Genomic DNA, 57,671 nt, shown 5'->3' with positions numbered 1-57,671 from the left:
ACGCCCCCGCGCCTTGCGCGGGGGTCTTCAACGCAAGGAGACGACCTATGCCTCGCTTCGCCGCCAACCTGTCCATGCTGTTCACCGAGCAGGATTTCCTGGCCCGCTTCAAGGCCGCCGCCGACGCTGGTTTCAGCGGCGTCGAATACCTCTTCCCGTACGATTTCAGCGCCGCCGAGATCAAGCAGCAGCTCGACGCCCATGGCCTGACCCAGGTGCTGTTCAACCTGCCTGCCGGCGATTGGGCCAAGGGTGAGCGCGGCATCACCTGCCACCCTGACCGCGTCGAAGAATTCCGCGCTGGTGTCGACAAGGCCATCGAGTACGCCAAGGTGCTGGGCAACACCCAGGTCAACGCCCTGGCCGGCATTCGCCCCGAGGGCCTGGACTGCGCCACCGTGCGCAAGACCTTCGTCGACAACCTGCGCTACGCCGCCGACAAGCTCAAGGGCGCCGGGATCCGCCTGGTCATGGAAATGATCAACACCCGCGACATCCCCGGCTTCTACCTGAACACCACGAAACAGGCCCTGGAAATCCAGGCCGAGGTGGGCAGCGACAACCTGTTCCTGCAGTACGACATCTACCACATGCAGATCATGGAAGGTGACCTGGCGCGCACCCTGGAAACCAACCTGAAGCTGATCAACCACGTGCAGCTGGCCGACAACCCGGGCCGCCACGAGCCGGGCACCGGCGAGATCAACTACCGCTTCCTGTTCGAGCACCTGGACCGCATTGGCTACCAGGGCTGGGTGGGCGCGGAATACAAGCCCAAGACCACCACTGAAGCCGGTCTGGGCTGGCTGAAGACCCATAACGCAATTTAAGACGGCGCGCTGTGGGAGCGGCCTTGTGTCGCGAAAGGGCCGCGCAGCGGCCCCGGCAATCTTCCTGCGTGGCTGAAATCGTGGGGCCGCTTCGCGCCCCTTTCGCGACACAAGGCCGCTCCCACAGGGGTCGAGTCGCCTGTTCAAACAAATACAAAGAGGCACAATTTCATGGCTAAAATCGGTTTCCTCGGCACCGGCATCATGGGCAAGCCCATGGCCCAGAACCTGCAAAAAGCAGGTCACAGCATCTTCGTTTCCACCCACCACGACGCCGCACCGGCCGACCTGATCGCCGCTGGCGCCGTGGCCCTGGCCAACCCGAAGGAAGTGGCCCAGGAAGCTGAGTTCATCATCGTCATGGTCCCGGACACCCCGCAGGTCGAGAGCGTCCTGTTCGGTGAGAACGGCGTCGTCGAAGGCGTCGGCCCGAACAAGGTGGTGATCGACATGAGCTCGATCTCCCCCACCGCCACCAAGGCCTTCGCCGAGAAGATCAAGGCCACCGGCGCCGCCTACCTGGACGCCCCGGTGTCCGGCGGTGAAGTCGGCGCCAAGGCCGCGACCCTGAGCATCATGGTCGGCGGCTGCCCGAAAGCCTTCGAACGCGCCCTGCCGCTGTTCGAAGCCATGGGCAAGAACATCACCCGCGTCGGCGGCAACGGCGACGGCCAGACCGCCAAGGTGGCCAACCAGATCATCGTCGCCCTGAACATCCAGGCCGTCGGCGAAGCGCTGCTGTTCGCCGCCAAGAACGGCGCGGACCCGGCCAAGGTACGTGAAGCGCTGATGGGCGGCTTCGCCTCGTCGAAGATCCTCGAAGTGCACGCCGAGCGCATGATCAAGGGCACCTTCGACCCGGGCTTCCGCATCAACCTGCACCAGAAGGACCTGAACCTGGCCCTGCAAGGCGCCAAGGAGCTGGGCATCAACCTGCCCAACACCTCCAACGCCCAGCAAGTGTTCAGCACCTGCGTGGCGCTGGGCGGCGGCAACTGGGACCACTCGGCGCTGATCAAGGGCCTGGAGCACATGGCCAACTTCTCGATCCGCGACGACAAGTAAGGCCCAATCGCGGGGCCTAACGCTCTGATACGTGGGAGCGGGCTTGCCCCGCGATGAATTTCACACCGCCTGGGTGCCAGGCGGTGACCCCGAGCAACACCCGCCCCTGGTTCGGCCTGCACGGAGGCAGTTCCAGGGGCGTTTTCGATTTTGCAGAACAACAAGAATCTGGGAGCCTGCCATGTCGGTCGATCCACAAAAACTCCTGCGCGAGCTGTTCGACACAGCCATCGCCGCCGCCCACCCCCGCCAGGTCCTCGAACCCCACCTGCCCGCCGACCGCAGCGGTCGGGTCATCGTCATCGGCGCCGGCAAGGCCGCCGCGGCCATGGCCGAAGTGGTCGAGAAAAGCTGGCAGGGCGAAGTCTGCGGCCTGGTGGTCACCCGCTACGGCCATGGCGCCAGCTGCCAGAAGATCGAGGTGGTCGAAGCCGCCCACCCGGTCCCCGATGCCGCCGGCCTCGCCGTGGCCAAGCGCGTGCTCGACCTGGTCAGCAACCTGAGCGAAGACGACCGCGTCATCTTCCTGCTCTCCGGCGGCGGCTCGGCCCTGCTGGCCCTGCCCGCCGAAGGCCTGACCCTGGCCGACAAGCAGCAGATCAACAAGGCCCTGCTGAAATCCGGCGCCACCATCGGCGAGATGAACTGCGTGCGCAAGCACCTCTCGGCGATCAAGGGCGGCCGCCTGGCCAAGGCCTGCTGGCCGGCCACCGTCTACACCTACGCGATTTCCGACGTGCCGGGCGATCTCGCCACGGTCATCGCCTCCGGCCCCACCGTGGCCGACCCGAGCACCTCGGCCGACGCCCTGGCGATCATCAAGCGCTACAACATCGCCGCGCCCAAGGCCGTCATCGACTGGCTCAACAATCCGGCCTCCGAGACCGTCAAGGCCGATGACCCGGCCCTGGCCCGCAGCCACTTCCAGCTGATCGCCAGGCCCCAGCAGTCGCTGGAGGCCGCCGCGGTGAAAGCCCGCCAGGCCGGCTTCAGCCCGCTGATCCTCGGCGACCTGGAGGGCGAGTCGCGTGAGGTGGCCAAGGTGCATGCCGGCATCGCCCGGCAGATCGTCCTGCACGGTCAACCGCTCAAGGCCCCCTGCGTGATCCTCTCCGGCGGCGAGACCACCGTCACCGTGCGTGGCAATGGCCGTGGCGGGCGCAACGCCGAGTTCCTGCTCAGCCTCACCGAAAGCCTCAAGGGCCTGCCGGGCGTGTACGCCCTGGCCGGCGACACCGACGGCATCGACGGCTCGGAGGATAACGCCGGCGCCTTCATGACCCCGGACAGCCATGCCCGCGCCGAGGCCCTGGGCCTGTCGGCCAGCGATGAGCTGGACAACAACAACGGCTATGGCTACTTCGCCGCCCTCGACGCGCTGATCGTCACCGAGCCGACCCGCACCAACGTCAACGACTTCCGTGCCATCCTGATCCTCGAGACTCCGCAATCATGACGCCTGATAAAAAAGTCAAAATCCTCGCCACCCTAGGGCCTGCGATCAAAGGCATCGATGACATCCGCCAACTGGTCGAGGCCGGGGTGAACATCTTCCGCCTCAACTTCAGCCACGGCGAGCACGCCGACCACGCCCTGCGCTACCAGTGGATCCGCGAAGTCGAGCAGCAGCTCAACTACCCGCTGGGCATCCTCATGGACCTGCAGGGTCCGAAGCTGCGCGTCGGCCGCTTCGCCGACGGCAAGGTCCAGCTGCAACGTGGCCAGGCCCTGCGCCTGGACCTGGACAAGACCCCGGGCGACAGCCGCCGGGTCAACCTGCCGCACCCGGAGATCATCGCCGCGCTGGAGCCGGGCATGGACCTGCTGCTGGACGACGGCAAGCTACGCCTGCGCGTCACCGCCAAGCACGGCGACGCCATCGACACCGAAGTGCTGGCCGGTGGCGAGCTGTCCGACCGCAAGGGCGTCAACGTACCCCAGGCGGTGCTGGACCTCTCCCCGCTGACAGAGAAGGATCGCCGCGACCTGGCCTTCGGCCTGGAGCTGGGGGTCGACTGGGTGGCGCTGTCGTTCGTCCAGCGTCCTGAAGACATCGTCGAGGCGCGTCAGCTGATTGGCGAGCGCGCCTACCTGATGGCCAAGATCGAGAAGCCCTCGGCGGTCGAGCAGCTGCAGGCCATCGCCGAGCTGTCCGACGCGATCATGGTCGCCCGGGGCGACCTGGGCGTGGAAGTGCCGGCCGAAAGCGTGCCGCAGATCCAGAAAGGCATCATCAATACCTGCCGCCAGCTGGGCAAGCCGGTGGTGGTGGCCACCCAGATGCTCGAATCGATGCGCTTCTCCCCGGCCCCGACCCGCGCCGAAGTCACCGACGTGGCCAACGCCGTGGCCGAAGGCGCGGATGCGGTGATGCTGTCGGCCGAGACCGCCTCGGGCGACTACCCGCTGGAAGCGGTACAGATGATGAGCAAGATCATCCGCCAGGTGGAGAACGGCCCGGACTATCAGGCCCAGCTCGACGTCGGCCGGCCCAAGGCCGAAGCCACGGTGTCCGATGCCATCAGCTGCGCGATCCGTCGCATCAGCGGCATCCTGCCGGTGGCGGTGCTGGTCAACTACAGCGAGTCGGGCGCCTCGACCCTGCGCGCCGCCCGCGAGCGGCCACGGGCGCCGATCCTCAACCTGACGCCGAACCTCAACACCGCACGCCGCCTGAGCGTGACCTGGGGCGTGCATTCGGTGGTCAACGACCGTCTGCGCCAGGTCGACGAGGTGGTTTCCACCGCGCTGGAGATCGCCCAGGCACAAGGCATGGCCAGCCGTGGCGACACGCTGCTGATCACCGCCGGTGTGCCTTTCGGCAAGCCGGGTTCGACTAACACCTTGCGGATCGAGACCTTGGTCTAAGATCGCCGGGGGCGCTCTGCGCCCCTTTCGCGGCACAAGGCCGCTCCTACAGGAGACCGCGATCCCTTGTAGGAGCGGCCTTGTGCCGCGAAAGGAGGGCAAAGCCCTCCCGATGCACCGAACCTGCGGAAAACCGAGGCCCAAAGAGGCCCACCGCTCCCCCACCCACCTTGCCGACTGCCCATGTACACCAAGAATTTCGTCAACCCGTGCCCCGACTGGGCCACGGCCTTGCTCAACGGCTTCAGCCAGGTGCTGCTGCTGCGCAATCCCCTGTGCGGCCTGTGCTGCCTGCTGGCCATCCTGCTGACCGCGCCGAACCTGGTCGGCGGCGCCCTGCTTGGCGCCCTCGCCGGCCTGCTCACCGCCCAGCGCCGCGGCTACGACCGCGCCGATCGCCAGGCCGGGCTGTACTGCTACAACGGCGTGCTGATCGGCATCCTGATCAGCGCCGTGCTGCCCTGGTCGGCCATCCTGCCGCCGCTGATCATCGCCGCCGGCGGTCTGTCGAGCATGCTCACCCACCAGTGGCGCAAGCGCGGCGGCAAGCTGCTGGTGGCCTATACGGCACCCTTCGTGCTGCTGGGCTGGGCCACCCTGTTGCTGGCCGAGCCGTCGGCCAACGGCTATGTCGAGGCCGATCCGGTGTATGCCCTGCTGCGCGGCGTGGGGCAGATCTTCCTGCTCGACAAGCCCATGGCCGGCCTGCTGATCGTCATCGGCATGTACTTCGCCAACCCCTATGCCGCTACCTGGGCGCTGATCGGTTCGGCCCTCGGTGGCGGTGTCGCGCTGTTGGCGGGCGAGGCACAAGGGGCCTGGCTGGGACTGTACGGCTTCAATGCGGCACTAGCCGCGCTGGCCTTCAGCCGCCAGGGCGAGAAGCCTTGGATTACGATGCTCGCCATCGGCTGTGCGATGGCGTTGCAATCCATCGTTGCGTGGTTACCGATTTCCGGACTGACAGCACCTTTTGTAGTGGCCTGTTGGTTGGTTGCCGCCTTGCTCAAAGTAGTACCTGGTGAAGGCAAAGCTGTGGGCAAGGCTACTTGCTAGGTACGCAACCGATTTCTGGTATCGCTCGGCGATGAAGCAGGTCGCTTATTGGGAGTAATCATTACGTATTCCGGATTGTTGGAGTGACGGTCTTTCATGAAGGTATCAACTATGACGATGCCAACACCGCTCCCTCTTCTGGTGATCCCATAGGTCTGCCCATTCACGACAAAATCCTTGGCGGCAAGGAAATTAGAGTCATAACCCGCCGAAGGAGTAACTGCGTCGTAGTGTTCCTGCGCATCCTCGATGGTCAAGCCAACCTTCTCGACTGCAGCCTGCAATCCGGGCCTACTGGTTAACTCTGTCTGTTGAGTTGCGCCCGAAGCAGCAGGTTTATTGAGCGACCCTGGCTGCTTAGTTGCCACTTGTGGAGCGGTGTTGCTGCGGTTGAATAATTTCTTTATGAAGCCAGGCACACGCCCTGATGGATCGAGTTTATTTATCGGATCACCGTCACAGTATAAATAAGCATTCACTCCTCCTTCACCAAATGGGCTCAGAGCGTCTGGACTGGCAAAGCGCATAATCGGTAAATGGTATAGCCGATGCCCATTCCCCAGCAGATAGCCTTGCACGTCACCTTCCAGCAACTGCCCATTGAACCCAATCGCACCTTTGCGCACTGGGTCAGCCAGGTATCCATAGGCCGTGTAGGTCAGCATTCGCTGCGCCGTACCGTGTGCGCTCAACACAGAACCTGCCAGATCACACTGAAGCAGCGCAGAGGCGGGCACCTTCAAATCATTGATCCGCTCAGACATGCCAAGAACTCCATCTCCAGGTAAGTAGCTTTCCAGGCCATGGTGCGCCAACTCGGCAAGGCGCAAAACTGGCATTTCTACCAGGCCGTCCTGGCGGCACAAGACGTTGCAACCAACGGCAGCAACCTTCTACGCTTGCTGTTCACGCTTTCGGAACCCGCCCCATGTCCACCCCGCCCTCCCTGCGCGAACGCCTCTATATCATCGTCTTCCAGACCGACACCGTCGCCGGGCGTCGCTTCGACAAGATCCTCCTGCTGATCATCCTAGCCAGCCTGGTCACGGTGATCCTCGACAGCATCGACGATGTGCACCAGAACTACGCCGGGCTGCTGGCCGGCATCGAGTGGGGCTTCACGGCGATCTTCCTCGCCGAGTACATCACCCGCCTGTACTGCTCGCCCAAGCCGCTGCGCTATGCCTTCAGTTTCTACGGGCTGGTCGACCTGCTGGCGATCGTGCCCGGGATCATCGCCCTGTACTACAGCGACGCCCAGTACCTGCTGATGATCCGGGTGATCCGCATGCTGCGGATCTTCCGCGTGCTCAAGCTCAGCCCCTACCTCAAGCAGGCCCACTACCTGCTGGCGGCGCTGCAGGGCAGCAAGCAGAAGATCATCGTGTTCCTGGTCAGCGTGTCGACCCTGGTCACTGTGTTCGGCACGCTGATGTACGTGATCGAAGGACCGGAGCACGGCTTTACCAGCATTCCCAAGGGCATCTACTGGGCCATCGTCACCCTGACCACGGTAGGCTTCGGCGATATCGTGCCGAAGACACCGCTGGGGCAGGTGCTGTCGTCGCTGGTGATGATCACCGGTTACTCGATCATTGCCGTGCCCACCGGCATCTTCACCGCCGAGCTGGCCAATGCCCTGCGCGGCGAGCAGTTGCAGCATGACTGCCCGACCTGCGCCAAGCATCACCACGAGCATGGCGCGGCGTTTTGTTCGCGGTGTGGCAATGCGTTGTTTCCCAAGCAGTAAGGCGTTTTCCCATCGCGGGGCAAGCCCGCTCCCACGGTAGTTGTGGGAGCGGGCTTGCCCCGCGATGAGGCCGGCATAAGCAAAGAGCCATTTGATCTTTAGCGACCAAAGCGCCAAACGCTATAGTCGCTGGCATATCGCCAACCCTTTGAATCAGAACAAGGAATGCCCCCAGTGAAAAAACTCTTCAGCGCCTCGCTGCTCGCCGCGGGCCTGGCCCTGGGCAACCTCGCCCAGGCCGCCCCGACCCTGCTCAACGTCTCCTACGACGTGATGCGTGACTTCTACAAGGACTACAACCCGGCGTTCCAGAAGCACTGGGAGAAAGAGCACAACGAGAAGGTCAACCTGCAGATGTCCTTCGGCGGCTCGAGCAAGCAGGCGCGCGCGGTGATCGATGGCCTGCCGGCCGACGTGATCACCATGAACATGGCCACCGACATCAACGCCCTGGCCGACAACGGCAAGCTGGTGCCGGACAACTGGGTGAGCCGCCTGCCGAACAACAGCGCACCGTTCACCTCGGCCACCGTGTTCATCGTGCGCAAGGGCAACCCCAAGGCGCTGAAGGACTGGCCGGACCTGCTCAAGGACGGCGTGCAGGTGATCGTGCCCAACCCCAAGACCTCGGGTAACGGCCGCTACACCTACCTCTCGGCCTGGGGCTACGTGCTCAAGCAGGGCGGCGACGAAACCAAGGCCCGCGACTTCGTCGGCAAGCTGTTCAAGCAGGCGCCGGTCCTGGACACCGGTGGCCGCGCCGCCACCACCACCTTCATGACCAACCAGATCGGCGACGTGCTGGTGACCTTCGAGAACGAGGCCGAGATGATCGCCCGCGAGTTCGGTCGCGACCAGTTCGAGGTGATCTACCCGAGCGTGTCGGCCGAGGCCGAGCCGCCGGTGAGCGTGGTGGACAAGGTAGTGGCCAAGAAAGGTACCCAGGCCGTGGCCGAGGAATACCTGAAGTACCTGTGGTCGCCGGAGGCCCAGGAGATCGCCGCGAACAACTACCTGCGCCCGCGTGACGCCACCGTACTGGCCAAGTACACCGACCGCTTCCCGAAAGTCGACTTCCTGTCGGTGGAGAAGACCTTCGGCGACTGGCGCACCGTGCAGAAGACCCACTTCAATGACGGTGGCGTGTTCGACCAGATCTATACCAACAAATAACCAACGTCCGCTGTAGGAGCGGGCTTGTCCCGCGATGGCGTCAGACCAAGCAATGATGTTGCCTGTTCTGACGCCATCGCGGGACAAGCCCGCTCCTACAAGAGTCCTGTCTCAGGCCTGCTGGCGAAACACCAGCGCCTTCAGGCCACCCTCCGGATCCGCATCCGGAAACTCCGGCGGATTCTCCAGCCGCTCGACAAACGCCAGACCGGGCGCCTGCTCGGCCATCCCCTCGATGAGAAACTGCGGTCCGATCCCCGGATCGTTGACGCAGGCCAGCACCGTGCCGCCTTCGTTCAGCAACTCCGGCAAACGCCGGAGGATCTTGGCGTAGTCCTGGGTCAGCACGAAGCTGCCGCGCTGGAAGGTCGGCGGATCGATGATGATCAGGTCGTACGGCCCGTACTTGCGCACCTTGCCCCACGACTTGAACAGCTCATGCCCCAGGTACGCGACCCGCGAGGCGTCATGGCCGTTGAGCCGGTGGTTGTCGCGGCCCCGGGACAGCGCCGACTTGGCCATGTCCAGGTTGACCACCTGCTCGGCGCCGCCGGCGATGGCCGCCACCGAAAAGCCGCAGGTGTAGGCGAACAGGTTGAGCACGCGCTTGCCGGCCGCCTGCTCGCGTACCCAGCGTCGGCCGTAACGCATGTCGAGGAACAGGCCGTTGTTCTGGCGCACGCCCAGGTCGAGCAGGTACTTCAGGCCATCCTCGACCACTTCGCGCTGCTGGCACGGCTCGCCCCACAACCACTGGCCGGGGCTGTCCGGCAGGTAGCGGTGCTGCATCAGGATGGCCTGGCCGGTCCACTGCGGACGTTCGGCCAGCGCCATCAGCATCGCTTCCAGCTCCGCCAGCTGGCCCTCGGGCGGCTCGCGGAACAGCGCCACCAGCAGCACGCCATCGAGCCAATCGACGGTGATCTGCTCAAGCCCCGGCCAGCAACGGCCACGGCCATGGAACAGGCGGCGGGTCTCCTGTGGGGCGGGATCGAGGGCGGCGAGCAGGTGCTGCTCGAGGGTGGCGATGGCTGGGCTCATGTCGGCTACGGTCAGGCAAAAGCGCCATTCTACCCGCTCGCGGCCGGGCCGGGCGGCCATCGATGAAGGGGATGAGAGGGTTTGCGGCACTTTTGTCGCTTTTTTCTTGCCGGGGCGCTGTGGATAGTGCGGCCATCCCTCCCTGAAACCGGATCACTGCCATGTCACCCCTGAAAGTCGAATTCTTCCACGATGTCGTCTGTGGCTGGTGCTTCGTCCTCGCCCCGCGCCTCAAGCAACTGCAGGACGAACTCAACCTGGACATCCAGCACCGCAGCTTCATCCTGCAGACCAGCCGCGAGGCGATGGTCGAGCGCTTCGGCTCGATGCCCAAGGCCAAGGAAACCATCCTCAGCCATTGGCTGTCGTGCTCGCGCGCCGAGGACGTCAAGCGCATCAACATCGAAGCCATGCGCCAACAGGACTTCGAATACCCCACCGGCCTGCTCGCAGGCCTCGCCTGCCAGACCGCCAAGGCGCTGGGCGGCAACGAAGGCCACGAGCGCATGTTCGACCGCCTGCAGGAAGCCCACCTGGTGCAGGCCCGCAACATCGGCGATCGCGCCACCGTGCTGGCGGTGGCCGCCGAGGCCGGCTTCGACCCGCAGGCCTTCGCCACGGCATTCGACCAGCAGGCGCCGCAGATGCTCGATGAAGAACTGGCCCTGGGCCGCCGCCTGGGCATCAGCTCGGTGCCCAGCCTGGTGATCGATGGCCGCTACCTGGTCCCCGGCGCCCTGAGCCTCGAGCAACTGCGCCAGACCTTCATCCAGGTCCGTGCCAACCAGAACCAGGCACAAGGAGCCGCACAATGAACAATCGCTACTGGATCGCCGCCGGCGCCTCGCTGTCGCTGCTGACCATGGCCCTGCTGCCCGCCCCGGCGGTGATGGCCAACGACGCCCCCGCCGCCCAGGCCAACGCCACCCCGGTGGCGGTCGCCCGGGTGCAGTCCGGCCCGATGCCGCAGGTGCTCAGCGCCGTCGGCACCCTGGAGGCGGTGCACCAGGTCAATGTCTCGCCGGAAGTCGGCGGGCGCATCACCGCGCTGGAGTTCACCGCCGGCAAGGCCGTGGCCGCAGGCCAAGTGCTGGTCAAGCTCAACGACGCGCCCGAGCGCGGCGAGCTGGCCAAGCTGCAGGCCCAGGCCAAGAACGCCAAGCTGGCCCTGGAGCGCACGCGCAAGGTCCTGCCGCTGGCCTCCACCCAGGCCCAGCTGGACCAGGCCCAGGCCAACTACGACCAGTTGCTTGGCGAGATCGCCCAGGTCCAGGCGCAGATCGCGCAGAAGACCATCCGCGCCCCGTTCGCCGGCGTGCTGGGCATCCGCAAGGTCAACCTCGGCCAGTACGTCAGCCCCGGCGACAGCCTGGTGACCCTCACCGAACTGTCGCGCCTGCACGTCAACTTCCCGCTGCCCGAGCAGTCCGCCGCCGCCCTGCAGGCGGGCCAGTCCATCACCCTCAAGGTCGATGCCTGGCCGCAGCAGCGCTTCGTCGCCGCGGTGACCACCCTGGAGCCGCAGATTGACCCGGGCGCCCGCTCCATGCAGGTGCAGGCGACCCTCGACAACCCCGGCCAGCAACTCAAGCCGGGCATGTTCGCCAACGTCAGCATCGAGCTGCCGAGCCACGCCGACGTGCTCAGCGTGCCGGAAACGGCGATCAGCTACAGCGCCTACGGCAACTCGCTGTACGTGCTGCGCGAGAAGGACGGCGCGCTGCGCGTGGAGCAGGTGTTCGTCAAGCTGGGTGCGCGCCGCGACGACCGCGTGGTGGTGCTCGATGCGCTGACCCCGGGCGACCGCGTGGTGGTGTCCGGGCAGATTCGCCTGAGCAACGGCATGCCGGTGCGGGTCACCGACGACACCCTGGCCGCCAGCACCACGCGCAAGCCGGACCTGGCCCAGCAGTAATGGGTTTGCGTGCCACTGAAAAGGACCTGTAGCACCATGAAATTCACCGACCTGTTCATCCGCCGCCCGGTACTGACCCTGGTGGTCTGCGCGATGATCGTCATGCTTGGCCTGCTGGCGCTGCTGAACCTGCCGATCCGCCAGTACCCACAGCTGGAAAGCGCGACCATCACCATCACCACCGAATACCCCGGCGCCCGCTCGCAGCTGATGCAGGGCTTCGTCACCCAGCCCATCTCGCAAGCCGTGGCCTCGGTCGACGGCGTCGACTACCTGAGCTCGACCTCGACCCAGGGCAAGAGCGTCATCAGCGTGCGCCTGAAGCTCAACGCCGACTCCAACAAGGCCCTCACCGAGATCATGGCCGCCGTCAACCAGGTCAAGTACCGCCTGCCTGAAGGCGCCTACGACTCGGTGGTAGCCAAGTCCTCCGGTGAAGGCACGGCAGTGATCTACATCGGCTTCTCGAGCAAGGACATCGGCCTGCCGGCGATCACCGACTACATCTCACGGGTGGTGCAGCCACGCGTGGCGGCCATCGACGGCGTGGCCGAGGCGCAGATCCTCGGCGGCCAGAAGCTGGCCATGCGCCTGTGGCTGGACCCGGCGCGCATGGCCGCGCGCAACCTGTCGGCCAGCGACGTGGCCGAGGCCATCCGCCAGAACAACTTCCAGGCCGCCCCCGGGCAGACCAAGGGCCAGTACGTCTCGGCCAACATCAACATCAACACCGACCTGACCAGCGTCGACCAGTTCCGCCAGATGGTGGTGCGCCGCGACGGCGACACGCTGATCCGCCTGAGCGACATCGGCACCGCCGAGCTCGGCGCCACCTCCTACGACACCAGCGGCATCATGGACGGCGAGCCGGCGGTGTTCATCGGCCTGCACGCCACCCCCGCCGGCAACCCGCTGACCATCGTCGGCGCGGTGCAGGAGATGATGCCGCAGATCCGCGAGACCATGCCGCCGGGCATGACCGCCAACATCGTGTTCGAGGTGGCGCGCTTCATCCAGGCGTCCATCGACGAGGTGGTCAAGACCCTGATCGAGGCGGTGGTGATCGTCGCCGTGGTGATCTTCCTGTTCCTCGGCTCGCTGCGCAGCGTGCTGATCCCGCTGGTGACCATCCCGCTGTCGCTGATCGGCGCGGCGGCGATCATGAGTCTGTTCGGTTTCAGCATCAACCTGCTGACCCTGCTGTCGATGGTCCTGGCCATCGGCCTGGTGGTGGACGACGCCATCGTCGTGGTGGAGAACGTCCACCGCCATATCGAGGAAGGCAAGTCGCCCTTGCAGGCGGCGCTGGTCGGTGCCCGCGAGATCGCAGGCCCGGTGATCGCCATGACCCTGACCCTGGCCGCGGTGTACGCCCCGATCGGCCTGATGGGCGGGCTGACCGGCGCGCTGTTCAAGGAGTTCGCCTTCACCCTCGCCGGCGCCGTGGTGGTGTCCGGCGTAGTGGCGCTGACCCTGTCGCCGGTGATGAGCGCCTTCCTGCTCAACCGCCAGGCCAGCGAAGGGCCGATGGCCCGTGGCGCCGAGCGCTTCTTCCAGTGGCTGGGCAAGGGCTACGGGCGTGTGCTGGACGTGTCCCTGCACCACCGCTGGCTGACCCTGGCGATTGCCGCAGGCGTCTTCGTCAGCCTGCCGATCCTCTACCTCGGCGCCCAGCGCGAGCTGGCGCCGGTCGAGGACCAGGCCCAGGTGCTGGCGGTGGCCAAGGCCCCGCAGTACGCCAACATCGACTACACCGAGATGTACGCGCACCGCATGGACCGCCTGTTCGCCACCTTCCCGGAAACCGACATCACCTGGGTGGTCAACGGCAACGACGGCCCGCGCACCGCGTTCGGCGGCGCCAACCTGAGCACCTGGGAAAAGCGCCAGCGCAGCGCCGACCAGTTGCAGGCCGAGATCCAGAAAGCCGTGGGCGAGATCGAGGGCGTGGCCATCTTCGCCTTCCAGCTGCCGCCGCTGCCCGGCTCCACCGGCGGCCTGCCGGTGCAGATGGTGATCCAGAGCTCCCAGGACCACCGCGTGGTGTTCGACGCCATGGACAAGATCAAGCAGGCGGCCATGGCCAGCGGCCTGTTCGCCGTGGTCGACAGCGACCTGGACTTCAACAGCCCGCTGGTCAACATCAACATCGACCGCAGCAAGGCCAACGACCTGGGCATCAGCATGCAGGCCATCGGCGACGCCCTGGCGGTGCTGGTGGGCGAGAACTACGTCAACCGCTTCGCCCTCGACGGCCGCTCCTACGACGTGATCCCGCAGGTGGCACGGGCCCAGCGCCTGTCGGCGGAGATGCTGGTCGGCCAGTACGTCAAGGCCGCCAACGGCGCCCAGGTGCCGCTGTCGACCCTGGTCAGCTTCGACATGTCGATCGAGCCCAACAAGCTGACCCAGTTCAACCAGCTCAACTCGGCCACCCTGCAGGCGGTGCCGGCGCCGGGCGTGAGCATTGGCGACGCGGTGCAGTTCCTCGCCGCCCAGGCCAATGCCCTGCCCACCGGTTTCAGCCATGACTGGCTGTCCGATGCCCGCCAGTTCGTCCAGGAGGGCAGCGCCCTGGTGGTGACGTTCATCTTCGCCATCCTGGTCATCTACCTGGTGCTGGCGGCGCAGTTCGAAAGCCTGCGCGACCCGCTGGTGATCCTGGTCAGCGTGCCGATGTCGGTGTGCGGCGCGCTGATCCCGCTGTACCTGGGCTACGCCACGGTGAACATCTACACGCAGATCGGCCTGGTGACCCTGGTCGGCCTGATCAGCAAGCACGGCATCCTCATGGTCGAGTTCGCCAATGAGCTGCAGCAGGCCGACCAGCTCGACCGCCGCACGGCCATCGAGCGCGCCGCGCAGATCCGCCTGCGGCCGATCCTGATGACCACCGCGGCCATGGTGGTGGGCCTGGTCCCGCTGCTGCTGGCCAGCGGCGCCGGTGCCCACAGCCGCTTCAGCCTGGGCCTGGTGATCGTCATCGGCATGCTGGTCGGCACGCTGTTCACCCTGTTCATCCTGCCCACCGTGTACTCGCTGCTGGCCAAGGACCACCGCGCCAGCGAAGACCCACGCCTGCAGGAACTGGCCGCCTACACCCAGCCGGCCTGACCCTTTAGCCCGCCCTCCCCTGTGGCAGCCGTGACCGGCTGCCCCTGGGAGCGGCCGGCCCGAATAAAGAGAAACGACATGCTACGTAAGACCCTTCTGCCCCTGCTGCTCCTGGCGCCCCTGGCCCAGGCCGTTGCCGCCGAGCGTGCGACACTGATGTCGGTGTACGCCCAGGTGGTCGAGCACAATAGCGACATGGCCGCCGCCCGCGAGAACTACCTGGCCCGCCGCGAGGCCGTGCCCCTGGCCCGCGCCCGCCTGCTGCCGCAGGTGGCCCTGGATGCCGAGGCCGGCGACGTGCGCAGCGACCGCCGCCAGGTCGAACAGCGCAGCGGCAGCCTGTACCGCCTGAGCCTCGACCAGCCGTTGTTCGACCTCAGCCGCTGGTTCGACTTCAAGGCCGCGCAGTCCGAGAACGAACAGGCCGAACTGGACTTCTCGGCGTTCCAGCAGCAGCTGATCCTCGACACCGCCAGCAGCTACTTCGACACCCTGTTGGCCGAGGACAACCTGGCCACCGCCAAGGCCGAACTGCGCGCCTTCGACCGCCAGTTGCAGCAGACCCGGCTGAGCTACGACGCCGGTCTGTCGGATCAGAACGACATGCTCTCGGCCCAGGCCAGCTTCGACCGCGCCAGCGCCAACCTGATCGACAGCCAGCGCCGCAGCGAAGACGCCTACCAGGCGCTGATGCGCCTGACTGGCCAGGCGCAACCGGCATTGGCCGGGATCCGCCACAGCCTGCCGGTGCAGGCGCCGGTGCCCGAGCGCGCCGAGGCCTGGGTCGAACAGGCCATGGCGCAGAACCTGCGCCTGCGCGCCAGCCAGGCCGCCGTCAGCCAGGCCGGCCAGACCCTGCGCAGCAGCAAGGCCGATCACCTGCCGACCTTCAACCTGGCCATGGGCTACGCCGAGGGCGACAGCGACCTGATGGACTCCAGCGCGCACTTCGGCCAGCGCTCCGGCAACCAGCGCGACAGTTCGGTGATGGTGCAGATGAAGCTGCCGCTGTTCAGCGGCGGCGGCACCAGCGCGCGGGTGCGCCAGGCCACCCATGAGCTGGCGCGCACCGAGTACGGCCGCACCAGCCTCGAGCGCGAGGTGCTGGAAGGTTCGCGCAACGCTTTCCGCGCGGTGGTCAGCGATGTCGAGCAGGTGCGTGCGCGACGCCAGAGCATTGTCTCCAGCCAGGGCTCGTTGCGGGCGACCGAGGCAGGGTATGAGGTGGGCAGTCGCAACATCGTCGATATCCTCGATGCGCAGCGCGACCTGTACAACGCGGTGCGCGACTACAACGTCTCGCGCTATGCCTACATCGTCGACAGCCTGCGGCTCAAGCAGCAGGCCGGCAGCCTGAGCCCGGATGACCTGCGCGAGCTGGCGGGGTATCTGAAGCTGGATTACGAGCCGGAGCGGGATTTCCTGCCGAGTGATCTGCGCGGGTAAGGTATTGGCAATCGCGGGGGCCGCGCCCACGACAGCGTGTTCAGCGTCATCCCTTTCAAGGTGTTGAGAATTGGCGTCCGGCTTGGGCCTGCCGGGGCTGCTTTGCAGCCCTTTCGCGACACAAGGCCGCTCCTACAGGGGCGCGCGGTCACCTGTAGGAGCGGCCTTGTGCCGCGAAAGGGCCATTGGATCAACCGCAGCGGTTCAACCCCAACTCCATATCATCAATCAACGCCTTGGCCATGGCGCTCAACATGCGCGCTGCGCTGCCCGCCATCAGGTCGCCTTCCATCTCGGCCTCGCAGGTGAGGTGGCGAATGCAGCCAAGCAGCACCGACAACTCGCTGAAGGCATCCGCGAAGGGAATGCCCGGCTCGACCTTGAACAGGTCCATGCAGCGGGTCCGGCCTGCGGTACGTGCGTTGGTCATTTCTGTACCCCTGGCTTGTGTTCGAGCAAGGCACAGGCCAGCTGGCCGAGGTAGTCACTAGCGGTGAACAGACGGTCCTGGGCTTCGCCGGGGTCGGTCTTGAAGTAGATATCGAGGACATCGGAAATGGCGGTGGCCACTTCGACGGCGGCGGTCATGGCTTCTTCGCGGGTGAGGGTCGGGCGGATAGCGATGACGGGGGCTAGACGGGGTGGGTCTGGGACAATCTTTTTCATGATGAAACTCCAGTGCGTGACAGGAGCGGCCATCTCGATCTTTCTCACGGACAAAGGTGGCAGCCGTACGCGGGGTGAGAAACCGGTGCACTGAAGCCGGCCAGACCGAAGTCTGCCCGCGCATGGCTGCCATGAAGCAATAGCCTTGGCAGTGCAGGTCGGGTTCTCACACCCGGTCACCTGATATGGCGACCCAGTGAAGTTATCCGTGGGGTATTTCCCCGACAACACGGCGGCTTCCGGCAAGCGCGTAGGATAGTTCCCAAGCTTTGCTGGCTGAAGCATTTGGTTTCAGGTTCGGAAATGTCTTACCTGGAAAATGAGCAAGCATGGCCGGGCAAGACCCGGATTGCGAGCAACCCCGCGATGGCGATCAAGAGTTCACCAAACAGCAACTAGCGATAGCTGCACCAGCCCAGGCGCCGCCCGTAACTTCGCGACTTCAGGAGGCCGAACGCAGGCCTTGCGAAGGGAGGTGACGGGCATGGATGCCCGTCAAGCGCTGCGCCCCAGGATGGGGCGTTCAGCGCGGTCCTCCCGGGAGCAAGGCCGGAGTGAGGGGACCCGGAGCGAAGCGGAGGGCCGGATGAATGGAGCGAGCATTTTTTGGTTCCTTTTTGATGCTTCAAAAAGGAACCCGCCGTAAGGGCGGAAAGGTGACTAAGCGTCGACATCACAAATGAATGCGCCTACATCCCTCGAAACCACCACCCACGATCCTTCAAGCAACTACAGGCCGATACTCCCGACACCGCTCCCGCAGTATCTGCGCCAGCAACCGCACCTCGGGACTGTGCCGGTACTCCTCGGGATACCCCATGTACATCGGCACCTCCCGCTCCCGCTGATGCTGCAGGTTGACCCGCACCAGCCGCCCTTGCGCCAACCCCTGCTGCACCCGATGCTCCGGCAACCAGGCAAAGCCCATCCCCCGCTCGACGAAGCTCTCGGCCGCCGCCAGGCTGCTCACAGTCCAGCGCTGCGAGGTCCCCAGCCAGCCGCTGTTCTGCGAATTGCGCGTGCCGGAATCGCGGATCACCACCTGCCGGTGGTTCTTCATGTCGTCCAGGCTCAACTCCCCCTGCGCCTCGCTCAGCGGGTGGCTGGCCCCCACCACGCAGACCAGCGAGACATTGAGCAGGAACTCCTGCAGGTAGCCGGAAGGCAGGCTGCTGGCGATACCCAGCTCGACCTTGCCATCCTCCAGCAGCTCCCGGGCCCCGGACAACGCCGTCTCGTACAGGCGGATACGGTGATCCTTGTACTCCAGGGCAAACTCCTGCAATGCCTGCTGCAGCAACTCGATGGGGAACAGTACATCCACCGCCAGCGCCTGCTCGGTGAACAGCCCGGGCTGGTACTGGTTGGCCAGGTGCTCGAGCTTCTGCGCCGCGCCCAGCAGGTGCTTGGCCTGGGGCAGCAGGGCCTTGCCCAGGGAGGTGAGCACGGCCTTGCGGCCCTCGATGATAAACAGCTCCTGGCCCAGGAGCATTTCCATGCGGTTGACCGAGTGGCTGATGGCCGACTGCGACTTGTACATGTGCTCGCCGGCCTGCTGGAAACCGCCGCACTCGACCGTGCAGACGAACGCGCGCCACTGATCGAGACTGATCTTGGAAAACACCACTACCTCCTTGTGTACCCGAAAGCCGGGCGACGAATCCTGTGTCCTGCGGCGTTGTACCACAGCTGCGCACGACACATGAAGACCATGCCGCGATGCGCGCACTTTTTGTCACTATTCGCCCGGCGCGGTTCATGCGACAACAACCTCCCTCACGGTGCCCGGCACTAATGGATGAATAACGGACAAGGAAGTCCCGACCATGCAGATATGCACAAGCGATACGGCATAAATATATAGCCAAAACAACAGGTCAATCCGGCGACAACACCGCCATAAAATTTTCATATTAAAACAATTGAAAATTCTAATTGCCCTATTGTTCGACAATCTGCCCTTCACCCCTTTGCGCAAGCCGCGTGGAATCACGGGGCATGCGCCTGCGCGCGATAAATAAACCTTTAACTTTCCCGCCTGAAAAACCATGAACAGGCGTCATCAATCCCATCGGAATTATTCGCTTTTTTTGGCAAAAGCTTCAGCCGCAATAATTAAATGGCCAGCAGGGTCTGGCACCGGAACAACAAGACCGGTTGTGTATTTTGGGATTTTTTCAACAGTGAAAAATAATTGGGCATACACATGAAAATCGGCATTGATGATATTGGGCTGTCTGTACCGCAACACTTTTTCGCACTGGAAGAACTTGCCGAACGGCATGGTATCGATCCGCAGAAATACCTGGTCGGCATCGGCCAGGAGTTCATGGCCGTGCCGGCCCCGGACGAAGACATCGTGACCCTGGCGGCCAACGCCGCCCTGCCACTGCTCGATGACGCCACCCGCGCCTCGATCGCCACGGTGATCCTCGCCACCGAGAGCGGCATCGACCAGTCCAAGGCCGCCGGCCTGTTCGTCCACAGCCTGCTCGGCCTGCGCGCCGACTGCCGCGTGGTGGAGTTCAAGCAGGCCTGCTACGGCGCCACCGCCGGCTTGCAGATGGCCCGTGCGCTGGTCGCCCAGCGTCCTCACGAGAAGGTACTGGTGATCGCCACCGACATCGCCCGCTACGAGCAGAACTCCGAGGGCGAATGCACCCAGGGCGCCGGCGCCGTGGCCATGATCGTGGCCGAGAACCCGCGCCTGCTGGAACTGCATCCGCACCAGGGCCGCTACAGCCTGGACGTCTCGGACTTCTGGCGGCCGAACCTGCGCAGCACCGCGCTGGTCGACGGCAAGCTGTCGATCGAGGTCTACCTGGAGTCGCTGCGCAACGCCTGGCAGAGCTACCGCGCCGACGGCGGCCTGGGCCTGGAAGACATGAGTTTCCTGTGCTTCCACCAGCCGTTCACCAAGATGGCGAAGAAAGCCTTCTCGGTGTTCGAGGCGATCGAGCCTGAAGCAGCCAAGGCCCTGGGCGAGAAGGCCTACTCCACCAGCCAGCTGTACGGCAAGGCCATCGGCAACTGCTACACCGCCTCGCTGTACATCGCCCTGCTGTCGCTGCTGGACAACAGCGACGAGGACCTGACCGGGCGCAACATCGGCCTGTTCAGCTACGGTTCGGGCAGCGTCGGCGAGTTCTTCAGCGCCACCGTGGTGCCGGGCTACCAGGCCCATTCGCGGCGCAAGGCGCATGCGCGCATGCTGGCCAGCCGCACCCGCCTGGGCCATGAGCAGTACAGCAGCTGGTTCTACGGCGACAACCACCCGGCCGTGGCCGACTACAGCACGCCGTACGTCACCGGCGGCGCGTTCCGCTACGGCGGTTGCGAGGGCTATCGCCGTCAGTACGAGAGCACCGCCCTGTCCCTGAAGATGGCGAGCTGACGACCATGAGCGACGTGCTGCTGAGCTGGCCGCAACCCGCGGTCGCCTGCCTGACCCTGAACCGTCCGCATGCCGGCAACGCCCTCGACGAGGCCCTGCTCGGGGCCTTGCACGAGCAGCTGCAGGCCCTCGCCGAGCACCCGGGGCTGCGCGCCCTGGTGCTCGACGGCGCCGGCGAGCACCTGTGCACCGGGGCGGACCTGGAGTGGATGCGCCGCAGCCGCGACTTCGACCATGCGCGCAACCTGGAGGACGCCAGCCTGCTGGCCAACGTCCTGCAGCGCCTGGACGACTTCCCGGTGCCGGTGCTGATGCTGGCCCGCGGCGCGGTGTTCGGCGGGGCCCTGGGCCTGCTGTGCTGCGCCGACCACGTGCTGGCCGCCGAGGATGCGCGGTTCTGCTTCAGCGAGGCGCGCCTGGGCCTGGCCCCGGCCTTGATCAGCCCCTACGTGGTGCGCGCCATGGGCGTGCGCCAGGCACGGCGCTACATGCTCTCGGCCGAGGTGTTCGGCGGCGAGGACGCGCTGCGCCTGCAGCTGGTCCACCGCCTGGTGCCCGCCGCCGAGCTGGAGCAAGCCCGCGACCGCTGGCTGGCCACCCTGCTGCAGACCGGCCCCCAGGCCAGTCGCGAGATCAAGCAGATGCTGGCGCGCCTGGCAGGCCGCGACCACCTGCTCGACGAGCAGGGTTGCAACCTGCAGCTGATCGCCCGCCTGCGCACCTCCAGCGAGGGCCAGCACGGTCTTGCCGCTTTCTTCGAACGCAGCCGCCCCGACTGGGCGCAATGAACCCTGGGTGCGCGGACCACGAAGCCCGCGCCGTTCCGGCGTCGCCGACGACGCCCGACCTATGAGAAAAGGATTTTGCCATGTGTGGTTTCATCGGTGTCTACCAGTCCAAACGCAACAGCATCAGCGACCAGTCGATCCTCGACGCCCTGGCCGCCATCAACCACCGCGGCCCGGACGAGCACAGCCTGTGGCGTGACCCGGGCGAGCGCGCCGTGCTCGGCCACACCCGCCTGAGCATCATCGGCCTGGACAACGGCATGCAGCCGATCGTCGCCGACGAAGGCGACCTGGCGGTGATCGTCAACGGCGAGTTCTACGACCACGAGCGCATCCGTACCGAGCTGCAGGCCGAAGGCGCGATCTTCAAGACCGCCTCGGACAGCGAGATCGCCCTGCACCTGTACCGCCGCTCCGGCATGGCCGGGCTCAAGGAGTTGCGCGGCGAGTTCGCCATGGTCCTGTTCGACCGCCGTCGCCGCCTGATGCTGGCGGTGCGCGACCGCCTGGGCATCAAGCCGCTGTTCTACACCCAGCATGAAGGCAACTGGTACTTCGCCTCCGAGATCAAGGCCCTGCTGGCCGCCGGCGTCAACCCGACCTGGGACGAGAACGCCTACGCCAGCCGCGCCTTCTACCTGCGCGACCACACCCTGTTCGAAGGCGTGCGCAGCGTGCAGCCGGGCTGCTGGGTAATGGTCGACCACGGCGGCCTGCACAGCGGCCGCTACTGGGACATGGAATTCGCCCGCCGCGACACCCCGGCGCCGAGCGACGAGGCCGGCATGATCGAAGCCGTGCGCGCCGCCATCGAGGAAGCCGTGCGCCTGCGCCTGCGCGCCGACGTGCCGATGGGCGTGTACCTGAGCGGCGGCATCGACTCCTCGGCGATGCTGGGCATGGCCACCGCCCTCAAGGGCGAGCCGCTGGACGCCTTCAACCTGTCGTTCACCGACATGGACGACTACGACGAGAACCGTTTCGCGCGCATGGCCGCCGAGCACAACGGCGCGCGCTTCCACACCATCGAGATCACCCAGGACGACCTGGCGGACAACTTCGAGCAGGCGGTGTGGCACAACGAGACGCCGTTCTTCAACGCCCACGGCGTGGCCAAGTACATCCTCAGCAAGGAAGTGCGCAAGGCCGGCCTGAAGGTGGTGCTGACCGGCGAAGGCGCCGACGAAGTGTTCGCCGGCTACCCGCACTTCCGCCGCGACATGCTGCTGTACAACAACGAACAACAAGACCCGAAAGTCATCGACCTGCTGCGCCAGCGCATTCAGGCCAACGAGCAGGGCTACACCAACGCGCACATGCCCCACGACATCCACTGGATGGTCGATCAACTCAAGCACGGCGTGTCGTGGCTGGACAACCAGGCCGGCTGGTTCAAGGCCCTGGAGAGCCTGTACCGCGGCGACTTCCGCGACCACTTCAGCGGTGTCGACCCGTACCGCCAGTTCTTCGACCGCCTCGACCACGGCAAGCTCGCCGACCGCGACCCGGTGCACAACTCCATGTACCTGTGGGCCAAGTCGTACCTGCCGAACTTCGTCCTCACCACCCTGGGCGACCGCATGGAGATGGCCAACAGCATCGAAGGCCGCGTGCCGTTGCTCGACCACCACGTGGTCGAACTGGCCTGCCAGCTGCCGGTGTGGATGAAGGTGCGCGGCGCCACCGAGAAGTACGTGTTCCGCGAAGCCATGCGCCCTTACCTGCCCAAGGCCCTGTACGAGCGCAAGAAGCACTACTTCCGCGCCCCGCCGGCCACCCTGCAGCAGCAAGGCCGCCTGTGGCAGCTGGTGCAGGACACCCTGCACAGCCGTGACCTGGACGCGCTGCCGTTCTTCGACGCGGCCAAGGTCCGCACCCTGCTCAAGCAGCTGCCGACCCTCAGCGCCCAGGAACAGGGCCTGCTCGACCCGATGCTGATGGAGCTGACCAGCCTGTGCCTGCTGCAGCGCCGCTACCGCATGAGCGGCCAGAGCTGGAACACCTTGAGCGAGGTGGCCGCATGAAGATCGCGATCATCGGCGCCGGCCTCAATGGCTTGGCCTGCGCCCTGATTCTCAAGCGCTTCGGCCTCGAGGCCACGGTGTACGAGCGGGCCCATGGCCCGCGCGACTCGGGCACCGGCATCTACGTCTGGCCCCAGGGCGTGCAGGTGCTGCGCTTCCTGTTCAACGACACCGGGTTCATCGGCCGCGGCAAGGCCATCGAGTTCCTCGACACCCATGGCCGCGACGGTCGCCTGATCCACAGCCAGCCGGTGCGCCCGGACGGCCTGGGGATCCCGGCGCCGGCGGTGATGTTCCCGCGTCCCGAGCTGTTCGGCCTGCTGCGCGAACGCCTGGCCCCCGGGCAGATCCGCTACCAGATGGGCTGCGAGAAAGTGGAGAAGGTCGGCGAGCAGGCGCGGGTCACCTTCAGCAACGGCGAGCAGGAAGACTTCGACCTGGTGATCGGCAGCGACGGCGTCGGCTCCACCGTGCGCCAGTGCCTGGAACCGGGCCTGACGCCCTACGACACGGGCCTGGTGGCCAGCCGCGGCATGGTCGAGTTCGACTCGCCGCTGCTGCTGCCCGACCGTTGCCAGATCTTCGCCTCGGAGTTCTCGCGGGTGGTCACCTACCCGCTGGCGGCCGACCGTCCGTACCGCTACTGGTTCGCCGCCTACCAGCACCGCAACCAGCCGCTGCTCGACCGCGACGGCCTGGTGCGGCTGTTCGCCGACCTGCCGCCGGATGTGGTGCGGATGATGCAAGCCACCGAGCACGAGCAGATCCTCACCCACAAGATGATGGCGCTGACTGGTGCCGGTTGCTGGCAGAACGGCCGCGTGGTGATGCTCGGCGACAGCATCCACGCCATGCTGCCGACCCTCGGCTACGGCCTGACCCTGGGCCTGGAGAACGCCTTCATGCTCGCCCAGGCCCTGGTCGGCTGCTGCGACGAACGCCTCGACAGCGCCCTGCAGCGCTACGAGATCCGCGCCGCCGAGCGTTCGCGGGTGATGCTGGAAGTGATGCGCGACATGACCGACCTGTACTACTTCGAGGAGGACAGCGCCATGACCTCCTCGCGGATCCGGCCGATCGTCGAGCGCTTCCACGACCTGGCCCTGACCACGGTGTTCTGAGGAGATCGCCATGAGTGACGCATACCGCCAGCGCCTGCAGGCCTTCGTCAGCGAGCGCATCACGCCGAACGTGGCGGCCTGGGAGCAGCTCGGCGCCTACCCGGCCACGCTCAACCGCGAGGCCGGCGCCGCCGGCCTGCTCGGCCTGGGCCACGACCACCGCCAGTTGCCCGACGACCCACGGGCCGTGGCGGTGCTGATCGAGGAGCTGACCCGCAGCGGCGCCCAGGGCATCACCATGGGCCTGGGCTCGCACTTCGTCAGCCTCAAGGCGGTGCAGGCCACCGGCCACCCGATCGTCCACGACCTGGTGCCGGCGGTGCTCGACGGCCGCCAGAGCATCGCCCTGGCGATCACCGAGCGCCAGGCCGGCTCCGACCTGCGCGCCCTGGAGTGCCGGGCCACGCGCCAGGCCGACGGCTACCGGTTGAATGGGCACAAGGCGTTCATCTGCAACGCTACCCGCGCCGACTGGCTGCTGATGGTCGGCCACTGCGAGGACGGCCTGGCGCTGTTCCTGGTCGAGGGCTCCGCCGCCGGCATCCGTCACACCCCGCGCCAGGCCCTGGGCTGGCGCTGCCTGCCGCTGGCCGACCTGGAGCTTGTCGACGTGCCAGCGCTGCGCCTGACCGGCAAGGGCGGCGTCGGCCGCCTGCTGCAGGCCAGCCTGCAGCAGGAGCGGCTGAACCTGGCGGTGATGGCCATCACCAGCGCCGACATGGCCCTGCAGGCCGCCATCGACTGGTGCAAGAGCCGCCAGGTCGGCGGCAAGCCGCTGTTCGACAAATCGGTGATCCGCCAGCGCCTGGCCGAGCACTACGCGCAGCTGACGGTCAGCCGCCAGTTCGTCGACACCTGCGTGGCCCGCCAGGCCGAAGGCACCCTGGACCCGCACCAGGTGGCCATCGCCAAGAACAGCGCCGTGCAGACCTTGGAAACCCTGGCCCGCGACGCCGTGCAGCTGCATGGCGCCCACGGCTGCGTCGAGCCCTCGCTGGTCGAACGCATCCACCGCGACGCCCGCCTGCTGGCCATCGGCGGCGGCACCCACGAAATCATGCTGGAAATCATTGCCCGGCACCTGTGAAGGATCACACCATGAGCACCATCAGCGACCACGCCGCCGCGCACTCGCGCGCGCTGCTCGAACATGCCTACCAGCGCTACTGCGGGCTGGAAATGCTGGAACAGTCCCCCGGCCAGTGCACCTGCCGGCTGACCGTCACCGATGCCATCGACAACCTCAGCCAGACCCTGCACGGCGGGGTGATCTACTCGATGCTCGACGTCACCAGCATGCTCGCCACCCTGCCCCTGCTGGGGCCGGACGAGTACGCCCTGACCAACAGTTTCAACACCCTGCTGCTGTCGGCCACGCCACGGGACACCGAGGTGCTGTTCCACGCCAAGGTGATCCGCGACGGCCGCAACCTGATGTTCACCCAGGCCGAGGCCTGGCGGGTCAACGCCGATGGCAGCCAGACACGCATCGCCAGCGCGCAGCTGAGCAAGTTCAGGCTCAAGCGCGAGTGGTAATGGCGTAATCACCCATCACGTTCATCGCGGGGCAAGCCCGCTCCCACGCGATTTGTGGGAGCCGGCTTGCCCCGCGCTCGTTCCAGCACAGAGCCCCTGGCGATACATGACAACCTTAAGGGTAATACCCTGATTATCTGCGCTTTTCACTCCCGCCCGATTGCTCAAGACTGGCTCTCACACACATCACTGAAAGGATTCTCGCAATGAATCACAAGGTCCTGGTCATCCGCTCCTCGATCAAGTCCGACGGCGGCTTCTCCGGCCAACTGGTGGACAACTTCCTCAAGCAGCTCAAAGAGGTCAACCCCGAAGCTTCGGTGGTGGTACGCGACCTGCACGCCCAGCCCATCCCGCACCTCAATGCGGTGACCATGGACGCCCTGTTTGGCGGTGACGCCAGCAGCATCGAGGCGGCCGCAGCGCTGAAGCTGTCCAACGAGTTGATCGAAGAGATCCAGGAAGCCGACCGCGTGGTGATCGGCCTGCCGCGCTACAACTTCGGCGCACCGTCGATCCTGCACACCTGGGTCGACTACATCGTGCGCGGCGGCGTTACCTTCACCTACGTCGACGGCGCCCCGGTCGGCCTGCTGGATGACAAGCCGGTGCACGTGCTCAACGCCAGCGGCGGCGTCTACAGCCAGGGCACCGACACCCTGGCCGGCTGGCTGTCGCAGACCCTGGGCTTCGTCGGCCTGAACAGCGTCGAGTTCATCTATGCCGAAGGCCTGGGCATGGGCGAAGAAAGCCTGGCCGCGGGCCTGGCCGCCGCCAACCTGAAGATCCAGCACAGCATCGCCGCCCTCGGCGAACGCCCATGCCCAAGCCTGGCCACCGCCGTAGGGAGGTAAGATGACCCGCAGCCAAGACAACCCGTCGGTCCAGGAGCTGTTCCTCAGCGAACTGGTGGCCGAGCCCAACCGCTACCACCTGTACATCTCCCACGCCTGCCCGTTCTCGCACCGGGTGCACCTGGTGCAGAGCCTGCTGGGCCTGGAAGATGCGCTGGACGTCACCTCGGTGGCGGCGCGCCGCCACGACCAGGGCTGGGAGTTCGACGAGCACGACCAGGACCCGCTGCACAAGGACGTCACCTTGCTGTCGAGCCTGTACGAGCGCTCGCGCCCGGGCTTCACCGGCAACCAGTCGGTGCCGGTGCTCTGGGATCGTCAGCAGAACCGTATCGTGCACAACGATTCGGCGGAGCTGGCGCTGCAGATGGCCACCCGCCTGCTGCCCCTGGCCAAGACCCCGATCGACCTGGTGCCCGACCGCTCCAGCTGCGATATCGTCGAGCTCAACCAGTGGCTGCACACCAACATCAACCGCATGGTCTACCACATGGGCTTCGCCCCGGACCAGGAGAGCTACGACCAGGCCTTCCAGCAGTTCTTCGCGGCCATGGACACCCTCGAGCACCGGCTGCGCAAGCAGCCGTACCTGGTGGGCGGCAAGCTGAGCCTGTCGGACCTGTTCCTGCTGCCCACGCTGATCCGCTACGAGGCGGTGTACTACGTGCACTTCAAGACCAACCACAAGACCCTGGCCGAGTACCCGGCGCTGTACCAGTACCTGGTGCGCCTGACGCAGATCCCGGCGATCTACCGCACCATCGACATGGCGCATATCAAGCTGCACTACTACTACTCGCACAACCACATCAACCCGACCCGGATCGTGCCCCAGGGGCCGGCGTTGAGCTGGTTGAACTGAGCAGTCGGCGTTTGCGGTCTTTTCCGGCCGGTCCGACGCCTCGGCAAGGCCGCTCCCACAGGAGGCCGCATCCCCCTGTAGGAGCGGCCCTTTCCGGCCGAGGCGTCGGACCGGTCGGAAAGGGCTGCATCGCAGCCCCGGCAGGTTGAAGCCGAATGCAGACTTCGAACAGCTTGAACCAACCGCGCTCAAGCAGGTGCAACATGGCACACCGGCACATCCGGCAACGTACCCTCGACCGACAGACACACTACATCCTCAGTACTGTCGTCAAAAGAACGGCAAAGCTCACCCACGCATTTCATGGAAGGTGACCACCGGGCCATACTCCTGATCGGAGTTAATAGCCTCTACGTGAAATCTTCTATCAGGGAATTGCGCCTTCAACACCATTCGCCAGGACATGGCCAGCACATCGGACAGCTGCTCAAAAACCACCTCGTCCACCGAAGATCCACACCCTGAAAACACATCGTACAGATGGGTGTGATTCAGCATCCCCTCAACACCGGCTTGATCACCTGAAAAATGATCAAGCCACACACGAAATGCGGGCTCGTCAAATTTCATTTCCAGTATCACCGAATCCTCGAACACGACGAAATCAGGGAAAAGCCATTTGCAAAAAATCAAACTGTCCTCTGGACTGACGACATCTCCAATATAGGAAAACAGGTCGACAGATGCTGGTTCCTGCCAGCCGGCTCGCCAAGCCGCAAACTTTTTAAGCCCTGTCAATCTTGCAAAGGATTTGATGATTTTCATATTCGTGCATTAATGTGCAAAAGCGCAGTATAAATCGGGAACAGACCCACATCCACTCCCTTTCTTCGACACTGCCAGCGACATATAAACTACCTATATTCCACATGATCCAAATAGGCATCTAGCGGCGCCGTGACGGTTAAATACTCCGAAAAAGCATCAATAAGCCGTACAACCTCACTATCAAACCTATTGGGTAAGAGACCAAGCACATCTTCCAACTCACAACACTCCATAACAAGATCGCAGACAACTGAAGAAATTCCCTTCCTTCTAAAAACACTTGCCACACCTGGCGAGAACAACAAGCGCTCTGCTTCATCCAGTTCGATGACACCCGCCCTGACTGATGAAAGTAATCCAATCGCAGCCATCGCTAGAAAACGTCCAGCTTCATCAGCATTAAAAATTTCCACCTCCAGCGCCATATCGGTCACTTAACATTCCTCCAGTCGGATTCTTATCGAAGCCGCCCCACTTTAGTTCTAACAAATAAGAAAAAACAAATGACACTGCTTGCTTTCGAAAAGGGGACAGATTTATTTTCTCTACTATAATTTTGGTCTCCCCTGCATCGCAGCTAGAGTCCTTCGCCCTCACAAGAGTTTAAAATTAGAGCAGGAAAATAGATCTTTCCCGAATGCCACATTCGCTTTTATTGTGCAAGATCAAGCCAATCCAAACCTCGTAAAGCACTCAAAGACTTCTCTAGCATCTGCCAGCATCACAGCCCCATCCTCGAACAACTGACAACGCTCTTCAATTTGCAAACTGAAATATACTTCCAAAAACTCAGAGGCTACATCTTGAGTAAAATTATCCTCCGCTACAAATGCCAACCCAGCCTTGACAGGAATTATAAACAATGAGACATAAGCAGCCAAGCGCACGCCCCCAACCTTAGATTTCAAATAGTTATCCATTTCATCATAGGCGTAACCAAAAGCCTGATACAATGTCAGACTTCGCTCACTAATCCCTCGTTCAAACACTACCTCCATCTCGGATCGAATCTCTAAATATTTCATAATCACCTCAGGAATCAATTCCGCGCAAATACATTCAACTGAATATTGATCAAAAGTTGGTAGATTTATTTTCTCTACTCTAATTTGTGCCTACCCTGCATGGCTGCTAGATCCTTTCGACACCGCGGGGACCGAAATTAGAGTAAAGAAAATAGATCTGTCCGCTTTTCCGGCCATCCACATTACGACAAGAAATTACAACCACTTTTACACCACATAATCAACCGAGAATGACGAGAAGCAGAAGGACAACTTCCCATCCTCATGATCGCAAAACTGATAACGTATCCTGTCAAGACCAGAATCCAGCTTACTCACGCTCATATGCATCAACTGAGTTAATCCGCCGCCAAAATCCCGGGAGGTCAATTGGCTTACATCAATAAAGCTGATACGTACCGCATCAGTCCCTGCCTTTTCAGACGCCGCAATTAATAGAGACAAATCATAGACCATAGCATTTTCATCAAACTGCATGCTCATGGAATGCAAGCAATTATTGGCAATGAGCAACTCATTCAACTCCGAAACACTAATCATTGCTTACTCCAAAATAAAAAATGGACAACACAGGTCCGCTCCATAACAGCGAACGGCGAGAACCAATAACTATATCGCTAAGTTGTTATTATCAGGAGACTGCCACATTTCTGCCAGCCCAAGCTGAGCTTTCACACTGCCGCTAGATCACGAAAAAGGGGACAGATTTATTTTCGCTACTGCCAGGAGCTGGAATTAGGGTAGGAAAAATAAATCAGGAAAAATAAATCTGTCCCCTTTTCCGGTCGCCTCCTTTTCCGGTCCAATGTTGCGCCACCAACCTTCCCCTCAGCAGTTACAACTGGAAAACTCATCTTTCACCTCTTCAAATAACCAGCGTTCTTCAACATCACCAACAGCTCAGCATTTAGTGATTCATCACCAATTCCTTCAGTTTTTCCTGGCCCCCGTCAATGCCAGATAAGCTGTAGAGCCAAACTATCAACCTCGATAAACTCCTCATGAAAAACCTCACTAAGACGTACATTACCAATAGTAGGATCGACTTTTATCAGATCTCTAAAAACCTGACACGGCAATTTACCTTCGCTAATATTTTCAAGCATAAAACCTCCATTAAAATATACTTTCTCATCAAAAAAGTGGACAGATTTATTCCCCCTACTCTAATCTCGGCCTACCTACATAATGGCTAGATCCCTTCGCCGCCAAGAACCGAAATTAGAGCAAGCAAATTAAATCCACCCCTTTTTGTCGCGCTTTTCTAGCCCTACATAGTTAACCTACAAAAAGATACTGCCCACCACCTTGGTCAAGCAAGTGCCCGCCCAGGCACATTTCATTTAATAACAGAGAAACCTGACTCTTATCCATGCACTCTCCACGTGAATCAAAGAACTGAAGAAGCCGCCAACCATCGATTATCCTTGGATCATGAAAGCACTTATGAATATCCACAACCCAGCCCCCTTTACACGTCATCTTTTCAAAACGCAAACCTGAACCATGCCTGATAAATTGCCACTTATCGCCATCAACAAAAACTTCTCCAGCCTTAGGAAAGTCGAGAAGCCATGTCAAATCTTTTGCGTCAGGGTGTGAGCGCAAGAATGCAAGAGCCAGCTTGCACTGAAGCTCTACAAAAATAGAAACACTACCCATATGTATTTGCCCCACGGATTAGTATCTCACTCGAGTTTAAGCACCTTCCTGCACATAACGGAACAATGGACAAATCTTTTTTCAACTCTAATTTCAGCCAACCCAGTACGACTGCTCTATTTCTCCGCCCCCACAAGGGCCGAAATTATAGTAGAAAATAGGTTCGCCCCCTATTTTAATTTTCATGAAAACCAGACAATTGATCTTTCACCCACCACTTGTGCTCATTAACAACGGACTTATAATTTAATGACGAGTGATATTCATCCGCCGTCAAAGCGCCTAAACCTGAAGTCATTGACAATGGTGCATCAGCAGGCCACCCCCAACTCGACCAAAATTCTGACAACTTTATTAAACCATACACTGAGTCAGCGTCTATATCTAACAACAACGTTTCCAACGCAACCGCTCGCCAAATTTTCCTGGATCTCTGCATGTCAGGCTTCTGAAGCATGCAGATTTTTTCCAACTGCTCAGACAATTCAGGTGCAAGCAGTTCACTGTCACAAGCCAAACCGACAATAAAATCATATGCAGGACTGTCTACAGTCATTCTTTCAAGCTCAGCATCTGCAAACTTTTCCACATAGAACGCTGGCAAACACCCTAAAACACTAGGAACACCGCAGACACCCTGAAACACTACTCCCCAGTCAGCCAACTCACGTTTAGAGATTCGTTCATAGACTATTTCAATCATGGCTTCACCGGCATACCATTAATAGTACCATTCGGCACAAACGTTCGGTGTGTCACACTGCCCAGTTTTAGCAAAAAGGGGAAAGATTTATTTCATCTATTCTAATTTCAGCCTACCTGCATGACGGCTAGACTCCTTCGCCGCCAGGAACCTAAATCAGAGTAGGAAAAATAGATCTCTCCACTTTTCGCTCCCTAAACTTCTCAGCCAGAGCACCAAATCACTACTCTTGGGAGGTACGAGACTTATCGACCAATACTCTCCGTTTATTTTCTTGTCGATTAGCCCGACTCATACCTTTCATTTCCTCCACCGAAAATCCCAAACGACCACCTAGCGCTTCAAAGCGCCTATAAGATCCCTCTCCCTCGGCAAGGTATTCAACCATGAACGGCTGAGGTGGAACCTCTTTGTTCCGAACGCCAGCCTGTAAAAAAATCACGTAGTCGTTCAAAGTAGAAATGGCTTGTCCAAGGGTCATTAATACCTGGGATTCCTCACTATACTCACACTCCAGGTACAGATGACCTGCCGCATATGCCATGTGGTGTGCATTGCCGAACCCCAAATACTCGGGTTGACCACGAAGCTCACACTCCTCCAGCCGAGTGATCAGCGCTTTGGCGCTAACACTACTACTAACGTCATCACTCAACCACCCCACAATCTCACGCACACCGCATGGCGGTCGTTCCTTCTGAACCCTGACATCAGACTCATTGACGGAGACGTCATAAAACCCAAAGCTCGACCAACTTGGATAAACAATACCTACATTCATACCCTTCTATTTTTCCGTATATAGGCCATGCTGTTGCCCCAGCGCTACAGGATAAAATAGGAGAGATCTATTTTCTTTGCTCTAATTCCTACTGTCCCTGCATGACTTCTCGATCCTTTCGACACCGCAGGGCCGAAATTAGAGCAGAGGAAATAGATCTGCCCCTCTTTCCTCACTTCCACTTTCGTCCTACTCAAATGATCCTCAACAAATCACCACACGTGAAAACCTTGAGAACACCTCTATTCTCATCAGCCAAAAGCTTCAGAAAAGCAAATAGATCGGCATCTGTTTCTGTCACAACATCAGTATTGGAGTCATAGTGATAGACAGCATCACTTAACGAAGTCTGGAGAAAATAGTACTGCGTTTCCGAGACAAGCGAAAAAACAAAAGGATTATTCAAGAAGCCATAGTGACCTGCCTCCTGCATTTGCGAGAAGAAGTCAACCTGAAAAAGCAAATGCTCCCTCACCGTCCAAGAGGTGCGATATAACTGAACCTGAGAGTCTCCGATCAAACCTACTGCGCATTTCCCCATCCTGCTCAAGAACAACTGCAGTTGTCCTTCAATGCGAATATCGTATAATCGGGCAATTTTATCCAGCTCGGGCTCACTATAACCCATACACTTTACGAAGCTCCGTTCCGCTCCGCACAAATATTCTAATAACTTATCACCACCCACGAAATTACTCCAGCAGAAAGAGGACAGATTTATTCTTCTTTAAATTAGATTGGGAAAAGTAGATCTGCCCCCCTTTCTTCGTTTTTAGCAGACATCTAATCATTTCAGCTCCACCAATAATTTCTTGAGTTTCTCTATAGAACTAGAACCTGCTCCGCCCCCCAAATACAGGCGACCGTCATCATAAACACACTCTCCTTGCCCTTCGACAGATACACCATAGGAAACAGCCAAAGCGAGACGCCTCCCCCGTCCAGTCCCTCCCGAAACATGAGCAATAAATGGCACTCCACTCTCACTCACCTCTAGCAAAGAATCATCCGCGCTCATGAAGGTCAACCAACAGCACGCGCCACCCTCATGATCCATTATGTAAATCATATTATCCAACAAACAATCACTACCCACCAAAGTTACACCAACGGTTATTCTCTGCGTCACAAATCCCAGACTAGACAATTCTTTCCTCAGCCTTCCTTTAAGCATTTTTAGCTCAGGAACTTTTTTCACTGGAACAAATAAACCATTCGCCATAACTGCCACCCTATATACTGACTCAGACGACCGGCCGAAACATCCAACCAACCGTCCTGGGTTCTAATATTAATATTGGACGAGAAGGGACTGACAAGGGTACAGATTTGTTTTCTATACTCTAATTTCGGCCTATCCTGCATGCCCCCTCGATCCCTTCGCCCCACAGGGACCGAACCTACAGTAGGAAAACCAGACCTGTCCAATTTTCAGTCCCTTTCATGCTTTTTCATGTCCAAGATCAATAGTAAAATCAGCTGGTCATTTGGCTCTTAAATGTCATAATCCTACGATTCGTTGACGACAACCTAACCGGCTTGATTTAGCGAGACCAGCCCACATGCAGCCAGTCATACAACACCCTTGGGATATACCCCCAAGCGAGGCTATCGATCTACAGATACGACTATCTAAACTTGTAGTCAAGCAAGATCAGCTTGGGCCTATCTCTAGTATCGCAGGCATTGATGTCGCCTACCACAAACAAAACGATACACTCATTGCCTCCATTGTTGTGGTTGACGCAGAAAGCCTGGAAGTCATCGAAGAGCATGCATGGTCGGATACGACTTCGTTTCCCTATGTGCCTGGTCTTTTTTCGTTTAGAGAACTGCCTTCTATCGTAAAGCTCTTATCAACTATAACCCACCGACCTGACCTGATCATCTGCGACGGGCAAGGTATAGCTCACCCTCGTCGGTTTGGCTTGGCATCGCATTTGGGGGTACTTTATGACATACCCACTATTGGATGCGGAAAAAGTCGCTTCATTGGTGAATACGCCCCTCCCCTTGATGAAAGGGGATGCCAATCAGGCCTGTTCGACGGAGCTGAACTAATCGGGGCCGCACTCAGGACTCAAAAACATGTAAAACCTGTGTTCGTTTCAATCGGCCACCGAATCTCCCTTGAAACTGCCTGTCACTGGGTATTGAATGCAACACGCCACTATCGCCTACCCGAAACGACTCGACTTGCAGATCGATATGGAAGGCAGTTCTACGAACAGAACAAACCGCCCATCAAGCTCCCAAGCCAACCAACCGATTATTAAAGTACACATCACATTCCGTGTGAAGCGCCTTGAACTCCGCACACCACTTGCGCCAGAAATCACGTTTCCCCTCATCTTCGGCGACTTTCAGCTCTTTCAGTTGGTCAAGGGTTCTCAAGCGGCCCAAAGTCTCAGGCGAATCGGAGATACGATCCACACACAACTCCTTTACATAGCTTAAATTTTCACCACTTAACAAGTACTTAATAGCTGATTCATCAACACCATCCCCACTTAGCGATAACCGCGAACCGCATATAAGCTCCGAGAGTTCCTTCTTTTCTCTCAACACAGGAAATCTTATGGAGTTACTAACCGTCGACACCTTCCCGAAATAATCCCCCATTAACGTTAAACGCTGCAATCCACTCATTGAAAAACCCAAAGACATCATGAAGGCATCACGCTTATACAGCATTGCATTTATTAAATCGCCGTTCTCATACCACTCATATTGTTGTATGACATCCTCACCTACCTCAAGGGAACGAAGCTGCCCCCCTGAATAATACGTAACCTCCGCAATAACCCAGCCATACTCAAATAGCTGTTCACTGACACAAACCTCACCGACAAACTCATAAGCAAATCCATTATAGACTTCACCACCCAGAAAAAATTGTTCACCTGTGTAATCACGTTCAGATTCAATTCCGACGCACTCTCCCTCCAAAATAAATTCGCTGCGATAATCACCTATGTAACAGCCATTGTCGTACAAGCCACCCCACATGAGATCTCCGTCCATGAACTCCAATGCCGCCCCAGAGTATGGGGCACCTCGAAAGACCCATGTACCAGCCTCTTCTGTCAACGCCGCTTTTTTTATAATCATAAATATTCCCTCCCAGTGATTAGATCCACATCCTTAGGAAAAAAAGGGACAGATTTATTCTCCCCACTCTAATCTCGGCCTACCTACGTGACAGCTAGATCCCTTCGCTGCCAGGATCTGGAATTAGAGTAGGGAAAATAAATCTGTCCCCTTTTCCGCCCCCCTTTGCAGTAATTACCTATATTATTTCTTATCACTCTTCCTCAGAGAGTACTCTTCCACATACTCCTTTGGCGGCAATGCCGTGCCAAAAAAATGCAGTTCGCCGGTATCTTTATCAACAAAAATCGGCCCATTCCCAACCAGTTGAAATAAAAAATCACCTGTCTCAACATACTGTTTAGAGTTGAAGCAAAATAGCCACCCATCAGGAAACTCTTCAGAATATGTTATAACCAGCGACATTGAAGACTTACTCAAATAATTAGTAACCATCTCCAGGGACTCTTCAAAACCTATCACTAGTTGGCCCTCAAAAACTTAAACGATGCAAACTTACTGAGATCAGCAACCTTGCCTGCCTGCCCATCTAAGAATCTGATAGTACCATTCTGGCTTACGACATTCAGTAAAAAAGGGGACAGATTTATTTGCCCTGCCTTACATGACTGTTCGCCACTTCTACACCCACACGGGTCGAAATTAGAGTAGGAAAAATAAATCTACCCCCTTTGCCCCCTTGTTTATGTTTTCACGAGACTATACTCAACCAGGAATCTGAGCAGCAGCTTCGCCTGTCGTTCTTTAACCATAAGACTATTTTCTCAAAGATCATAAAGTTGCGACCTCAAAAAATCTAATTCATTGTTTTCTGAAACTAAAGGCTGGCCATCCTTGTAGAGAACAACATCATTCAGAGAGCCCATACCCCCATACATTGACAACAGTTTCAGTGATGCACGCTCTGGATCCGACTCAAAGCCTGCCTTTAATTTTTCAAGAGCTACCGCCCAATCATTAAAAGCTCCGATACGTAGTAGCTCAATCATTCTTGTCAGAATCATTTCAATATCGCTGAGGCTTTTCATTTCAATGGACTCGAATCAATCACCTGAACTCCCTCAACAAGCCAAGGCTTCTGGACCACAATTTGCTGCGACCCACCGATATAGAACCCGTCTTGGAATCCAACTTAGAAAATAGCGGACAGATTTATTTTCCCCACTCTAATCTCGGCCTACCTAAATGACAGCTAGATCCCTTCGCTGCCAGGAGCTGGAATTAGAGTAGGAAAAATAAATCTGTCCCCTTTTCCGTTCCTTTTCCGCTCTTTTCTCTGCCCCCCTTTTTCTCTGTCCCCTTTTCTCCGGTGCAGTTGCAGACGTAGCCGGTACTTCAGCCGCACCAGTTGCTTTTGCACCGAGGCTACCGCCCTTATGTCACCGGCCTAAAATCATCAATCGTCTTGTTTTTTTCTTTCAATAGAGACGCAACGAAACCGGGATTGAAAACTATCAAAAACTCAATAGCATCATAAATTTTCCAGCGATGTATTTCGGGATGATCAATTATGGCGACAAGGTGCTTTTCAACAAGAGGCACATACTCTGAGTAGTTTTCACTACTCGTGAAGTCAAAAATTTTGGCTATTTCAAACGGTTCACTACTCGCCAAAGCAATGATTTTCGATAGGGGGGAATAGATCTGGATTCTCGCAGCCTCGATATCTCCACGATCAGCCACGTTGGCAAAATACCGAGTCACAGCCAAGAGTATTTGGTGATAAGTGTCGTCGTATCCGTATAGTCGATGGAAATAGACTCCTTCGATGCCTCCAGGTTTGTCCATTCTCCCCTCCAAGGCAATCAACCCTTCATGGATGCCCCAACTGGTCAGTAACTTCGCAGCCAAGAAGTGCTCCTCATCGTTATTCGCATGACGAAGCAAATCCAGCACGGCGTCAATTCTATCCTGTGGAATATCCTCTGGATCCAAATCTCCTGCACTCACGGCATAATCCGCATGTTTTGGAATGTGATTCAAAAGCTCGTATGTTTTCGGCTCCATAAAAACCTATTTTTTCCGTTTTAATATAGTCGGCCGGCACACAGCCCTTGATCAAACACTCACCATCGTGCGTAGAAAAAGGGGACAGATTTATTTTTCCTATCTAATTTCGCCCTACCAACATGATGGCAAGATCCGTTCGCTGCCAGCAACCGAAGTTAGAGTAGGAAAAATAAATCTGTCCCCTTTTCGGTCCTTAGGAAAGTCGAGAAGCCATGTCAAGTCTTTTACGTCGGGGTGTGTCCGCATGAATTCAAGCACCAACTGACATTGAAGCTCTACAAAACGAAAAACACTATCCTTATTTATTTGCCCCATGGATTAGTACCTCACTCGAGCTTCAGCAGCTTCTCGCATAAGCTGATCTGCCTGCTCCCTAGTCACGCCATGGGACCAAAAATGGACCAGAAAGGGGACAGATTTATTTCCCCTACTCTAATCTCGGCCCACCTACATGACAGCTAGCTCCCTTCGCTGCCAGGAGCCGGAATTAGAGTGAAAAAATAAATCTGCCCTCTTTTCCTGCCTTCTGCCCCAAACTCTTCAAATCCCATGCCGTAACTTAACAAGGGCACTCTTATGAACACAATTTCTTATTCCCTTAAGACTTGAATAGTAATAGGCCATCAGCCTCACTGGATTCGGACTTTTACTTTTCGCAGCCTCCAGCTCCCTTATAACAACAGTCGTCCTCATTCGATGTACAAAAAGCCCCATCACGAAGTACTTAATTGCATTACTCTCACCTACTGCAAGCAGGCTTCTAATTAGGAGCACTTGACAAGACACCGGCAAATGAACACGAGAAGCAACACTTGCCCCCAATCGAACATTAAAACTCGCCAACGCCTGCACAACCTCCAGTTTCTTATCGCCTGACAGCACTCTTATTTCTTGGCAGAGCGCATTCTCAGCGCGAGAATTCCTATTGAAAGAAAGATCAGATACTAGCTTTTTGACCCTTTCTGCTGCAGATTGCTCGCTCATGTTTTGATCACTCATCACTCTTAAACATCCCTTGCGGAAGCTTAACTATAGGCGCCGCATCTGCAGGAGGCTGGTAATGCCCAGAAAGATTGTCCCAGGACTTCAACCCTCCCTTCTGAGAAAATTGAACCTGCCCCGCAAACTCGACCTCCGCTCCTTTCGACAAGGATAAATGACCTGAGGCCCCTTCTCGCGGGGGTGCTATATAAATCTTCCCATCCATCTGAATAAAGTCATATTTCCCTTTAGGAGTACGCATTCCGCCTGGCACTCGATACTTGTATCCTCCTTCAGTCATGACCAACTCATAGCGTGGACCTGGTACTACAGCATCACCAGGGTACAAGTTTTTGAACTTGGTATTCTGGTTACTGGCTGCATCTGTCCCCTTCCCTCCAACAGGAATATCACATGGCCCACCAGTATTGTGCACCCACGTCCTAAGATCCCCCACATAGAACGTATGCCCCACATCCACCGTCAGGTTAAACGTCTTCCCAACCGGCTTATACAACCGCGCCGAGACCACCCGAGTCGACGTCCCTTCACCCTCTCCATCTGCCAGCGACTGCAGCAGATCCCCCTGCCGTAGCTCGCCCATCTGCACAAAGTCACGCTTGGCGGGTACATAGAACGGGTGACTCGGTGTCACCAACAATGTTTCCGATCTTACCGCGCCATCGGTACGGGTGCTCTCCAGGGCCAGGCGATAGATCGGCTGGTCATCCCGCTCATGGGTCGCGGTGATCGCCGCGGCAAACGGCTTGCCGCCGTGCTCTGGCTTGGTCCACACCAAATCCCCGACCTTGAGCGTTTCAATCGCCCGGTCGCCATCCGGCGTTGCCACCAGGGTGCCAGCTGCGAAACAACGCGGGCATGGCGGGACCTTCGCGCCCTCGCCCGGGCTGACCTTACCCTCTCCGGATTTGCCCTTACCGCCCCCCGTCGCAGCGACTACGCCTCGGCCACCGGCCATGATGGCCAGCGCCCCGGTCGTACCCAGTTCGGTGATCAGCGTAGCCTTTTCTTCGATCGTCAACTTACGACCAGCGGCATTGTCCAGCCATGATGTTTCCGTATCCCATCGCTGAAGCCCGGCTTGCTCCGCAGGCGTCAACCAGCCTTCCTTGATGAGTTTCGCGGTGAACAGGTCCTTATCGGGCACAAACAAGCCGCCGGTACCGGCAGGGTTCATCGACGGCATCAGGTGTTGCCCTGGGTTGCCATTGAGCAAACCGACGGTGTCGTATCCCTGGTTCTTAAAGAACGCAATCAGTTCCTTGGCAACCGGGCTGTCGATGACAACCGCGCTGTCGACCAGCCCCTGCGCACACGCACGCGTCTTGCAATCGTCCATCGCCTTCGAGCGGGCGATGGAGATGCTTTCGTATCGATCGACGATGTCCTGGATCCGGCCCGCCGTGCACTGCTTGGTTGCTCGACATGCCTTCAACTCACCCAGCATGCGCTCCGCAGTCGGGTGATCGAGGTTGTTGTATTGGGTAGCGTTCTGCGCCACCCAGCCTGCCACCTGCTGCCCTTTCTCATCGGCCCCCAAACCTGCGGCCACGGTCAGCCCCAGCAACTGCGAGGTCATGGTCAGCAGTTGCTCATGCGACGCCCCGGGGAAAATGTGTTCACCAACGGTGGCGACGAAGGCTTCGTTCGCACCTGCCGCAATCGCCCCCGTACGGAAATCACCACCCGCGGCCTCGGCGATCAGACCACCGACCAAGGCGTGCGCCACAGTCTTGGTTGGCAGCCCTTCGAAGTACAGCTTGTCGCCAAGTCGCTTGTAGATGGCCGCCGACAGCGCATTGCCCACGAAGGTCTTGCCTGCATCGGTCAGGTTGCTACCCAGGCTGCTCCCTTCCAACGCGGATTTGGCCACAGCGCCTATTGCTGCCTGCGAGCCGGTGTAGCCGGCAAACTTGCCGAAGCCCGAAAGCTTGCTCAGATCGAAGCCAAAGGTAGGCTTGTTCAAGTCCTCGGCGGATATGCCAAACGCATCGTTGAGATAGGCAGCGGTAACCCCGGCGGTAATTGCGCCTGTGGCATACCCCTTCAGGCTGCTCGATGAGGTCACATCCTTGAACACCGCCCCAAGGTTGCCACGGTTGTTGATACCGCTGATAACGGCGTTGTTGGTGGCCGCTGTGGCAATGCTGCTCAACGCAACGTTTGCCCAACCGGCTGAAACTGTCGAACCGACCACCGCGCCATTGGCCACGGCACTGGCGGTCGCGGTTCCGCTTGCAGCCAAAGCCGAACCGGAACCTGCCACGGCACCTGTGGCATTGCCAATCATTGCGCCGGCCGCCCCTGCCGTCAGGTAGGTGACGATGATGGCAATGACGATCTGCGCCCCAGCCCCAAGCCCGGAATGGCTGTACTTGAAGGAGTCATGCACTTCCTTCACCTGCCGCCAGTCCACATCCCCACGCTTCTCGACTTCCTTCAGCCAAGCCAGCTGTGGATCGGCCGCGACCATGGCGTCGATGCTCTGGCTGATGGTCGCCTGGTCGACATGTTTCACATCGACCTTCAAGCCATCCACCGCCTTGATCACCAGATCACCATTGGCGGTCAGCTGGCTCTGACGCAGGGTCTCGTCAGTGCTGCCCTTGCCCTTCATGCTGTTCCAGGCAAGGTCACCCTTGGACTTCTCGTGACTCTCCTGATGCATGTCCTTGACCGCTTCGAAGGTCACCGAACCGCCGCTATCGATGGTCAGGTCCGCACCGGAGGCGAGTTTCGCGCCCTGGTACAGCTGGTCACCGCCGCTCTCGAGGGTCAGGTCGCCACCACTGGTGATCTCACTGCCCACCGCCTTCACGTCGGTCACTTCATCACGCTGGGTCTTCTTGCTCCCCCAACCACCCTTCTTGTTCATGTCATACAGCGAGTACTGGCTGTCGTTGGCGGCCAGCAGCTCGAGCTTGTCGCCGGCCACCAGGTAGGCTTCGTCGCCGGCGCTGGCCTTGCTCGCCACCATGCGCAGGTCGCGCCCGGCGTCGATGGTCAGGTCGCCGCCGGCCTTCACTTCGGCCGACTGCTGCTCGACGTCGTCCTCCTGGCGCTCGTACTTGGTCTTGCCTTTCTTGCCCTTGGCGTAGCTGTGCTCCTCGTTCGCCGCAGCGGCCAGGGTCACGTCGCGCCCGGCCTGCAGGGCCAGGTCGCGGCGGGCCTCGATCTCGCTGGCGACGATGCTCAGGTCCTGGCCGGCCGTGGCGGTGAGGTTGCCGCCGGCCTTCACCTCGCTGCCGTACTGGGTGATGCTGGTGTCATGGCCACTGACGCGGCGACGCTGGTACTCGTGGCTGTCGACACCTTCCTGGCTGGCGATGATCAGGTCACGCCCGGCATCCATGTCGATGTTGCCGCCGGCCTGCACGGCGCCGCCGACAATGCCGATATCCTGCCCCGCCGTGATCGTCAGGTTGTTCGCCGCCTCGATGCGCGCGGCGGTGTCGACCAGGTCCTTGGTCACGTGCTCACCGCCCGCGCGGCCTTCCAGGCGGGTGACACTGCGTTCGTTGATCACGTCGCCGGTCAACGCGGTGAGGCTCACTTCACGCCCGGCGATGATCCCGCCCTGGGCGTTGCGGATCGACTCGGTGGCCAGCATGTCCAGGCGCCCGCCCGCCTCCATCAACCCGGCGTTGCCGATGTTGGTGGCGCTGACGGCGAGGTTGTTGGTGGCGCGCAAGGTGCCGACGTTGACCAGTTCGCCGCCGCTGATCAGGTTGACGTCGCGGCCCTGGATCAAGGCGCCGTTGGGGGCCACGCGGCCGTTGGCGTGGGCCAAGTACAGCACCGGGGCGAGTACCTTCTCGCCGTTGACCTCGACCTGCTCCATCCAGACGATGTCGTGGGTCAGCGCCGCCACCTGCTCGGCGCTGAGCGACACGCCCACGCTCAGCGACAGCTTGTCCTTGCTGGCGATGGCGTTGTCCATCAGGTAGCGGAACAGCGTCTCGTCGCTGGTCATGCCGTCGATGTAGCGCTGGCCGGTACGGGCCACCACCGCCTCGCGGATCAGGCGCTGCTCGTAGAGGCCATCGCCCAGGCGCTTGATGGCCTGGTCCGGCTTGATATTGAGCTGGCCGAGCATGTAGTCGGAGCTGAGGAACTGCTTGAGGTCGGTCAGGACCGGATTGGTCTCTACCAGGTACTTGTGCGAGACATTCGGCACGCTGCGCTCAGGCACGCCCTGGACCAGCTTGACCCCGGCAGCCAGGCCGCCCAGCGCCACGCCGGAGCCAGCCACGGCGCCCTGCGCCGCAGCCGCGCCGTCGGCGCCAAGCGTCTGCGCGGCACGGCTGTCGGCACTGGCCGTGCTGGCCAGCGGTGCGATGAAGGTACCGCTGCCTGCCTGGGTGCGGTCAGCGGTCGCGCCCAGGGCGTCGCCGCTGATCGCGGCCTGGCCGGCCTGGCTGCTGATGCGGAACAGGCCGTTGCTGCCCTGGGGCAGGCTGAAGCTGGGCAGGGTGACCGGGTTGACCTGGCGCTGGGCCAGGTCCGGCGGCAACTGCGGGTTGAGCGCGCGCACCTGGGTCTGGGCCTGGCGCGCATCGGCCGTGGCATCGCCACGGGCGTTGATGGCGCCGGCACCGGCCTGGTTGACGCGTACCACGCTGTTGTCGATTCGCTGGGTGGCGTTGATGGTCACCGCGCCAGCCGACTGCACCACCGCCGGGGCGACCACGGCGCCAGCAATCGGCGTCTTGTTGTCGATGACGTCATAGATGCTGGCATACGGATAGCCAGACGCCGCCATGACCTGATCGAGGGTCAGCGAACCCGGGTTCTGGTTGAACTGGTTCTTGGCGTTGATGAAGGCGTTGTACTGGCCGCGATCACGGGTGTACATGCTGGCGGTGAGGTTGCGTTGCTCGCCGCCACCGGCGCCCTTGTTCTCGAACACGGCCGTGTTGATGGCGATATCGCCGCCCGCCGAGACACTGCTGTAGTGGTTGCGGAACGCGTTACCGGCAAAGGTCAGCTTGCCGCCGCTGGTGATGAAGGCTGTGGGGCTGTCCTGGTCGATGACATCCTGCCAGCTTTCCGTGGCCGAGAAGTACAGCTCGCAGCCCTTGCCCTTGCAGCGGTCGTCGGAATACACGTTGACGTAGCCGGCGACCAGCTTCTGCTTCGAGCTCAGGTGTTCCTTGCGGTTGAGCATGGTGTCCACCGCCAGGGTCATGCTGCCGGCGCTTTCCATGCTGGCGGAGATATTGTCCAGCAACGCGGCGCGGGCGCTGCCGTTGCCGGCCAGGTCCAGGCCGCCGAGGCTGTAGATATCGCCGTAGTAGTTGCTCAGGCTGCCCACGCGCAGGGTCATGTCGTTGCCGCTGAACACCAGGCCGCGCTGGTTGCTCAGGGTGTTGGCGGCAAGTGTCACCGCCGCGGCACCACCCAGGGTGCCGCGGTTCTCGAGGCTGGCGGCGTTGACCGTGAGGCCGCCGAGGGCGGTCAGGCGACCATCGTTGCTCAGCAGGTTGCGGGCGGTCACCACGCTGCCGGCGCCACCGGCCAGGCTGGCGGCACTGGACAGGCGGATGTCGGTGGCGCTCAGCCCCAGGCCGCCGAGGCTGCTCAGGCGGCCGTTACCGTCGTAGTTGCCGGTGAGGTCGAGTTGCAGGCTGCCATCGCTGGCCAGCTGGCCATGGTTGGTCCAGTCGCCGCCACGGCCCTTGAAGCTCTCGACCGCCAGCAGCTTGCCGCTGGCGGTCTGCACGAAGCGGCCGATGTCCAGCTCCAGGCGCCGGGCCTGCAGCACGCTGTCGTTGGTCCAGCTGGCGGCGCCGATGCTCAGCAGGCCATCGGTATGCAGCACGCCGCCGGCCTGGGTGACCTTGTCCGAGGCCAGGCCGAAGGTGCCAAGGCCGGTGTGCAGCAGTTGCCCGCCGCTGTTGCTCAGGCCGCCGATCTGCAGGTCGAGGTCGTGGTTGGCGGTGGCCAGCACGCCGTTGTCGTTGAGCAGGTTGCCCGTGACGATGAAGCGGCTGGTGCCGGTCTTGCCGAGGGCGCGCAGGTTGCCCGCGCGGTTGTCGAGCTCGCTGGCGCGCAGCAGCAGGTCGCTTTCGCTTTCCAGCTGGCCGAGGCCGTTGTACAGCGCGCCGCTCAGGTCGAAATCAATGCGCCCGGCGCCGATCTTGCCGCTCTGGTTGAGCAGCTGCTGGCCCTGCAGGTGCAGCAGCCCGGCGGCGTACAGGCCGCCAGCGCGGTTGTCGAACTCGGCGGTGTCGAGCTGATTGTCGCCGCCCAGGGCCGAGAGGTAGCCGCCCTGGTTGTTCACCCGGGTGTCGGCCTTGATGTCCACCGACTGCGCCTGGGTGGTGCCGCCGCCGTTGTCGAACAGGCCGGCGAAGACGCCCTTGAACAGGCCTTTGACCGCGCTGAGCATGCCGCTGCCGCCGTTGTCGAGGCTCGCGGCATGCAGCTCGAGGTCGCCCGCCTGGCTCTCCAGGCGTCCGCCGTGGTTGTTCAGGGCCTTGTCCAGGCGCACTTCGATGCCGCCCTGGCTCTTCAGGGTACCGGCCTGGTTGTCCAGGGCATTGGCGTGGATGTCGAGCTTGCCGTGTTCGCTGAACAGCAGGCCGTCCTGGCCGTTGAGCAGGTCACCGCTCAGGCGCAGCACCAGGTTCTGCTGGCTGGCCAGGTTGCCGCCACGGCTGTTGTCCAGCGTCGCCGAATCGACACGCAGCAGGCCGTGGCTGATCAGCTTGCCGCCGTTGTTGGCGATGCTGCCGGCCTTGAGCAGCAGGTCGGCGCCACTGACCAGGCGCGCGCCGTCGGTGTTGAGCAGGGCCCCGGTCAAGGTCAGGTCGAGCAGCGCGCGGCTGGTCAGCTGACCCTTGGCGTTTTCCAGGCGCTTGCCGACGACGGTGATCGCCTGGCCGTTGATCTGCCCGCCCTGGTTGTCGATGACGGTGCCGGCCTGGTCGAACGCCAGGTCGCCGGTGGCGGAAATGAGCCCGCCGCCGCTGTTGTCGAGCCGGTCGGTGACACTGAGGGTGATGGCCTGCTCGGAAGAGATGATGCCCTTGCTGTTATGCAGGTTGGCCGCGGTGATCTGCTGGTTACCCTTGCTGACCAGGGCGCCCAGTTCGCGGTTGTCGAGGGTACCGTCCAGGGTCACGGTGAGGTCGCCGTCCTTGCTGGACAGGGTGCCTTCGCCGCTGTTGTTCAGGTCGGTGCCCTTGGCCAGCAGGCCCTGCGCGCCGGAAATCAGGCCCTTGCCGCTGTTGTCCAGCAGTGGCGCCTCCACGGTCAGCCGGCCATCGCTGAGGATGCGGCCCTGCTGGTTGTCGATGCGCTGGGCGAGCAGGTTGTAGGATTGCTGGCTGGTGACCTCACCGGCGCTGTTGTCGAGCTTGCCCAGGTTGTGGATGTTCAGTGGGCCGTTGGCGCTGATCAGGCCGCCCTGGTTCAGCAGGTCGCCGCCGTTCAGGTCGAGGTCGAGCTTCTGTTCGCCGATCAGCCGCCCCTGGCGCTGGATCAGCTCGCTGACCCGCAGCAGCAGGTCGCCCTTGGCGGAAATTTCACCTCCCTGGCTGGAGTCGACCTGCCCGGCCACCAGCGTCAACGCGCCATCGCTGTGGATTCGGCCACCCTGCGAAAGGGCATCGGCGCCGTTGCGCAGGTCGCCGGTGGTCAGCTTCATGGCCTGCTTGCTGCTCAAGGCGCCGCCACGGTTGTCGAGCGCGGCGCTGTCGACGGTCATCGCCGCCTGGCTGATGAGCTGGCCGCCCTGGTGGTTGTCCAGCTGGCCGGTGGTGACGGTCACGCCGGTGTTGCCCGACAGCAGGCCGCGCTCGCTGTTGAGCAAGCCGGCGCTGGTCACGGTCAACGCACCGACGGCGGACAGGATGCCCTGGTCGTGGTTGTCGAGCTGGCCGCCGATCGTGGCCTTGAGGGCCTGGCCGCTGGCAAGGCTGCCGCCGGTGTAGTTGTCGAGGCTGGTGGCCTCGACCGTGAGGTCATGGCTGGCCGACAACACGCCTTGAAGGCTGTTGTCGAGGACGCCGGCGATGCGCAGGGTCAGGTCCTGGGCACTGATCACTCGCCCGCCACGGTTGTCGAGTTTGTTGGCAACCAGGCTGAAACCGTGATTGCTGGAAATCTCGCCCGCCTCGCGGTTGTCCACCACACCGATCTGACGCAACAACAGGCTGCCCGGCGAACGCAGCAGGCCGCCGTTGCGGTTCACCAGCTGGCCGTGCTGCAGGTCGAGATCGATACCGGTTGCGCTGACCAGTTGCCCGTGGTCGTTCTGGTCGAGGCCGGTCAGCGTGGCATCGATCTGGCCGGCGGCGCTGATGCGCCCGTAGGCATTGTTGTCGAGCTGGGTAGCGACCAGCAGCAGGCTGCGGGCTCCGATATTGCCCTTGGCACTGTTGTCGATGGCGCCGCTGCGCAGCTCGGCGTGGTCCTGGGCGCTGATGACGCCGAGGTGGCTGTTGTCCAGGCGACCGGCCTTGAGCAGCAGCCCGGTGTTGGTCACCAGGGTGCCGCCCTGGTTGTCCAGCAGCCCCTTGCTGGTCAGGTCCAGGGCCGCGTTGGCCGAGACCTTGCCGCCCTGGTTGTTGCGCAGCGTGCCGGCATTCAGGGTAACGGTGGCGTCACTGACGATCAGGCCGGCGTCGCTGTTGTCCAGCTGGCCGTCCAGGGTCACGTCGATGTGCTGGTGGCTGCTCAGCTTGCCGCCGTTGTTGAGCAGCTCGGTGCCGTGCAGGCTCAGGCGGTCATAGCCACTGAGCAGGCCCTTGTTCTGGTTGAGCAGGCGCTGCACGGTGAGGGCCAGGCCACGGTCGCCGATGACCTTGCCGCCTTGGTTGTCCAGCAATTCGCTGGCATTCAGGACGACCTTGCCGGCGCTGGAAATCTCACCCTGCTGGTTGAGGATGCGCGCCGCGCTGATGTCGGCCACGGTGGTCGCGCCAATCTTGCCGCCCTGCTGGTTGTCGATCGTGTCGGCGGTGAGCAGCAGGCTGCCCAGGCTGGTCAACCTGCCGCCTTGATGGTTCAAGGTGCCCAGGTGGGCCTCGAGGTCGCCCTTGGCGGTGATGTTGCCCAGGCGCTGGTTGTCGACCGTGCCGGCGATCAGGTCGAGACGACCATCGCTCTGCAGGTGGCCGGCATCGCTGTTGGACAGGCTGGCGACGTCGATGAGGGCCTTGCCCTTGGTGGTGGCCGCGCCCTTGTCGCGGTTGTCGAAATGCCCGCCGGTGACGGTCAGCGAGCGGTCGGCGAGGACCAGGCCGCCACGGTTGTCGAGGTGCTTGCCATGCAGGCTCAGGTCGCCGAGGCTCGACACAATGCCGTCGCCGCGGTTATCCAGGGTGGCCACCTTGATGTCCGACGTGCCGTCGCTGAGCAGGTTGCCCTTGCCGCTGTTATCCAGGCCCACGGCCTTGAGGTCGAGCAGGCGCTTGGCCGAAACCAGGCCGAGGCGGTTGTCGATGTCGGCGCTGGCGTTGATCAGCACATCGCCCCCGAGCAACTGGCCGCCACCGTTGAGCAGGCCGGCGGTGGTGATGTCCAGGCGGTCGGCACTGAGCTTGCCGCCGCCCTGGTTATCCAGCAGCGCATGGGTGGTCAGCTTGGCCTGCCGATCGCTGCCGACCAGGCCTTTGTCACGGTTGTCGAGCTGGGTGGCGGTGACCTGCAGGCCGCCCTGGCCAACCAGGCGGCCGCCCCGGTTGTCGAGGGTTGCGCTGGCATCCACCACGGCCTTGCCCTTGCCTTGCAGCAGGCCTTGGTCACGGTTGTCGATCGCGTGGGCGTTGACCGTCAGGGTGTCGTCGGCCAGTACCTGGCCTTTGCGGTTGTCCAGCTGGCCAGCCGTCAGCGTGGTCACTCGGCCTTTGAAGGTGCCGCCCTGGTTGTCGAGGGTGGTGCTGCCGGTGGCATCCAGGGTGCGGTTGGCCACCACGCTGCCACGGTTGCGCAGGGTCTGGCCGGTGAGGGTCACGTCGCCGTGGGCATTGCGGGTGTTGTCCGGCTCCACGCCGGCTTCGATGACGCCCTGGTTGTCGATCCGCGCGCCGACCACGGTGATGCTGTCCCTGGCGGCGAGGCTCTGGCCGACCGTTGCTTCGTCTCGCACCCGCACGCTGGCGCTGCCGGCGGCGTAGGTCTTGCCGGTCAGCTCGGCGCTCTGCGCGGCGACCGTCAGGTTGCCGGCACTGGACGTCTGCGCCAGGGTCACCTTGCCGTTGGCGTCCACCTGGATGTCGCCGGTGGTGGCAGCCATGTTGCCGGCCAGCTTGACGCCCACGCCCTGCTCGGTGCCTACCAGGCGAATGGTGTTCGCATACATGCCACCCAGCGCCGAACTGTCGATGGCCAGCAGCGGCTTGTCGCCGCCCTCGTCGGCACGCGGCGTGGCCTGCAGGGTGTCAACCTTGACGTCGTTGCGCCCGGTAACGATGTTCAGTTGCTTGGCATGCAGCTCGGTGTTGAGCTTGGCGCTGCGGGTGATCAGGTCGAACTGGTCGAGGTTGGTGGCGTTGAGCGCGTCGCCTTCGATGGCGATGTCGCCACCGTCCACCTGGAAGCGGTCGAGGCGCTCGCCGTCCATGATCGGCTTGCCGGTGGTGAGGGTCGCCCGCGGTGTGTTGATGAAGCCGCAGCCCTTGCAGGTGATGCCATGGGGGTTGGCGACGATGACCCGGGCCGCCTGCCCCGCTACCTCGGTGTAGCCCTGCAGGGTACTGCGGTTGCCGCCGGTGACCTGGTTGAGGATCACCTGGGCCGCCTGGCCCCTGAGGTTCGGGTTGCCGACGATGATGCCGCCCAGCTGGGTCGACTGGGTCTTGTTCGTGGCGTTGTTGAGGATCAGCCCGTTGCTGCCGACGTTGTAGTCGCGGAAGGTGTTGGTCGACAGGCCGCTGCCATTGGGCGTGGCGATGTTGACGATCGGCACCCCGTTGCCGGCCTGCTTGATGCTGGTGTTGGCATTGGCCGCCGCGTCGACGGTCAGTTGCGCGGCCGTGGCGACGATGGGGTTGAGGAACAGCACACCCGCGACGATCAGGGCGATGCATTGGTTCAGTGGGGTGCGGATATCCATGTCGAACGAACTCCAGTCGCTGCTCGGGCCAGTTGCAGACCCGCCCCTGGCGGGGCGGCGATGTCACGGGTAATGGGTGGGTCGAGGCTCAGAAGAACGCGTCGACGCGGAAATAGATCGGGTGCTCGCGGCGGGTGATGACGTCGGGGCGTTCCAGCGAGCGGGCGAAGGTCGCGCTGGCGGCGAAGTACTGGCCGCGCACGTTGAACTCGAAGGCGTTGCCGCTCAGGCGACCATGGTCCTGGCCATTGCCGTGCTGGCCCTTGATCACCCCGGCGTCATAGGCGAAGGCCATGCCGTATTCGCGCAGCCACGGCTGCAGTGCGGCCCAGGTCACCGGGCGGCGCCAGCGCAACTGGTTGCGCCAGTAACCGCCGCTGTCGCCGGTGAGGGTCTGTTCCTTGAAGCCGCGCACCGAGGTCAGCCCGCCGACGCTGATACGCTGGCCACTGTAGAGGGCGTCCTCGCTGCGCTGGCCGGTGGCCAGGCTGTCGAAGCTGAACTGCTCGCCCCACAGCTGGAACGGCTGCAGGTAACTCAGGGTGAGGGTGTACTTGTTGTAGCGCGCCACCGGTTCGTTGCCGCGCGGATCGCCCGCGCCCTGGGCGTCGAGCGCGCCAATGCCCTGCTGCCAGCCGGCATCGAGGTTGACGAAGGCGTTGCCGATGCGCCGGCCGTGGTTGACGCCCAGTTGGCGCTCGGTGATACGGGTGCTGGAGACGTCGATCAGGGTGTCGTCCAGGTAGTTGCGCGCACGCAGGTGGCTGACGCCGACATTGACCGCGGTCTTGCTCAGGCTGTCGCGGTGAATCACCCGTTCGGCCTGGAACTGGTGCACGCTGTTGTCGCCGTCGAGCTTGAAGGGAAAACCGCTGGAGGTGTCACGGGTGCGGTAGTAGTTGTGGTTGTAGCTGTAGTTGAAGGTCCACCAGCCCCACGGCAGGCTGTAGTTCAGGCCGTGGCTGTCGGAATGGCGCCAGTGGTCGCTGACCACGTCGCGCCCGCCGCGCAGGCTCAGCTGATCGGCCAGGCCCAGCGGGCTGTCCCACTCCAGGCCGAGGTTCATCTGCTGCTCGCCACTGCTGGCGTCACCGTTGTTGTGTCGGCTGGCCGAGACGCGCCAGGGCTTGTCACGCTGGCCCTTGAGCTGGACGCGACTGCCGCCGACCTCCTGCCCCGGCACCAGCTCCACCTCGACCTGACGCGAGGGCAGGCGGCCGAGCTGGTCGACCATCTGCTCCATGTCGCGCAGGTTGAGCACCTCGCCGGTGTTGCCGGGGAAAGCTATGGCCATTTCCCGGGGGCTGGCCAGGGCGGAACCGTCCAGCCCTTCCAGGCGGCCTTCGACAATGATGATCTGCAGCACGCCGGAGCCCAGGTCCTGCTGGGGCAGGTAGGCGCGAGTGGTCAGGTAGCCGCGGTTCAGGTAATGGTCGGTGATGCGCTTGAGCAGGTCGTTGAGCTGGCCGACTTGCAGGCACTTGCCCTGGTACCCGTCGAGCAGGGCCTGGCGCTGCCGATCATCCAGCAGGCTGGCGCCTTGCAGCTCGACACGCTGGATCTGGAAGCAACGCCCTTCCTGGCTCGGCTGGGCCGGTGCCTGCGGTGCCTGCCTGCCCGGCAGTTGCTGCAGCTCTTCGAGGCGCTTGCGCTGCTCTTGCAACAGGTTCTCCTGGCGGTCGCGGATCAGGTCGCGATCGCCAGGTGTCTGGAACGGTGCGGCACCGGCCAGCAAAGGCAAAAGTGCCAAGCCTGCGGCCAGGAAGCGGGTAGGAAGGGGCATGGGGGCGTAGTCCATCACTAAAAGCCGAGCGCATCACTGCGAAATAGCTGCGCAGGGTACTAGAGGACAGCAGTGCCATCAATACGCCACCCGTCTCCAGATATTGCCGAATGAATACTTTACACCGGTAAGCTGCCCTTCTTTGCGTTACTGCTGCCGCGCAGGCTTGCCGGCTGGGCGCAACCACCATCCCTGCTGCATACCCGCCGCCGCCAGCAGGATCAGGCCCACGCCCAGCCACTGCACCAGCGCCAGGCGATGGTCGAAGGCGACCCAGTCGACCAGGATCGCCGCGATCGGGTAGATGAACGACAGCGCCCCGGTCAACGCCGTGGGCAGGCGCTGGATGGCGCTGTACAGCAGCACGTACATCAACCCGGTATGCACGATACCCAGCGTCACCAGGCTGCCGAGCGCCGGCAGTTCACCGGGCAGTCCGCCGAGCGTGACCCAGGGCGCCAGCAGCAACACGCCGGTGCTCACCTGGATCAGCGCGATCAGGTGCGGCGGCGTGCCGGTCAGCCGCTTGATGATCAGCGCGGCCACGGCATACAGGAACGCCGCGCCCAGCGCCAGGACGATGCCCAGCAGGTACTCGTCGCCACTGGCCTGGCCCGCGCCATGGGCGCTGACGATGGCCAACATGCCGAGGAACGCCACGCTCAACCAGGTCAGCTTGGCCGGGGTGATCTTTTCACCGAGGAACAGCGCGGCCAGGCCCACCAGCATGAACGGCTGGACGTTGTACACCGCGGTGCCGATGGCGATCGAAGCCCGCGAATAGGAGGCGAACAGCAACACCCAGTTGCCGACGATCGCCACCCCGCTGGCCACCGCCAGCAGAAAGGTGGCGCGGGTCAGCACGCCCGGTTTGAGAAAACCCATGGCCGCGCAGATCAGCAGCAAGGTGCCGGCGCCGAACACGCAGCGCCAGAACACCACCTCCAGCACCGGCTGCCCGGACACCAGCACGAACCAGCCAATGGTCCCGGAAATCAGCATGGCGGCGATCATTTCCAGCGAGCCACGGCGCAGCAAATTGTCCATCTCACACCTCCTGTCGACGATGGGCACAGTATGCGGAGGGTCGAGGGCGACCTTCCAGCGGATAACCAAGGCATATCTGTGCTATCGCCTTTACTATCAAGGCATATCTTGAAAATCACCTAACGAGGCTGCCATGACCGATGCCATCGATCAGTTGCTGATCAACGCCCTGATGGAAGACTCGCGCCGCTCGCTCAAGGCCCTGGCGCAGATCAGCGGATTGTCGGCGCCCAGCGTCAGCGAGCGCCTGCGCCGCCTGGAGGAGCGCGGCGTGCTGCGCGGCTATACGGTGGAGGTGGACCCGCGCTGTTTCGGCTACCAGTTGCAGGCGATCGTGCGCATTCGCCCGCTGCCGGGGCAGTTGCAGGAGGTGGAACGGCAGATCGTGGCCATTCCCGAGTTCACCGAATGCGACAAGGTCACTGGCGAAGACTGTTTCATTGCCCGCCTGCATGTGCGCTCGATGGAGCAGCTGGACACGCTGCTCGACCGCCTTAACGTGCTGGCCGAAACCAATACGGCGATCATCAAGAAAACGCCGGTGAAGCGGCGGTTGCCGCCGATGGCGTGAGGGAGGTTTTGCAGCTGCAGGCCCTATCGCGGGGCAAGCCCGCTCCCACGCAGTCGGCCCGGCCAAAACTTGTACACACAAATGTCACCATAAGTGCCATTTTTGTGTGCACTTTTCACGGGTAACGCCCCATTAAGTTACACACTCCAATCAACTAAATCTGACCAACCGATCAACTAAAAGGTCGAGCAAAAAATATTACCTGTTCATTTGGTCAGCTTATATTTCCTTTATTTCATCCACTTATCTTTCAAGTAGATAGATTCAAAATAGTAGCAACCTGAAAGCGAGTTGATCGCTGGCATGGAACTGGCTTTTGTGTGTTTGCGTTTTGTATACAAGTTTTACGAAACATAAATACACAAGAACCCGCAGCGTCGCCCCACCGGCGACCGTTGCGCCCAGAACCCAGTGATGCCAACGCCTGCACCGACGAGATGGCGAGCCCGTGCGCCAGCGCCCGCTCATCGCAGTCACACGCATCAGGAGCCACCGGAATGAGTAGCAGCCTCCCCCTTGCCCCTGAACTTTCCGTTGCCAGCACCCATCCCTCGACCACCACCCTCGAAGGCCAACCCGCCGATCTCGAACTGAGCCCACGCCTGCACAACCGCGACCTCGCCCCGACCAAACTGGCAGGCCGCCGCTGGGGCGGCTACAGCATCTTCGCGCTGTGGACCAACGACGTGCACAACATCGCCAACTACTCCTTCGCCATGGGGCTGTTCGCCCTCGGCCTGGGCGGCTGGCAGATCCTGCTGTCGCTGGCGATCGGCGCGGCGCTGGTGTACTTCTTCATGAACCTGTCCGGCTACATGGGGCAGAAGACCGGCGTGCCGTTCCCAGTGATCAGCCGCATCGCCTTCGGGATCCATGGCGCGCAGATCCCGGCGCTGATCCGCGCGGTGATCGCCATCGCCTGGTTCGGCATCCAGACCTACCTGGCCTCGGTGGTGCTGCGGGTGCTGTTGACCGCCGTGTGGCCGCAGGTGGCCGCCTATGACCACGACAGCATTCTCGGCCTGTCGAGCCTGGGCTGGGTGTGCTTCGTGGCGATCTGGCTGGTGCAGCTGGTGATCCTCGCCTACGGCATGGAGATGGTGCGCCGCTACGAGGCCTTCGCCGGCCCGGTGATCCTGCTGACCGTGGCAAGCCTGGCGGTGTTCATGTACTTCAAGGCCGATGCGCGCATCGCCTGGTCGGTCGCCGAGCCCCTGAACGGCTACGAGATGTGGCGCAATATCTTCGCCGGCGGCGCGCTGTGGCTGGCGATCTACGGCACCCTGGTGCTCAACTTCTGCGACTTCGCCCGCTCCTCGCCGTGCCGTAAAACCATCCGCGTCGGCAACTTCTGGGGCCTGCCGGTGAACATCCTGGTGTTCGCGGCGATCACCGTGGTGCTGTGCGGCGCACAGTTCCAGATCAACGGCCAGGTCATCGACAGCCCGACGCAGATCGTCGCCAGCATCCCCAACACCGCGTTCCTGGTGCTGGGCTGCCTGGCCTTCCTGATCGTCACCGTGGCGGTGAACATCATGGCCAACTTCGTCGCCCCGGCCTTCGTGCTCAGCAACCTGGCGCCGCGCCACCTGAACTTCCGCCGCGCCGGGCTGATCAGCGCCACCTTGGCGGTGCTGATCCTGCCGTGGAACCTGTACAACAGCCCGCTGGTGATCGTGTACTTCCTCTCGGGCCTGGGCGCCCTGCTCGGCCCGCTGTACGGGGTGATCATGGCCGACTACTGGCTGCTGCGTAAGGGCCGCATCAACGTGCCCGAGCTGTACAGCGAGAATCCCGCCGGCGCCTACCACTACACCCGCGGCATCAACCTGCGCGCCGTGGCCGCGTTCATTCCCGCCGCGCTACTGGCCATCGTCCTGGCCCTGGTGCCCAACTTCCACGGTATCGCGCCGTTCTCCTGGCTGATCGGTGCCGGTATCGCCGCCGCCGTCTACCTGCTGATTGCGCCACGCCACCGCCAATACCTCGATGTCAGCGGCGAATGCATCGCCGTCGACCACAGCAGCCACTGAATTTCAGGGAGATCTGTCATGCGTATCCTGATCGCCAACGTCAACACCACCGAAGCCATCACCGAAGCCATTGCCGAGCAAGCGCGTAGCGTGGCCGCGCCCGGTACCGAGATCGTCGGCCTGACCCCGTGGTTCGGCGCCGAGTCGGTGGAGGGCAATTTCGAGAGCTACCTGGCCGCCATCGCGGTGATGGACCGGGTGCTGGCCTACGACCAGCCCTTCGATGCCGTGATCCAGGCCGGCTATGGCGAGCATGGCCGCGAAGGCCTGCAGGAGCTGCTGGACGTGCCGGTGGTGGACATCACCGATGCCGCCGCCAGCACCGCGATGTACCTGGGCCACGCCTACTCGGTGGTGACCACCCTGGACCGCACCGTGCCGCTGATCGAGGACCGCCTCAAGCTCTCCGGGCTATACGAGCGCTGCGCCTCGGTGCGCGCCAGCGGCCTGGCGGTGCTGGAGCTGGAAAGCGACCCACGGCGTGCGGTGGAAGCCATCGTCGAGCAGGCCGAACGGGCTGTGCGCGAGGACAAGGCCGAGGTGATCTGCCTGGGTTGCGGCGGCATGGCCGGGCTTGACGAGCAGATCCGCCAGCGCACCGGGGTGCCGGTGGTGGACGGCGTGAGCGCGGCGGTGACCATTGCCGAATCGCTGGTGAGGCTGGGGTTGAGTACCTCCAAGGTACGCACCTACGCCACGCCGCGGGCGAAGAAGGTGGTAGGCTGGCCGATGCGTTTCGGTCGCTGATCTACCCATCACGGGGCAAGCCCACGCCTTCGTGGGAGCGGCGGTGCGCCGATGCGACTTGCCCCGCGATCAGGTTGATACAGTCAGCGCAACAACTTCGCCAGTCGCTCTCCACTGCCACAGGCCAGGGTGAACCCCAAAGCCCCATGCCCCAGGTTCAGCCACAGGTTGCGATACCGCGTGGCGCCAATGATCGGCACCCCGGTCGGCGTCGCCGGCCGCATCCCAGCCCACTCCACCGCCTGCCCGTAATCAGCGGCCTCCGGCAGGGTCTCGCGCGCCAGCCGGCGCATGCTCGCGAGCCTGCCGGCGTCCACCGCCTCGTCATAACCGACGATGTCCACCATCGCCGCCACCCGCAGTTGGTCTTCCAGCCGGGCATAGACGATCTTGCGTTCGTAGTCGGTGATACTCACCTCAGGCGCCCGATGCGCGGCGCCAATCGGCGCGGTCAGGCTGTAACCTTTCAAGGGATAGACCGGCAAATTCAAGCCCGGCAATGCCAGGCCGGCGCTACGATGCCCGGCGCTGAGCACCAGGCGCTGTACTTCCAGCCGCTCATTGCCCATCTCAAGGGCCAGCACCTGATCATCGTGCGCTATCAGCCGTGTCACCGGCCGCCCCAACAGCAACCTGCATTGCCCGGATGCCTCCAGGCGCTCGGCCAGGCGCAGGCAGAAACGGTGGCAATCGGCGACTTCCTCGCCCGGAGTGAACACGCCGCCAACGAAAGGTGCATCTGCCAGCGCCGGGTCGAGTCCACGCAGTTCGGCGGCATCCAGTGTTCGCTGGCTGTCGGGATCGAGCAGGTGTCGGCACCCATGGTCAAATGCACGCTGGGTACGGAATGCGACCAGCTTGCCATTGCGCCGCCAGGCGAAATCATCGAGGCCTTCCTGCTCGCGCCAGCGCTGTAACGCCGCCTGGCTTTCGAGCGCCAGGCTCAGCAACTGAGCAGCATTACGCCGATTGACGGACGTGCGGCAGGCCATGACGAAAGCCGCCAGCCAACGCCACTGCGCCGGGTCCAGACGCACGCGCAGGCGCAACGGCGAATCCCCCTGCAGCAGCCAGCCAAGTGCCTGCCACGGCACACCGGCATCGGCCAGCGGCGCCACATAGCGATACGAAAGCTGCCCACCGTTGGCGAAGCTGGTAGCGCTGGCCAGGCTGTCACGGGCCTCGACCAGGTCGACCTGCCAACCGTCGCGCACCAGCGCATAAGCCGTCGCCAGGCCGACCACCCCGCCGCCGATCACTGTCACCCGCTGGTTCATGCGTCCATTCCCGTCCCGGCCTGATGGCCAGACAGTAACAGCAGGTCAGGTCGGGCAGCCAGACTCGCCGTGATCGAGCCCCTGGCGCACGTTGCGGCTGAGCAGGGTCGCCTTGCCATCGCGCCAGGTCAGCGTGAGCACGTACAAGGTGTCGAAATCGTCGCGATGCCAGTCTTCGGTGAGCACCCGCTCCTCGCCCAGGGCCTTGCCGGCTACGGTGTTGATCAGTTCCGGAAGATAGCCGCGTGACCAGGCGGTGTAGACCGTCGCATTGCGGTACTTGCTACTGAGCAATTCGTCAGCCAGATCGTCGGTGTCGTTGGCGCCATAGTCGATGTTCACCGGCAAGCCGAGGCGGATGGCGCTGGGGCTGATGGTCATCAGCGGGCGGATATAGCTGTAGCGCTCATCCTGGCTACCTTCCTCGACACCCCGCGAAGGGTTGGCGGCGAATACGTAGTCAGCCTTGCCGAAGCGCTCGGGCAGCAAGGTGGCGAGGTCCAGGGCACGGTTGAGTCCCTGGCAGTTCAGCTGTCCCAACCCCTCCCCGGGTTTCTCGGCGTGACGCAGGAAGACCAGGGTCTGG

At 61.8% G+C, this 57,671-nt stretch carries 49 protein-coding genes (1 of these 49 running past the window's edge); 23 read left to right on the top strand and 26 right to left on the bottom strand.

Annotated elements, in window-relative coordinates:
* Positions 1 to 47 precede the first annotated feature (47 nt).
* From hyi to HU751_RS25710, 5 genes are all read left to right on the top strand, one after another.
* Entirely contained in the window at positions 48 to 830 is a 783-nt protein-coding gene (hyi, locus tag HU751_RS25730; protein WP_186732911.1) for a hydroxypyruvate isomerase, read from the top strand.
* 171 nt (positions 831 to 1,001) lie between these two features.
* Positions 1,002 to 1,895, top strand: coding sequence for a 2-hydroxy-3-oxopropionate reductase (locus tag HU751_RS25725; RefSeq protein WP_011532931.1), 894 nt, complete (start codon positions 1,002 to 1,004; stop codon positions 1,893 to 1,895).
* A gap of 181 nt (positions 1,896 to 2,076) precedes the next feature.
* The gene (locus tag HU751_RS25720) at positions 2,077 to 3,351 is read left to right on the top strand and encodes a glycerate kinase type-2 family protein (protein ID WP_186732912.1); all 1,275 of its coding nucleotides are present in this window, start codon (positions 2,077 to 2,079) and stop codon (positions 3,349 to 3,351) included.
* A complete protein-coding gene (gene pyk, locus HU751_RS25715; RefSeq protein ID WP_028692833.1) occupies positions 3,348 to 4,763 on the top strand; it encodes a pyruvate kinase in 1,416 nt (471 codons plus the stop codon). Before HU751_RS25720 ends, pyk begins: the two co-directional genes overlap by 4 nt.
* 183 nt (positions 4,764 to 4,946) lie before the next feature.
* Positions 4,947 to 5,819 carry an urea transporter gene (locus tag HU751_RS25710; RefSeq protein ID WP_186732913.1) on the top strand — a complete coding sequence of 291 codons (873 nt, stop codon included), beginning with the start codon at positions 4,947 to 4,949 and terminating at the stop codon, positions 5,817 to 5,819.
* Here HU751_RS25710 and HU751_RS25705 read toward each other — a convergent pair.
* A complete protein-coding gene (locus HU751_RS25705; protein ID WP_225933408.1) occupies positions 5,816 to 6,583 on the bottom strand; it encodes an RHS repeat-associated core domain-containing protein in 768 nt (255 codons plus the stop codon). The genes HU751_RS25710 and HU751_RS25705 overlap by 4 nt on opposite strands.
* A 164-nt stretch (positions 6,584 to 6,747) precedes the next feature.
* Here HU751_RS25705 and HU751_RS25700 point away from each other — a divergent pair, with 164 nt between their 5' ends.
* Complete coding sequence (locus HU751_RS25700; RefSeq protein WP_050706611.1) at positions 6,748 to 7,569, top strand: ion transporter; 822 nt, start codon at positions 6,748 to 6,750, stop codon at positions 7,567 to 7,569.
* A gap of 174 nt (positions 7,570 to 7,743) precedes the next feature.
* Positions 7,744 to 8,742 carry a sulfate ABC transporter substrate-binding protein gene (locus tag HU751_RS25695; protein ID WP_050706612.1) on the top strand — a complete coding sequence of 333 codons (999 nt, stop codon included), beginning with the start codon at positions 7,744 to 7,746 and terminating at the stop codon, positions 8,740 to 8,742.
* A gap of 111 nt (positions 8,743 to 8,853) precedes the next feature.
* Here the strand turns inward: HU751_RS25695 and HU751_RS25690 are convergent, their stop codons facing one another.
* Positions 8,854 to 9,783, bottom strand: coding sequence for a class I SAM-dependent methyltransferase (locus HU751_RS25690; RefSeq protein ID WP_186732915.1), 930 nt, complete (start codon positions 9,781 to 9,783; stop codon positions 8,854 to 8,856).
* A 161-nt stretch (positions 9,784 to 9,944) separates the two neighbouring features.
* On the opposite strand from HU751_RS25690, the gene HU751_RS25685 reads away from it, so the two are divergent.
* The 4 genes from HU751_RS25685 (at position 9,945) to HU751_RS25670 (ending at position 16,258) form a co-directional block, all read left to right on the top strand.
* Positions 9,945 to 10,598, top strand: a complete 654-nt coding sequence (locus tag HU751_RS25685) for a DsbA family oxidoreductase (protein WP_110739300.1) — start codon at positions 9,945 to 9,947, stop codon at positions 10,596 to 10,598.
* Positions 10,595 to 11,698 (top strand): efflux RND transporter periplasmic adaptor subunit, encoded by a 1,104-nt coding sequence (locus HU751_RS25680; RefSeq protein ID WP_186732916.1) that lies wholly within the window; start codon positions 10,595 to 10,597, stop codon positions 11,696 to 11,698. Before HU751_RS25685 ends, HU751_RS25680 begins: the two co-directional genes overlap by 4 nt.
* Before the next feature lie 36 nt (positions 11,699 to 11,734).
* A complete protein-coding gene (locus HU751_RS25675) occupies positions 11,735 to 14,812 on the top strand; it encodes a MexW/MexI family multidrug efflux RND transporter permease subunit (RefSeq protein WP_186732917.1) in 3,078 nt (1,025 codons plus the stop codon).
* A gap of 78 nt (positions 14,813 to 14,890) precedes the next feature.
* Complete coding sequence (locus HU751_RS25670) at positions 14,891 to 16,258, top strand: TolC family outer membrane protein (protein WP_186732918.1); 1,368 nt, start codon at positions 14,891 to 14,893, stop codon at positions 16,256 to 16,258.
* 190 nt (positions 16,259 to 16,448) lie between these two features.
* On the opposite strand, the gene HU751_RS25665 is transcribed toward HU751_RS25670, so the two are convergent.
* The 4 genes from HU751_RS25665 to HU751_RS25650 all read right to left on the bottom strand — a co-directional run bounded on the left by HU751_RS25665 (position 16,449) and on the right by HU751_RS25650 (position 19,208).
* Complete coding sequence (locus HU751_RS25665; protein WP_186732919.1) at positions 16,449 to 16,652, bottom strand: DUF3077 domain-containing protein; 204 nt, start codon at positions 16,650 to 16,652, stop codon at positions 16,449 to 16,451.
* A gap of 32 nt (positions 16,653 to 16,684) precedes the next feature.
* Positions 16,685 to 16,924, bottom strand: coding sequence for a hypothetical protein (locus tag HU751_RS25660; protein ID WP_186732920.1), 240 nt, complete (start codon positions 16,922 to 16,924; stop codon positions 16,685 to 16,687).
* Positions 16,925 to 17,645: 721 nt separating this feature from the next.
* The gene (locus tag HU751_RS25655; protein WP_186715378.1) at positions 17,646 to 18,548 is read right to left on the bottom strand and encodes a LysR family transcriptional regulator; all 903 of its coding nucleotides are present in this window, start codon (positions 18,546 to 18,548) and stop codon (positions 17,646 to 17,648) included.
* Positions 18,549 to 19,001: 453 nt separating this feature from the next.
* Positions 19,002 to 19,208, bottom strand: coding sequence for a hypothetical protein (locus tag HU751_RS25650; RefSeq protein WP_162232977.1), 207 nt, complete (start codon positions 19,206 to 19,208; stop codon positions 19,002 to 19,004).
* Between HU751_RS25650 and HU751_RS25645 the strand changes: the two genes are divergently transcribed.
* From HU751_RS25645 to HU751_RS25610, 8 genes are all read left to right on the top strand, one after another.
* Positions 19,131 to 20,318, top strand: a complete 1,188-nt coding sequence (locus HU751_RS25645) for a hydroxymethylglutaryl-CoA synthase (protein WP_062360730.1) — start codon at positions 19,131 to 19,133, stop codon at positions 20,316 to 20,318. The genes HU751_RS25650 and HU751_RS25645 overlap by 78 nt on opposite strands.
* A gap of 5 nt (positions 20,319 to 20,323) precedes the next feature.
* On the top strand, positions 20,324 to 21,106 hold the full coding sequence (locus HU751_RS25640; RefSeq protein ID WP_186732921.1) for an enoyl-CoA hydratase-related protein: 783 nt from the start codon (positions 20,324 to 20,326) through the stop codon (positions 21,104 to 21,106).
* 80 nt (positions 21,107 to 21,186) lie between these two features.
* Positions 21,187 to 23,130: an asparagine synthase (glutamine-hydrolyzing) gene (gene asnB, locus HU751_RS25635; RefSeq protein WP_186732922.1), complete on the top strand. Its 1,944-nt coding sequence runs from the start codon at positions 21,187 to 21,189 to the stop codon at positions 23,128 to 23,130.
* Positions 23,127 to 24,251 carry an FAD-dependent oxidoreductase gene (locus tag HU751_RS25630; RefSeq protein WP_050706619.1) on the top strand — a complete coding sequence of 375 codons (1,125 nt, stop codon included), beginning with the start codon at positions 23,127 to 23,129 and terminating at the stop codon, positions 24,249 to 24,251. The genes asnB and HU751_RS25630 overlap by 4 nt, the downstream gene beginning before the upstream one ends.
* Before the next feature lie 10 nt (positions 24,252 to 24,261).
* Complete coding sequence (locus HU751_RS25625; protein WP_096049647.1) at positions 24,262 to 25,338, top strand: acyl-CoA dehydrogenase family protein; 1,077 nt, start codon at positions 24,262 to 24,264, stop codon at positions 25,336 to 25,338.
* Between the two features lie 11 nt (positions 25,339 to 25,349).
* Entirely contained in the window at positions 25,350 to 25,787 is a 438-nt protein-coding gene (locus tag HU751_RS25620) for a PaaI family thioesterase (protein WP_028692820.1), read from the top strand.
* A gap of 206 nt (positions 25,788 to 25,993) precedes the next feature.
* Complete coding sequence (locus HU751_RS25615; protein WP_050706621.1) at positions 25,994 to 26,641, top strand: FMN-dependent NADH-azoreductase; 648 nt, start codon at positions 25,994 to 25,996, stop codon at positions 26,639 to 26,641.
* Between the two features lies 1 nt (position 26,642).
* Complete coding sequence (locus HU751_RS25610) at positions 26,643 to 27,503, top strand: glutathione S-transferase C-terminal domain-containing protein (protein WP_051555768.1); 861 nt, start codon at positions 26,643 to 26,645, stop codon at positions 27,501 to 27,503.
* Between the two features lie 288 nt (positions 27,504 to 27,791).
* Here HU751_RS25610 and HU751_RS25605 read toward each other — a convergent pair whose 3' ends face one another.
* From HU751_RS25605 to HU751_RS25560, 10 genes are all read right to left on the bottom strand, one after another.
* Positions 27,792 to 28,268, bottom strand: a complete 477-nt coding sequence (locus HU751_RS25605) for a hypothetical protein (RefSeq protein ID WP_186732923.1) — start codon at positions 28,266 to 28,268, stop codon at positions 27,792 to 27,794.
* 89 nt (positions 28,269 to 28,357) lie between these two features.
* Positions 28,358 to 28,696: a DUF3969 family protein gene (locus tag HU751_RS25600; RefSeq protein ID WP_225933413.1), complete on the bottom strand. Its 339-nt coding sequence runs from the start codon at positions 28,694 to 28,696 to the stop codon at positions 28,358 to 28,360.
* A gap of 240 nt (positions 28,697 to 28,936) precedes the next feature.
* The gene (locus tag HU751_RS25595) at positions 28,937 to 29,296 is read right to left on the bottom strand and encodes a hypothetical protein (protein WP_186732925.1); all 360 of its coding nucleotides are present in this window, start codon (positions 29,294 to 29,296) and stop codon (positions 28,937 to 28,939) included.
* 207 nt (positions 29,297 to 29,503) lie between these two features.
* Positions 29,504 to 29,836 carry a hypothetical protein gene (locus HU751_RS25590; RefSeq protein ID WP_186732926.1) on the bottom strand — a complete coding sequence of 111 codons (333 nt, stop codon included), beginning with the start codon at positions 29,834 to 29,836 and terminating at the stop codon, positions 29,504 to 29,506.
* Positions 29,837 to 30,246: 410 nt separating this feature from the next.
* On the bottom strand, positions 30,247 to 30,402 hold the full coding sequence (locus tag HU751_RS25585) for a hypothetical protein (RefSeq protein WP_186732927.1): 156 nt from the start codon (positions 30,400 to 30,402) through the stop codon (positions 30,247 to 30,249).
* Positions 30,403 to 30,574: 172 nt separating this feature from the next.
* Positions 30,575 to 30,958, bottom strand: coding sequence for a DUF6896 domain-containing protein (locus tag HU751_RS25580; protein ID WP_186732928.1), 384 nt, complete (start codon positions 30,956 to 30,958; stop codon positions 30,575 to 30,577).
* Between the two features lie 175 nt (positions 30,959 to 31,133).
* The gene (locus tag HU751_RS25575; protein ID WP_186732929.1) at positions 31,134 to 31,661 is read right to left on the bottom strand and encodes a DUF2247 family protein; all 528 of its coding nucleotides are present in this window, start codon (positions 31,659 to 31,661) and stop codon (positions 31,134 to 31,136) included.
* Between the two features lie 223 nt (positions 31,662 to 31,884).
* Positions 31,885 to 32,442: a hypothetical protein gene (locus HU751_RS25570; protein WP_186732930.1), complete on the bottom strand. Its 558-nt coding sequence runs from the start codon at positions 32,440 to 32,442 to the stop codon at positions 31,885 to 31,887.
* A 193-nt stretch (positions 32,443 to 32,635) separates the two neighbouring features.
* Positions 32,636 to 33,130 carry an SMI1/KNR4 family protein gene (locus HU751_RS25565; protein ID WP_202892791.1) on the bottom strand — a complete coding sequence of 165 codons (495 nt, stop codon included), beginning with the start codon at positions 33,128 to 33,130 and terminating at the stop codon, positions 32,636 to 32,638.
* 99 nt (positions 33,131 to 33,229) lie between these two features.
* The gene (locus HU751_RS25560) at positions 33,230 to 33,664 is read right to left on the bottom strand and encodes a hypothetical protein (protein WP_186732931.1); all 435 of its coding nucleotides are present in this window, start codon (positions 33,662 to 33,664) and stop codon (positions 33,230 to 33,232) included.
* Between the two features lie 340 nt (positions 33,665 to 34,004).
* On the opposite strand from HU751_RS25560, the gene nfi reads away from it, so the two are divergent.
* The gene (nfi, locus tag HU751_RS27155) at positions 34,005 to 34,718 is read left to right on the top strand and encodes a deoxyribonuclease V (RefSeq protein WP_186732932.1); all 714 of its coding nucleotides are present in this window, start codon (positions 34,005 to 34,007) and stop codon (positions 34,716 to 34,718) included.
* On the opposite strand, the gene HU751_RS25550 is transcribed toward nfi, so the two are convergent.
* The 8 genes from HU751_RS25550 to HU751_RS25515 form a co-directional block, all read right to left on the bottom strand.
* Entirely contained in the window at positions 34,687 to 35,553 is an 867-nt protein-coding gene (locus HU751_RS25550) for a hypothetical protein (protein WP_186732933.1), read from the bottom strand. The two genes, nfi and HU751_RS25550, sit on opposite strands and share 32 nt — an antisense overlap.
* A 183-nt stretch (positions 35,554 to 35,736) precedes the next feature.
* Positions 35,737 to 35,988, bottom strand: coding sequence for a YrhB domain-containing protein (locus HU751_RS25545; protein WP_186732934.1), 252 nt, complete (start codon positions 35,986 to 35,988; stop codon positions 35,737 to 35,739).
* Positions 35,989 to 36,317: 329 nt separating this feature from the next.
* On the bottom strand, positions 36,318 to 36,581 hold the full coding sequence (locus HU751_RS25540) for a DUF6966 domain-containing protein (protein ID WP_186732935.1): 264 nt from the start codon (positions 36,579 to 36,581) through the stop codon (positions 36,318 to 36,320).
* A gap of 346 nt (positions 36,582 to 36,927) precedes the next feature.
* The gene (locus HU751_RS25535) at positions 36,928 to 37,560 is read right to left on the bottom strand and encodes a hypothetical protein (RefSeq protein WP_186732936.1); all 633 of its coding nucleotides are present in this window, start codon (positions 37,558 to 37,560) and stop codon (positions 36,928 to 36,930) included.
* 543 nt (positions 37,561 to 38,103) lie between these two features.
* The gene (locus HU751_RS25530; protein ID WP_186732937.1) at positions 38,104 to 38,562 is read right to left on the bottom strand and encodes a hypothetical protein; all 459 of its coding nucleotides are present in this window, start codon (positions 38,560 to 38,562) and stop codon (positions 38,104 to 38,106) included.
* The gene (locus HU751_RS25525) at positions 38,555 to 49,627 is read right to left on the bottom strand and encodes a two-partner secretion domain-containing protein (protein ID WP_186732938.1); all 11,073 of its coding nucleotides are present in this window, start codon (positions 49,625 to 49,627) and stop codon (positions 38,555 to 38,557) included. Before HU751_RS25525 ends, HU751_RS25530 begins: the two co-directional genes overlap by 8 nt.
* 88 nt (positions 49,628 to 49,715) lie before the next feature.
* The gene (locus HU751_RS25520; protein ID WP_186732939.1) at positions 49,716 to 51,410 is read right to left on the bottom strand and encodes a ShlB/FhaC/HecB family hemolysin secretion/activation protein; all 1,695 of its coding nucleotides are present in this window, start codon (positions 51,408 to 51,410) and stop codon (positions 49,716 to 49,718) included.
* Between the two features lie 147 nt (positions 51,411 to 51,557).
* Positions 51,558 to 52,457 carry a DMT family transporter gene (locus HU751_RS25515; RefSeq protein ID WP_186732940.1) on the bottom strand — a complete coding sequence of 300 codons (900 nt, stop codon included), beginning with the start codon at positions 52,455 to 52,457 and terminating at the stop codon, positions 51,558 to 51,560.
* Positions 52,458 to 52,590: 133 nt separating this feature from the next.
* Here HU751_RS25515 and HU751_RS25510 point away from each other — a divergent pair, with 133 nt between their 5' ends.
* From HU751_RS25510 to HU751_RS25500, 3 genes are all read left to right on the top strand, one after another.
* Positions 52,591 to 53,028 carry an Lrp/AsnC family transcriptional regulator gene (locus tag HU751_RS25510; RefSeq protein ID WP_028692812.1) on the top strand — a complete coding sequence of 146 codons (438 nt, stop codon included), beginning with the start codon at positions 52,591 to 52,593 and terminating at the stop codon, positions 53,026 to 53,028.
* 497 nt (positions 53,029 to 53,525) lie between these two features.
* Positions 53,526 to 55,061, top strand: coding sequence for an NCS1 family nucleobase:cation symporter-1 (locus tag HU751_RS25505; protein WP_186732941.1), 1,536 nt, complete (start codon positions 53,526 to 53,528; stop codon positions 55,059 to 55,061).
* A gap of 18 nt (positions 55,062 to 55,079) precedes the next feature.
* Positions 55,080 to 55,808, top strand: a complete 729-nt coding sequence (locus HU751_RS25500) for an aspartate/glutamate racemase family protein (protein ID WP_028692810.1) — start codon at positions 55,080 to 55,082, stop codon at positions 55,806 to 55,808.
* An 83-nt stretch (positions 55,809 to 55,891) separates the two neighbouring features.
* On the opposite strand, the gene HU751_RS25495 is transcribed toward HU751_RS25500, so the two are convergent.
* Complete coding sequence (locus HU751_RS25495; protein WP_186732942.1) at positions 55,892 to 57,085, bottom strand: D-amino acid dehydrogenase; 1,194 nt, start codon at positions 57,083 to 57,085, stop codon at positions 55,892 to 55,894.
* 45 nt (positions 57,086 to 57,130) lie between these two features.
* Positions 57,131 to 57,671, bottom strand: the 3' portion of a protein-coding gene (locus HU751_RS25490) for a histidine phosphatase family protein (protein WP_186732943.1). Its footprint extends 122 nt past the window's final position; the window shows 541 of its 663 coding nt (coding positions 123-663); its start codon lies off the right edge, out of view; its stop codon occupies positions 57,131 to 57,133.

It is taken from the genome of Pseudomonas peradeniyensis (assembly GCF_014268935.2).
Lineage (GTDB): Bacteria > Pseudomonadota > Gammaproteobacteria > Pseudomonadales > Pseudomonadaceae > Aquipseudomonas > Aquipseudomonas peradeniyensis.
Note: the sequence above shows the minus strand (reverse complement) of the source record. Positions and strands in the feature narration are given on the sequence as shown.

Bases quoted from the DNA above. Each gene is read 5' to 3' on its own strand.
- HU751_RS25515 (WP_186732940.1), bottom strand. From the start codon at position 52,457: ATGGACAATTTGCTGCGCCGTGGCTCGCTGGAAATGATCGCCGCCATG.
- pyk (WP_028692833.1), top strand. From the start codon at position 3,348: ATGACGCCTGATAAAAAAGTCAAAATCCTCGCCACCCTAGGGCCTGCG.
- asnB (WP_186732922.1), top strand. From the start codon at position 21,187: ATGTGTGGTTTCATCGGTGTCTACCAGTCCAAACGCAACAGCATCAGC.
- HU751_RS25615 (WP_050706621.1), top strand. From the start codon at position 25,994: ATGAATCACAAGGTCCTGGTCATCCGCTCCTCGATCAAGTCCGACGGC.
- HU751_RS25625 (WP_096049647.1), top strand. From the start codon at position 24,262: ATGAGTGACGCATACCGCCAGCGCCTGCAGGCCTTCGTCAGCGAGCGC.
- HU751_RS25630 (WP_050706619.1), top strand. From the start codon at position 23,127: ATGAAGATCGCGATCATCGGCGCCGGCCTCAATGGCTTGGCCTGCGCC.
- HU751_RS25590 (WP_186732926.1), bottom strand. From the start codon at position 29,836: ATGATTAGTGTTTCGGAGTTGAATGAGTTGCTCATTGCCAATAATTGC.
- HU751_RS25580 (WP_186732928.1), bottom strand. From the start codon at position 30,958: ATGGGTAGTGTTTCTATTTTTGTAGAGCTTCAGTGCAAGCTGGCTCTT.
- HU751_RS25675 (WP_186732917.1), top strand. From the start codon at position 11,735: ATGAAATTCACCGACCTGTTCATCCGCCGCCCGGTACTGACCCTGGTG.
- HU751_RS25640 (WP_186732921.1), top strand. From the start codon at position 20,324: ATGAGCGACGTGCTGCTGAGCTGGCCGCAACCCGCGGTCGCCTGCCTG.
- HU751_RS25705 (WP_225933408.1), bottom strand. From the start codon at position 6,583: ATGTCTGAGCGGATCAATGATTTGAAGGTGCCCGCCTCTGCGCTGCTT.
- HU751_RS25605 (WP_186732923.1), bottom strand. From the start codon at position 28,268: ATGAAAATCATCAAATCCTTTGCAAGATTGACAGGGCTTAAAAAGTTT.
- HU751_RS25545 (WP_186732934.1), bottom strand. From the start codon at position 35,988: ATGGTTACTAATTATTTGAGTAAGTCTTCAATGTCGCTGGTTATAACA.
- HU751_RS25725 (WP_011532931.1), top strand. From the start codon at position 1,002: ATGGCTAAAATCGGTTTCCTCGGCACCGGCATCATGGGCAAGCCCATG.
- HU751_RS25550 (WP_186732933.1), bottom strand. From the start codon at position 35,553: ATGATTATAAAAAAAGCGGCGTTGACAGAAGAGGCTGGTACATGGGTC.
- HU751_RS25570 (WP_186732930.1), bottom strand. From the start codon at position 32,442: ATGAATGTAGGTATTGTTTATCCAAGTTGGTCGAGCTTTGGGTTTTAT.
- HU751_RS25575 (WP_186732929.1), bottom strand. From the start codon at position 31,661: ATGATTGAAATAGTCTATGAACGAATCTCTAAACGTGAGTTGGCTGAC.
- HU751_RS25685 (WP_110739300.1), top strand. From the start codon at position 9,945: ATGTCACCCCTGAAAGTCGAATTCTTCCACGATGTCGTCTGTGGCTGG.
- HU751_RS25650 (WP_162232977.1), bottom strand. From the start codon at position 19,208: ATGCCGTTCGGCAAGTTCTTCCAGTGCGAAAAAGTGTTGCGGTACAGA.
- HU751_RS25520 (WP_186732939.1), bottom strand. From the start codon at position 51,410: ATGCCCCTTCCTACCCGCTTCCTGGCCGCAGGCTTGGCACTTTTGCCT.
- HU751_RS25585 (WP_186732927.1), bottom strand. From the start codon at position 30,402: ATGCTTGAAAATATTAGCGAAGGTAAATTGCCGTGTCAGGTTTTTAGA.
- HU751_RS25535 (WP_186732936.1), bottom strand. From the start codon at position 37,560: ATGGAGCCGAAAACATACGAGCTTTTGAATCACATTCCAAAACATGCG.
- HU751_RS25500 (WP_028692810.1), top strand. From the start codon at position 55,080: ATGCGTATCCTGATCGCCAACGTCAACACCACCGAAGCCATCACCGAA.
- HU751_RS25710 (WP_186732913.1), top strand. From the start codon at position 4,947: ATGTACACCAAGAATTTCGTCAACCCGTGCCCCGACTGGGCCACGGCC.
- HU751_RS25660 (WP_186732920.1), bottom strand. From the start codon at position 16,924: ATGAAAAAGATTGTCCCAGACCCACCCCGTCTAGCCCCCGTCATCGCT.
- HU751_RS25680 (WP_186732916.1), top strand. From the start codon at position 10,595: ATGAACAATCGCTACTGGATCGCCGCCGGCGCCTCGCTGTCGCTGCTG.
- HU751_RS25530 (WP_186732937.1), bottom strand. From the start codon at position 38,562: ATGAGTGATCAAAACATGAGCGAGCAATCTGCAGCAGAAAGGGTCAAA.
- HU751_RS25670 (WP_186732918.1), top strand. From the start codon at position 14,891: ATGCTACGTAAGACCCTTCTGCCCCTGCTGCTCCTGGCGCCCCTGGCC.
- HU751_RS25620 (WP_028692820.1), top strand. From the start codon at position 25,350: ATGAGCACCATCAGCGACCACGCCGCCGCGCACTCGCGCGCGCTGCTC.
- HU751_RS25700 (WP_050706611.1), top strand. From the start codon at position 6,748: ATGTCCACCCCGCCCTCCCTGCGCGAACGCCTCTATATCATCGTCTTC.
- HU751_RS25665 (WP_186732919.1), bottom strand. From the start codon at position 16,652: ATGGACCTGTTCAAGGTCGAGCCGGGCATTCCCTTCGCGGATGCCTTC.
- HU751_RS25560 (WP_186732931.1), bottom strand. From the start codon at position 33,664: ATGGCGAATGGTTTATTTGTTCCAGTGAAAAAAGTTCCTGAGCTAAAA.
- HU751_RS25510 (WP_028692812.1), top strand. From the start codon at position 52,591: ATGACCGATGCCATCGATCAGTTGCTGATCAACGCCCTGATGGAAGAC.
- HU751_RS25645 (WP_062360730.1), top strand. From the start codon at position 19,131: ATGAAAATCGGCATTGATGATATTGGGCTGTCTGTACCGCAACACTTT.
- HU751_RS25505 (WP_186732941.1), top strand. From the start codon at position 53,526: ATGAGTAGCAGCCTCCCCCTTGCCCCTGAACTTTCCGTTGCCAGCACC.
- nfi (WP_186732932.1), top strand. From the start codon at position 34,005: ATGCAGCCAGTCATACAACACCCTTGGGATATACCCCCAAGCGAGGCT.
- HU751_RS25525 (WP_186732938.1), bottom strand. From the start codon at position 49,627: ATGGATATCCGCACCCCACTGAACCAATGCATCGCCCTGATCGTCGCG.
- hyi (WP_186732911.1), top strand. From the start codon at position 48: ATGCCTCGCTTCGCCGCCAACCTGTCCATGCTGTTCACCGAGCAGGAT.
- HU751_RS25540 (WP_186732935.1), bottom strand. From the start codon at position 36,581: ATGAAAAGCCTCAGCGATATTGAAATGATTCTGACAAGAATGATTGAG.
- HU751_RS25595 (WP_186732925.1), bottom strand. From the start codon at position 29,296: ATGAAATATTTAGAGATTCGATCCGAGATGGAGGTAGTGTTTGAACGA.
- HU751_RS25720 (WP_186732912.1), top strand. From the start codon at position 2,077: ATGTCGGTCGATCCACAAAAACTCCTGCGCGAGCTGTTCGACACAGCC.
- HU751_RS25690 (WP_186732915.1), bottom strand. From the start codon at position 9,783: ATGAGCCCAGCCATCGCCACCCTCGAGCAGCACCTGCTCGCCGCCCTC.
- HU751_RS25495 (WP_186732942.1), bottom strand. From the start codon at position 57,085: ATGAACCAGCGGGTGACAGTGATCGGCGGCGGGGTGGTCGGCCTGGCG.
- HU751_RS25600 (WP_225933413.1), bottom strand. From the start codon at position 28,696: ATGGCGCTGGAGGTGGAAATTTTTAATGCTGATGAAGCTGGACGTTTT.
- HU751_RS25610 (WP_051555768.1), top strand. From the start codon at position 26,643: ATGACCCGCAGCCAAGACAACCCGTCGGTCCAGGAGCTGTTCCTCAGC.